Origin of the sequence: Streptomyces sp. NPDC001903 (assembly GCF_042891345.1) — a bacterium.
In the GTDB taxonomy this organism is placed as follows: Bacteria; Actinomycetota; Actinomycetes; order Streptomycetales; family Streptomycetaceae; genus Streptomyces.
Map to the genome: position 1 here is coordinate 1 of NZ_JBIASZ010000032.1, position 50,893 is coordinate 50,893.

52 protein-coding genes and 1 pseudogene are annotated in these 50,893 nt (G+C 73.2%); 18 read left to right on the forward strand and 35 right to left on the reverse strand.

Annotated elements, in window-relative coordinates:
- Window positions 1-177 precede the first annotated feature (177 nt).
- Window positions 178-1,833 carry a DEAD/DEAH box helicase gene (locus ACFYZS_RS39085; protein WP_389023944.1) on the reverse strand — a complete coding sequence of 552 codons (1,656 nt, stop codon included), beginning with the start codon at window positions 1,831-1,833 and terminating at the stop codon, window positions 178-180.
- 103 nt (window positions 1,834-1,936) lie between these two features.
- Window positions 1,937-2,140: a cold-shock protein gene (locus tag ACFYZS_RS39090; protein WP_052872633.1), complete on the reverse strand. Its 204-nt coding sequence runs from the start codon at window positions 2,138-2,140 to the stop codon at window positions 1,937-1,939.
- A 235-nt stretch (window positions 2,141-2,375) separates the two neighbouring features.
- On the opposite strand from ACFYZS_RS39090, the gene ACFYZS_RS39095 reads away from it, so the two are divergent.
- Window positions 2,376-3,014 carry an SIMPL domain-containing protein gene (locus ACFYZS_RS39095; protein ID WP_389023948.1) on the forward strand — a complete coding sequence of 213 codons (639 nt, stop codon included), beginning with the start codon at window positions 2,376-2,378 and terminating at the stop codon, window positions 3,012-3,014.
- A 47-nt stretch (window positions 3,015-3,061) separates the two neighbouring features.
- On the opposite strand, the gene ACFYZS_RS39100 is transcribed toward ACFYZS_RS39095, so the two are convergent.
- From ACFYZS_RS39100 to ACFYZS_RS39110, 3 genes are read right to left on the reverse strand one after another with little or no spacing between them, the layout of a single operon-like run.
- Window positions 3,062-4,219 carry an acetyl-CoA C-acetyltransferase gene (locus ACFYZS_RS39100; protein ID WP_389023951.1) on the reverse strand — a complete coding sequence of 386 codons (1,158 nt, stop codon included), beginning with the start codon at window positions 4,217-4,219 and terminating at the stop codon, window positions 3,062-3,064.
- A gap of 20 nt (window positions 4,220-4,239) precedes the next feature.
- On the reverse strand, window positions 4,240-4,866 hold the full coding sequence (locus ACFYZS_RS39105; protein ID WP_389023953.1) for a TetR/AcrR family transcriptional regulator: 627 nt from the start codon (window positions 4,864-4,866) through the stop codon (window positions 4,240-4,242).
- Between the two features lie 15 nt (window positions 4,867-4,881).
- A complete protein-coding gene (locus ACFYZS_RS39110; RefSeq protein ID WP_389023956.1) occupies window positions 4,882-5,679 on the reverse strand; it encodes an SDR family oxidoreductase in 798 nt (265 codons plus the stop codon).
- A 73-nt stretch (window positions 5,680-5,752) separates the two neighbouring features.
- Here ACFYZS_RS39110 and ACFYZS_RS39115 point away from each other — a divergent pair, with 73 nt between their 5' ends.
- On the forward strand, window positions 5,753-6,898 hold the full coding sequence (locus ACFYZS_RS39115) for an acyl-CoA dehydrogenase family protein (protein WP_389023959.1): 1,146 nt from the start codon (window positions 5,753-5,755) through the stop codon (window positions 6,896-6,898).
- Window positions 6,898-7,890, forward strand: coding sequence for an acyl-CoA dehydrogenase family protein (locus ACFYZS_RS39120; protein ID WP_389023962.1), 993 nt, complete (start codon window positions 6,898-6,900; stop codon window positions 7,888-7,890). The genes ACFYZS_RS39115 and ACFYZS_RS39120 overlap by 1 nt, the downstream gene beginning before the upstream one ends.
- A 52-nt stretch (window positions 7,891-7,942) precedes the next feature.
- Here the strand turns inward: ACFYZS_RS39120 and ACFYZS_RS39125 are convergent, their stop codons facing one another.
- The 5 genes from ACFYZS_RS39125 to ACFYZS_RS39145 form a co-directional block, all read right to left on the reverse strand.
- Window positions 7,943-8,680, reverse strand: a complete 738-nt coding sequence (locus ACFYZS_RS39125; RefSeq protein WP_389023964.1) for a class I SAM-dependent methyltransferase — start codon at window positions 8,678-8,680, stop codon at window positions 7,943-7,945.
- Between the two features lie 103 nt (window positions 8,681-8,783).
- Complete coding sequence (locus ACFYZS_RS39130) at window positions 8,784-9,170, reverse strand: hypothetical protein (protein ID WP_389023967.1); 387 nt, start codon at window positions 9,168-9,170, stop codon at window positions 8,784-8,786.
- Window positions 9,171-9,219: 49 nt separating this feature from the next.
- Entirely contained in the window at window positions 9,220-9,546 is a 327-nt protein-coding gene (locus ACFYZS_RS39135) for a hypothetical protein (RefSeq protein WP_389023970.1), read from the reverse strand.
- Window positions 9,547-9,553: 7 nt separating this feature from the next.
- On the reverse strand, window positions 9,554-10,567 hold the full coding sequence (locus ACFYZS_RS39140; protein ID WP_389023973.1) for an alpha/beta hydrolase: 1,014 nt from the start codon (window positions 10,565-10,567) through the stop codon (window positions 9,554-9,556).
- The gene (locus tag ACFYZS_RS39145; protein WP_389023976.1) at window positions 10,564-11,289 is read right to left on the reverse strand and encodes a glucose 1-dehydrogenase; all 726 of its coding nucleotides are present in this window, start codon (window positions 11,287-11,289) and stop codon (window positions 10,564-10,566) included. The genes ACFYZS_RS39140 and ACFYZS_RS39145 overlap by 4 nt, the downstream gene beginning before the upstream one ends.
- Window positions 11,290-11,425: 136 nt before the next feature.
- Between ACFYZS_RS39145 and ACFYZS_RS39150 the strand changes: the two genes are divergently transcribed.
- Together ACFYZS_RS39150 and ACFYZS_RS39155 are read left to right on the forward strand one after the other, a co-directional pair.
- Window positions 11,426-12,154: a VWA domain-containing protein gene (locus ACFYZS_RS39150; protein WP_389023979.1), complete on the forward strand. Its 729-nt coding sequence runs from the start codon at window positions 11,426-11,428 to the stop codon at window positions 12,152-12,154.
- A gap of 20 nt (window positions 12,155-12,174) precedes the next feature.
- Entirely contained in the window at window positions 12,175-12,705 is a 531-nt protein-coding gene (locus tag ACFYZS_RS39155; protein WP_389023982.1) for a pyridoxamine 5'-phosphate oxidase family protein, read from the forward strand.
- On the opposite strand, the gene ACFYZS_RS39160 is transcribed toward ACFYZS_RS39155, so the two are convergent.
- The gene (locus ACFYZS_RS39160; protein WP_389023985.1) at window positions 12,702-13,970 is read right to left on the reverse strand and encodes a DUF1906 domain-containing protein; all 1,269 of its coding nucleotides are present in this window, start codon (window positions 13,968-13,970) and stop codon (window positions 12,702-12,704) included. The two genes, ACFYZS_RS39155 and ACFYZS_RS39160, sit on opposite strands and share 4 nt — an antisense overlap.
- Before the next feature lie 234 nt (window positions 13,971-14,204).
- Here ACFYZS_RS39160 and ACFYZS_RS39165 point away from each other — a divergent pair, with 234 nt between their 5' ends.
- Window positions 14,205-14,621, forward strand: coding sequence for a hypothetical protein (locus tag ACFYZS_RS39165; RefSeq protein WP_389023988.1), 417 nt, complete (start codon window positions 14,205-14,207; stop codon window positions 14,619-14,621).
- Between the two features lie 64 nt (window positions 14,622-14,685).
- On the opposite strand, the gene ACFYZS_RS39170 is transcribed toward ACFYZS_RS39165, so the two are convergent.
- The 5 genes from ACFYZS_RS39170 to ACFYZS_RS39190 all read right to left on the reverse strand — a co-directional run bounded on the left by ACFYZS_RS39170 (window position 14,686) and on the right by ACFYZS_RS39190 (window position 23,260).
- Entirely contained in the window at window positions 14,686-14,886 is a 201-nt protein-coding gene (locus tag ACFYZS_RS39170) for a DUF397 domain-containing protein (RefSeq protein ID WP_389023990.1), read from the reverse strand.
- Window positions 14,871-15,566, reverse strand: coding sequence for a DUF5753 domain-containing protein (locus ACFYZS_RS39175; RefSeq protein ID WP_389023992.1), 696 nt, complete (start codon window positions 15,564-15,566; stop codon window positions 14,871-14,873). Before ACFYZS_RS39175 ends, ACFYZS_RS39170 begins: the two co-directional genes overlap by 16 nt.
- Before the next feature lie 588 nt (window positions 15,567-16,154).
- Entirely contained in the window at window positions 16,155-17,615 is a 1,461-nt protein-coding gene (locus tag ACFYZS_RS39180; RefSeq protein WP_389023995.1) for a glutamate synthase subunit beta, read from the reverse strand.
- Entirely contained in the window at window positions 17,608-22,242 is a 4,635-nt protein-coding gene (gene gltB, locus ACFYZS_RS39185) for a glutamate synthase large subunit (RefSeq protein WP_389023998.1), read from the reverse strand. The genes ACFYZS_RS39180 and gltB overlap by 8 nt, the downstream gene beginning before the upstream one ends.
- Before the next feature lie 286 nt (window positions 22,243-22,528).
- On the reverse strand, window positions 22,529-23,260 hold the full coding sequence (locus tag ACFYZS_RS39190) for a VIT1/CCC1 transporter family protein (protein WP_389024001.1): 732 nt from the start codon (window positions 23,258-23,260) through the stop codon (window positions 22,529-22,531).
- A 280-nt stretch (window positions 23,261-23,540) separates the two neighbouring features.
- On the opposite strand from ACFYZS_RS39190, the gene ACFYZS_RS39195 reads away from it, so the two are divergent.
- Genes ACFYZS_RS39195 through ACFYZS_RS39225 form a run of 7 tightly spaced genes read left to right on the forward strand, consistent with a single transcriptional unit; the run spans window position 23,541 to window position 31,270 of the window.
- Window positions 23,541-24,527, forward strand: coding sequence for an ADP-ribosylglycohydrolase family protein (locus ACFYZS_RS39195; protein ID WP_389024004.1), 987 nt, complete (start codon window positions 23,541-23,543; stop codon window positions 24,525-24,527).
- A gap of 56 nt (window positions 24,528-24,583) precedes the next feature.
- Entirely contained in the window at window positions 24,584-25,777 is a 1,194-nt protein-coding gene (locus ACFYZS_RS39200; protein WP_389024071.1) for an ADP-ribosylglycohydrolase family protein, read from the forward strand.
- 7 nt (window positions 25,778-25,784) lie between these two features.
- Window positions 25,785-26,930 carry an ADP-ribosylglycohydrolase family protein gene (locus tag ACFYZS_RS39205; RefSeq protein WP_389024006.1) on the forward strand — a complete coding sequence of 382 codons (1,146 nt, stop codon included), beginning with the start codon at window positions 25,785-25,787 and terminating at the stop codon, window positions 26,928-26,930.
- On the forward strand, window positions 26,927-28,345 hold the full coding sequence (locus tag ACFYZS_RS39210) for an ADP-ribosylglycohydrolase family protein (protein ID WP_389024009.1): 1,419 nt from the start codon (window positions 26,927-26,929) through the stop codon (window positions 28,343-28,345). Before ACFYZS_RS39205 ends, ACFYZS_RS39210 begins: the two co-directional genes overlap by 4 nt.
- Window positions 28,342-29,259: a ribokinase gene (gene rbsK, locus ACFYZS_RS39215; RefSeq protein ID WP_389024012.1), complete on the forward strand. Its 918-nt coding sequence runs from the start codon at window positions 28,342-28,344 to the stop codon at window positions 29,257-29,259. Before ACFYZS_RS39210 ends, rbsK begins: the two co-directional genes overlap by 4 nt.
- A complete protein-coding gene (locus ACFYZS_RS39220; RefSeq protein WP_389024015.1) occupies window positions 29,256-30,452 on the forward strand; it encodes a CaiB/BaiF CoA transferase family protein in 1,197 nt (398 codons plus the stop codon). The genes rbsK and ACFYZS_RS39220 overlap by 4 nt, the downstream gene beginning before the upstream one ends.
- A complete protein-coding gene (locus ACFYZS_RS39225) occupies window positions 30,449-31,270 on the forward strand; it encodes an HpcH/HpaI aldolase/citrate lyase family protein (RefSeq protein ID WP_389024018.1) in 822 nt (273 codons plus the stop codon). Before ACFYZS_RS39220 ends, ACFYZS_RS39225 begins: the two co-directional genes overlap by 4 nt.
- Window positions 31,271-31,342: 72 nt before the next feature.
- On the opposite strand, the gene lgt is transcribed toward ACFYZS_RS39225, so the two are convergent.
- The 11 genes and pseudogenes from lgt to hisI form a co-directional block, all read right to left on the reverse strand.
- Entirely contained in the window at window positions 31,343-32,416 is a 1,074-nt protein-coding gene (gene lgt / locus ACFYZS_RS39230) for a prolipoprotein diacylglyceryl transferase (protein WP_389024020.1), read from the reverse strand.
- A gap of 367 nt (window positions 32,417-32,783) precedes the next feature.
- Window positions 32,784-33,575: pseudogene (locus tag ACFYZS_RS39235) on the reverse strand (thioredoxin domain-containing protein); the annotation flags it as partial.
- Between the two features lie 124 nt (window positions 33,576-33,699).
- Window positions 33,700-34,512, reverse strand: a complete 813-nt coding sequence (gene trpA / locus ACFYZS_RS39240) for a tryptophan synthase subunit alpha (protein ID WP_389024022.1) — start codon at window positions 34,510-34,512, stop codon at window positions 33,700-33,702.
- Window positions 34,509-35,762, reverse strand: coding sequence for a tryptophan synthase subunit beta (gene trpB, locus ACFYZS_RS39245; RefSeq protein WP_389024025.1), 1,254 nt, complete (start codon window positions 35,760-35,762; stop codon window positions 34,509-34,511). The genes trpA and trpB overlap by 4 nt, the downstream gene beginning before the upstream one ends.
- 226 nt (window positions 35,763-35,988) lie before the next feature.
- Complete coding sequence (gene trpM / locus ACFYZS_RS39250) at window positions 35,989-36,213, reverse strand: tryptophan biosynthesis modulator TrpM (protein WP_389024028.1); 225 nt, start codon at window positions 36,211-36,213, stop codon at window positions 35,989-35,991.
- 8 nt (window positions 36,214-36,221) lie between these two features.
- Complete coding sequence (gene trpC, locus ACFYZS_RS39255; protein WP_132755989.1) at window positions 36,222-37,031, reverse strand: indole-3-glycerol phosphate synthase TrpC; 810 nt, start codon at window positions 37,029-37,031, stop codon at window positions 36,222-36,224.
- A gap of 172 nt (window positions 37,032-37,203) precedes the next feature.
- Window positions 37,204-37,683 carry a DUF2752 domain-containing protein gene (locus ACFYZS_RS39260; protein WP_389024031.1) on the reverse strand — a complete coding sequence of 160 codons (480 nt, stop codon included), beginning with the start codon at window positions 37,681-37,683 and terminating at the stop codon, window positions 37,204-37,206.
- A gap of 61 nt (window positions 37,684-37,744) precedes the next feature.
- Complete coding sequence (locus tag ACFYZS_RS39265; protein ID WP_389024034.1) at window positions 37,745-37,996, reverse strand: HGxxPAAW family protein; 252 nt, start codon at window positions 37,994-37,996, stop codon at window positions 37,745-37,747.
- 97 nt (window positions 37,997-38,093) lie between these two features.
- Window positions 38,094-38,741, reverse strand: a complete 648-nt coding sequence (locus ACFYZS_RS39270) for a TIGR02234 family membrane protein (protein WP_389024037.1) — start codon at window positions 38,739-38,741, stop codon at window positions 38,094-38,096.
- 22 nt (window positions 38,742-38,763) lie between these two features.
- The gene (locus ACFYZS_RS39275; RefSeq protein WP_389024040.1) at window positions 38,764-40,254 is read right to left on the reverse strand and encodes an anthranilate synthase component I; all 1,491 of its coding nucleotides are present in this window, start codon (window positions 40,252-40,254) and stop codon (window positions 38,764-38,766) included.
- A gap of 19 nt (window positions 40,255-40,273) precedes the next feature.
- Window positions 40,274-40,636 (reverse strand): phosphoribosyl-AMP cyclohydrolase, encoded by a 363-nt coding sequence (hisI, locus tag ACFYZS_RS39280; protein ID WP_053786912.1) that lies wholly within the window; start codon window positions 40,634-40,636, stop codon window positions 40,274-40,276.
- 84 nt (window positions 40,637-40,720) lie between these two features.
- Between hisI and ACFYZS_RS39285 the strand changes: the two genes are divergently transcribed.
- Window positions 40,721-41,353, forward strand: a complete 633-nt coding sequence (locus ACFYZS_RS39285; protein WP_389024042.1) for a TIGR03085 family metal-binding protein — start codon at window positions 40,721-40,723, stop codon at window positions 41,351-41,353.
- A gap of 175 nt (window positions 41,354-41,528) precedes the next feature.
- Complete coding sequence (locus tag ACFYZS_RS39290; protein ID WP_389024045.1) at window positions 41,529-41,978, forward strand: hypothetical protein; 450 nt, start codon at window positions 41,529-41,531, stop codon at window positions 41,976-41,978.
- An 80-nt stretch (window positions 41,979-42,058) separates the two neighbouring features.
- Here the strand turns inward: ACFYZS_RS39290 and hisF are convergent, their stop codons facing one another.
- Genes hisF through hisD form a run of 8 tightly spaced genes read right to left on the reverse strand, consistent with a single transcriptional unit; the run spans window position 42,059 to window position 47,763 of the window.
- Window positions 42,059-42,814 carry an imidazole glycerol phosphate synthase subunit HisF gene (hisF, locus tag ACFYZS_RS39295; RefSeq protein ID WP_389024047.1) on the reverse strand — a complete coding sequence of 252 codons (756 nt, stop codon included), beginning with the start codon at window positions 42,812-42,814 and terminating at the stop codon, window positions 42,059-42,061.
- Entirely contained in the window at window positions 42,811-43,200 is a 390-nt protein-coding gene (locus tag ACFYZS_RS39300; protein WP_389024050.1) for a RidA family protein, read from the reverse strand. Before ACFYZS_RS39300 ends, hisF begins: the two co-directional genes overlap by 4 nt.
- Window positions 43,197-43,928, reverse strand: a complete 732-nt coding sequence (gene priA / locus ACFYZS_RS39305) for a bifunctional 1-(5-phosphoribosyl)-5-((5-phosphoribosylamino)methylideneamino)imidazole-4-carboxamide isomerase/phosphoribosylanthranilate isomerase PriA (protein ID WP_030871531.1) — start codon at window positions 43,926-43,928, stop codon at window positions 43,197-43,199. Before priA ends, ACFYZS_RS39300 begins: the two co-directional genes overlap by 4 nt.
- Window positions 43,928-44,578, reverse strand: a complete 651-nt coding sequence (hisH, locus tag ACFYZS_RS39310) for an imidazole glycerol phosphate synthase subunit HisH (protein ID WP_030155932.1) — start codon at window positions 44,576-44,578, stop codon at window positions 43,928-43,930. Before hisH ends, priA begins: the two co-directional genes overlap by 1 nt.
- Window positions 44,575-44,742, reverse strand: coding sequence for a hypothetical protein (locus tag ACFYZS_RS39315; protein WP_389024053.1), 168 nt, complete (start codon window positions 44,740-44,742; stop codon window positions 44,575-44,577). Before ACFYZS_RS39315 ends, hisH begins: the two co-directional genes overlap by 4 nt.
- A 2-nt stretch (window positions 44,743-44,744) precedes the next feature.
- Window positions 44,745-45,338, reverse strand: a complete 594-nt coding sequence (hisB, locus tag ACFYZS_RS39320; RefSeq protein ID WP_030155936.1) for an imidazoleglycerol-phosphate dehydratase HisB — start codon at window positions 45,336-45,338, stop codon at window positions 44,745-44,747.
- The gene (locus ACFYZS_RS39325) at window positions 45,335-46,444 is read right to left on the reverse strand and encodes a histidinol-phosphate transaminase (RefSeq protein ID WP_389024057.1); all 1,110 of its coding nucleotides are present in this window, start codon (window positions 46,442-46,444) and stop codon (window positions 45,335-45,337) included. The genes hisB and ACFYZS_RS39325 overlap by 4 nt, the downstream gene beginning before the upstream one ends.
- Window positions 46,441-47,763 carry a histidinol dehydrogenase gene (hisD, locus tag ACFYZS_RS39330; protein WP_389024060.1) on the reverse strand — a complete coding sequence of 441 codons (1,323 nt, stop codon included), beginning with the start codon at window positions 47,761-47,763 and terminating at the stop codon, window positions 46,441-46,443. Before hisD ends, ACFYZS_RS39325 begins: the two co-directional genes overlap by 4 nt.
- 124 nt (window positions 47,764-47,887) lie before the next feature.
- Here hisD and ACFYZS_RS39335 point away from each other — a divergent pair, with 124 nt between their 5' ends.
- The 3 genes from ACFYZS_RS39335 to ybaK all read left to right on the forward strand — a co-directional run bounded on the left by ACFYZS_RS39335 (window position 47,888) and on the right by ybaK (window position 50,803).
- On the forward strand, window positions 47,888-49,489 hold the full coding sequence (locus ACFYZS_RS39335) for an oxidoreductase (RefSeq protein ID WP_389024063.1): 1,602 nt from the start codon (window positions 47,888-47,890) through the stop codon (window positions 49,487-49,489).
- A gap of 62 nt (window positions 49,490-49,551) precedes the next feature.
- A complete protein-coding gene (locus ACFYZS_RS39340; protein ID WP_389024066.1) occupies window positions 49,552-50,292 on the forward strand; it encodes an LON peptidase substrate-binding domain-containing protein in 741 nt (246 codons plus the stop codon).
- A 13-nt stretch (window positions 50,293-50,305) separates the two neighbouring features.
- A complete protein-coding gene (gene ybaK, locus ACFYZS_RS39345; RefSeq protein ID WP_389024068.1) occupies window positions 50,306-50,803 on the forward strand; it encodes a Cys-tRNA(Pro) deacylase in 498 nt (165 codons plus the stop codon).
- Window positions 50,804-50,893: the final 90 nt, after the last annotated feature.

Here is a 50,893-nt window from a genome sequence, read left to right on the forward strand (position 1 = left end):
GCGGAGGAGAGAGGCGACGCTCGCGTCGTCGACCGACGACAACGCGGCGAGCGCGCGTGCCGGACCCCGCCGGCCAGAAGGGACTTTGACGACACGCCCCAGGGGGTGTCCGGACAGCAGTACGCCGGGCGGCGCACCTCGCGCCGCCCGGCGTACGGGACCACTCGTCAGCGTGTGTCAGGAGCTCGTGCGCCCCGCCGCGGGACGCCCGCCACCGGAGCGACGGCGGGCGCCGCCCTGGCCGGCGCCGACGCCCTGACCGCGGGAACCGCCCTGGCCGCCCTGGCCGCGCGCACCGCTCTGGCCGCCGCCGCCCTGGCCCGCGGCGGAGCGGGCCCGACGCGGACGGCCCTCGCCGCCACCGGTCGCGGCCGCGCCGCCCTGCGCGGCGGAGGAGCCGCCGGAACGACGGCGCGGGTTCGCGGAACGGCCGCTGCCGCCGCCCTGGCCGCCCGAGCGCCGGCCGGCGGGAGCCGGCTGCTGCGGCACCTCCAGCACCACGGGGATGCCCGAGGGCTCCTTGGCGCCGGTGAGCCGGGACAGCTCCTCGTCGGAGGACTTGATCTGCGCGGTGCGCGGGGAGATCCCGGCGTCCGACATCAGACGGGACATGTCCCGCTTCTGGTCGGGCAGCACCAGGGTGACCACGCTGCCGGACTCGCCGGCGCGGGCGGTACGGCCGCCGCGGTGCAGGTAGTCCTTGTGGTCGGTCGGCGGGTCGATGTTGACGACCAGGTCGAGGTCGTCGATGTGGATGCCGCGGGCGGCCACGTTGGTGGCGATCAGCGCGGTGACCTCGCCGGTCTTGAACCAGTCCAGGGTCCGGTTGCGCTGCGGCTGCGAGCGGCCGCCGTGCAGGCCGGAGGCGCGGACGCCGTCCGCCTGGAGCTTCTTGACCAGGCGGTCGACACCGCGCTTGGTGTCCACGAACATGATCACCCGGCCGTCGCGAGCGGCTATGCGCGTGGCCACGGCCTTCTTGTCGGTCTCGTCCATGACGTACAGGACGTGGTGCTCCATCGTGCTGACCGCGCCGGCGGACGGGTCGACGGAGAAGGCGACCGGGTCGTGCAGGAACATCTTGACGAGCTTGTCGATGTTCTTGTCGAGGGTCGCCGAGAACAGCATGGTCTGGCCCTCGGGCTCGACCTGCTTGAGCAGCGCGGTGACCTGCGGCATGAAGCCCATGTCGGTCATCTGGTCGGCCTCGTCGAGGACCGTGATCGAGACCTGCGAGAGGTCGGCGTCACCGCGGTCGATGAGGTCCTTCAGACGGCCGGGGGTGGCGACGAGCACCTCGGCGCCGCGGCGCAGGGCCCCGGACTGCCGGTTGATCGACATGCCGCCGACGACGGTCGCGATGCGCAGGTTGACGGCCGTGGCGTAGGGGGCCAGGGCGTCGGTCACCTGCTGCGCGAGCTCGCGGGTCGGTACGAGGACCAGCGCGAGCGGCTGCTTCGGCTGCGCGCGGCGGCCGGCGGTGCGGGCCAGCAGCGCCAGGCCGAAGGCCAGCGTCTTGCCGGAGCCGGTACGGCCGCGGCCAAGCAGGTCACGGCCGGCGAGCGAGTTCGGCAGCGTCGCGGCCTGGATCGGGAACGGCTCGGTGACGCCCTGGGCTGCGAGGGTCTTCAGCAGCGCCTCGGGCATGCCCATGTCCGCGAACGCGGGGACCGGCGGCAGGGCCGGGGTCAGCGGTTCGGGCATGGTGAATTCTTGGGGCCGGGCGACGGGGGCGGACTTCTGCCGTCCCGCGCCAGCCTTCGGACGTCCCTGAGCCGCACCTCGGCCCCGGGTGGGGCGGCGGCTGGGTCGTGCGGAGCTGGAGCTGGTCATGCGAGAAAGCCCTCCTGAAACCGGCAAGGTAAAACAAAGGTGCGATACAGCAGACAAGCCGGGGCCCGCACCTCGCGGCGCGGACCCCGGCATGCTGAAGGAATTAGGCGGGAACGATGTTCTCCGCCTGGGGGCCCTTCTGACCCTGGGTGACGTCGAAGGACACGCGCTGGCCCTCCTGGAGCTCACGGAAGCCCTGGGTGGCGATGTTCGAGTAGTGGGCGAAGACGTCCGGGCCGCCGCCGTCCTGCTCGATGAAGCCGAAGCCCTTTTCCGAGTTGAACCACTTCACGGTGCCAAGTGCCATTTTGAATCTCCTGAATAGGCGGCAAAGGGCCCCATCCGGAGAGTCCGGCAAAACAATAAAAGCGCCTGAGGAACATTCCCGTCAGGCGCACATAAAGTTCATGGGTACCACAACTGCAACGCACCCAAAGCTAGCACACCTCGGCCGGGAGGTGCTGCAACCACCCCCGGTACACCTGCGCGCGCCCGCGCGAACGCCCCTGGCGCAGGGGGATGGATCTTGATTCACTGCGCGGATGACAGCCATCAGAGAGCCCTGGGGGCTCAGTGTGCTCGGCGCCGGCAGTGTGAGCGCGGAACCCCGTTTCGCCGAGATCGACCTGGCCGTGGACGTCCTCGCCCCGACGCCCAAGGAGGCCTTCGCCACCGCGGGCGCGGCGGTGGCGGGCCTGCGCGCCGCCCTGCGGGAGCACGGCATACCCGACTCCGCCGTCTCCGGCTCCCGACTGCGCCTGACCTCTGCGTACGACGGCTACGGCGCGGACCGGGTCTTCAAGGGCTACGGCTGCGTGGCGAAGTACACCGTGCGGACGTCCTCGCTCGACCGGCTGGAGCTGCTGATCGACGACGTGGTCACGGCGGGCGCGAACCACGTCGACGACGTGCGCTTCGAGGTGGAGGACAAGCCGGCGATGCGCGACGAGGCGCGGCGCCGGGCCGTCGGGGCCGCCCGCCGCAAGGCCGAGGTCTACGCCGAGGCCTGCGGGGTCCGACTGGGGGCGGTGGTCCACATCCAGGACGTGGACCCGGAGTCGATGAACATGCGCAGCCACGGCCGGCGCACGGGCGGGGACCCGGAGTCCGACGGCGCCCTGTCCCCGGGATCGGTCCGGGTGGACGCCGCCGTTCTCCTCGGCTTCGCGCTGCTGCCCTAGACACGCGGGCGAAGAGGAGCCGGCGGAAGGGGGCGGCGGAGGGCTCCCTACAGGCGCTCGATGATCGTGACGTTGGCCTGGCCGCCGCCCTCGCACATGGTCTGGAGGCCGAAACGGCCGCCCGTGCGCTCCAGTTCGTGGAGCAGGGTGGTCATCAGCTTCACCCCCGTGGCGCCCAGCGGATGGCCCAATGCGATGGCCCCGCCGTTGACGTTCACCCGTTCGGGGTCGGCGCCCGTCTCCTTCAGCCAGGCCAGGACCACGGGGGCGAAGGCCTCGTTGATCTCCACCAGGTCGATGTCCGCCAGCGACATGCCGGTCTTCTTCAGGGCGTACGCCGTGGCCGGGATCGGGGCCGAGAGCATCCGGATCGGGTCCTCGCCCCGTACGGACAGGTGGTGGATGCGGGCCCGCGGCCGCAGGCCGTGCTCCGCCACCGCCCGCTCGGAGGCGATCAGCATCGCCGCCGCGCCGTCGGAGACCTGCGAGGAGACGGCCGCGGTGATCGTGCCGCCCTCGACCACCGGCCTCAGCCCCGCCATCTTCTCCAGGGTGGTGTCCCGGCGCGGTCCCTCGTCGACGCGTACGTCCCCGTACGCCACCGTCTCGCGGGCGAAGCGGCCCTCGTCGACGGCCCTGATCGCCCGCCGGTGCGAGCGGAGCGCGAACTCCTCCATGTCGCGGCGCGAGATCCCCCACTTCCGCGCGATCAGCTGCGCGCCGTGGAACTGGTTCACCGGCGCGTCCCCGTACCGGGCCCGCCAGCCCTCGCTGCCCGCGTACGGGCCCTGCGTGAGGCCGAGCGGCTCCGCCGCCTGCCGCGAGGCGAAGGCGATCGGGATCATCGACATGTTCTGGGTGCCGCCCGCGACGACCAGGTCCTGGGTCCCCGAGAGCACGCCCTGCGCCGCGAAGTGGACGGCCTGCTGCGAGGAGCCGCACTGGCGGTCGACGGTGACCCCCGGCACCTCCTCCGGCAGCCCCGCCGCCAGCCAGGCCGTGCGCGCGATGTCCCCCGCCTGCGGGCCCACCGTGTCCAGGCAGCCGAAGACCACGTCCTCGACGGCGCCCGGGTCCACCCCGGAGCGCTCCACCAGCGCCTTCAGGACGTGCGCGCCCAGGTCGGCCGGGTGGACGCCCGACAGGCCCCCTCCGCGCCGGCCCACGGGGGTGCGTACGGCATCGACTATGTAGGCCTCGGGCATGGCGGGTGCTCCTTCGGGGGTCAGCTGCGTACGGCGATCCCGTCCAGCACCATCGACAGGTACTGGCGGGCGATCTCCTCGGGGCTGTGCTGTCCTCCCGGCCGGTACCAGGAGGCCGCGACCCACACCGTGTCGCGGACGAAGCGGTAGGTGAGGCGGATGTCGAGGTCGGCCCGGAAGACCTTGGCGGCGACCCCGCGCTCCAGCGTCCCCAGCCAGGCCTTCTCGAACTTCTGCTGCGAGTCGGAGAGGTAGTGGAAGCGGGGCTGCGCGGACAGGTGCCGGGATTCCTTCTGGTAGATCGCGACGGCGGCGCGGTGCCGGTCGATCTCCCGGAAGGACTCGGTGACGAGGGCCTCGATGGTCTCCCGGGGGCCGAGGCCCGCGGCGAGGACGGTGTCGTAGCCCTGCCACAGCTCGTTCAGGAAGGCCGAGAGGATCTCGTCGAGCATCGATTCCTTGGAATCGAAGTGGTAGTAGAGGCTGCCGGCGAGCATGCCGGCGGCGTCGGCGATCTTGCGGACGGTGGTGGCGTTGTAGCCCTGCGCGGCGAAGACCTCGGCGGCGGTGTCGAGGAGCTCGCGACGGCGCTCGGGCGAGGCGCTCACCTGGGGCTTCTTCTTGGCTGTCGGCTTGTTCGTTGGCACGGGCCCATTCTGGGCCTAGGCGCGCTGGCTGCTGACCGAGACGGTCTCGCCCGTCATGTACGACGAGTAGCCGCTGGCCAGGAACACGATGACGTTGGCGACCTCCCAGGGCTCGGCGTACCGGCCGAAGGCCTCGCGGGCCGTCAGCTCGGTCAGCAGTTCCGCGCTGGTGACCTTCACCAGGTGCGGGTGCATGGCCAGGCTCGGGGCGACCGCGTTGACCCGTACGCCGAACTCGGCCGCCTCCAGCGCGGCGCAGCGGGTCAGCGCCATCACCCCGGCCTTGGCGGCGGCGTAGTGGGCCTGGCCGCTCTGGGCGCGCCAGCCGACGACGGAGGCGTTGTTGACGACGACCCCGCCCCGGCCGGAGGCCTTGAAGGAGCGCAGGGCGGCGCGGGTACAGCGGAACGTGCCGTTCAGGGTGACGTCGAGGACCTTGCCCCACTGTTCGTCGGTCATGTCGACGAGGGCGGCGGTGCCGCCGAGGCCGGCGTTGTTGACGACGAGGTCCAGGCCGCCGTGGGTCTGTTCGGCGAGCGCGAACAGGGCCCCGACCTGGTCCTCGTCGGTGACGTCGCAGGGCAGGGAGGTGACGCGGCCGGCGCCGAACTCGGCGGTGAGGGCCTGTTCCGTCTCCTTCAGGCGGCGGGCGTGCGCGTCGCCGATGACGATGCGGGCGCCCTCCTCCAGGAAGCGGCGGGCGGTGGCCCCGCCGATCCCGGCTCCGGCGGCGGCGGTGATGACGGCCGTGCGGCCTTGGAGCAGCCCGTGTCCCGGCACGTAGTCGGGGGCGTTGGGGGTGTTCACGCTCATGGCCGTACGTTAACCTACCAAACACTTGTTAGGGAAGTGTCGAGCGGGCCCGTACGACGGAGGCGGACAGCTGATGGACCTGACCCATGCACCGGGGGTGGCGGCCTTCCGGGCCGAGGCCCGCGCCTGGCTCGCCGAGCACGTGCCGGACTCCCCCCTCCCCTCCCTGGAGACGGCGGAGGGCTTCGCGGCGCACCGCGCCTGGGAGGCCCGGCTGCACGCGGACCGCTGGTCGGCGGTGTCCTGGCCGGCCGAGTACGGGGGCCGGGGCGTGGACATCGAGCGGTGGCTGGTCTTCGAGGAGGAGTACTGGGCGGCGGGCGCCCCCGGCCGGGTCTCGCAGAACGGCATCAGCCTGCTCGCACCGACCCTCTTCGACCACGGCAGCGCCGAACAGCGGGCGCGGGTGCTGCCGCCGATGGCGAGCGGCGAGGTGATCTGGGCGCAGGCCTGGTCGGAGCCGGAGTCGGGCTCCGACCTGGCCTCGCTGAAGTCGCGGGCGGTGCGGACCGGGGGCGGATGGCTGCTGTCGGGGCAGAAGACCTGGTCCTCGCGGGCGGCCTTCGCGGACCGGGCCTTCGGCATCTTCCGCACGGATCCCGCGGCCGGGAAGCCGCACCAGGGGCTGACGTACCTGATGTTCGACCTGCGGGCGCCGGGGGTGACGGTACGGCCCATCGGCCGACTGGACGGGAAGCCCGCCTTCGCGGAGCTCTTCCTCGACGAGGTCTTCGTACCGGACGCGGACGTGATCGGCGAGCCGGGGCAGGGGTGGCGCATCGCCATGTCGACGACGGGCAACGAGCGCGGGCTGACGCTGCGCTCGCCGGGGCGGTTCCTGGCGGCGGCGGACCGGCTGCACGCGCTGTGGCGGGCCGAGGGGGATCCGGCGGACACCGCGGTGCGGGACCGGGTGGCGGACGCGGTGGTCGGGGCGCGCGCGTACGAGCTGTTCACCTGGGCCGCCGCCTCGCGGTTCGCGGAGGGCACGCGGATCGGCGCCGAGTCCAGCCTGAACAAGGTGTTCTGGTCGGAGTACGACATCGCGCTGCACGAGACCGCGCTGGACCTGCTGGGCCCGGACGCGGAGCTGGCGCAGGGCGCGTGGGCGGAGCCCTGGATCTTCTCGCTGGCCGGGCCGATCTACGCGGGCACGAACGAGATCCAGCGCGACATCATCGCCGAGCGCCTGCTCGGCCTCCCGAAGGGCCGCCGCTGATGCGCTTCCTGCCGACCGGCGAACAGTCGGACTTCGCCCGCACCCTGCACGGCCTGCTCGGCGCCTCGGAGGTCCCGGCCGCCGTACGGGCCTGGGGCGCCGGGGACCACGCACCGGGGCGGGCGCTGTGGTCGCGGCTCGCGCGGACGGGCCTGTTCGCGCTCGCGGCGGACGAGGCGTACGACGGCGTGGGCCCCCTGCCGGTGGAGCTGGCGCTGGGCTTCGTGGAGCTGGGGCGGGCGGGGGTGCCGGGGCCGGTGGTGGAGACGGCCGCGGCGGCCGTGCTGCTGTCGGAGCTCGCGCGGCTCGGGGAGGAGGGGCCGGCGAAGCGCTTCCTGCCGGGGCTGGTGGCCGGCGAGGCCCTGGCCACGCTGACCCTGCCGGACGGGGGCCCGTACGCCCTGGACGCGGACGCGGCGGCGTACTGCTTCACGGTCTCGGCGGCGGGCGAGCTGCGGCTGGCGGGCGGCCCGGGGGAAGCGCTGGAGTCCACGGACCCGGCACGCCGGCTGTCGCGGCCCGCGCCGGACGGGGAGCCGCTGGCCGCCGGGCCCCGGGTGTCGGCGGCGGCGCGGACGGCCCTGGGCTGGGCGCGGCTGCTGACGGCGGCGCAGTGCCTGGGACTGGGCGAGGCCCTGCTGGCGAGCACGGTGGGGTACGTGAAGCAGCGCACGCAGTTCGGGACGCCGATCGGCGGCTTCCAGGCGGTGAAGCACCGGCTGGCGGACACGCTCCTGGCCCTGGAGTTCGCCCGGCCGCTGGTGTGGGCGGCGGCGCTGGGCCTGGCGCCGTGGGAGGTCGCGGCGGCGAAGCTGGCGGCGGGCGAGGCGGCGTACGCGGCGGCCATGACGGCGCTGCGGCTCCACGGGGCCGTCGGCTACACCGAGGAGCTCGACCTCTCCCTGTGGCTGCGCAAGGCGCGGCCGCTGCGTGACGCGTGGGGCTCGCCCTCGGTGTGCCGGGCGGCGGTGCTCCGGGAGCGCGGACGGTAGCGGGGCGGCGGGGTCGCGTCCGGCGGCGGGGTTTCGTCCGGGCCCCGCCGCCTCAGAGGACGGCCACGGCGAGGCTGACGACGTAGCGCTCCTCCACCGTCCCGTCCGGGAACAGGGCGGTCAGCCGGGTCCGCTCCGCGTCGAGGAACCGCCGCGTGCCCGCCGGACCGAGCATCAGGAAGGCGGAGTGGCTGGCGTGGTTGGCGAGGTGGACCTCGAGCGGGATCCGGCGTGACCAGCGGATCTCGCGCGTGGTGAACTCCGGCTCGGGCGGCAGGGCGCGGCGGGTGGCGGGCTCGTCGGCCTCGAACAGGGTCCGGATCCGCTCGTCCTGCTCGGCGATCCAGGGGACCGCGGGGTCCATGTCGTTCCACCAGAGCGCGAGCGCCCCGCCGGGGCGGAGCACGCGGCGGGCCTCGGGGACCGAGCGGGCGGGGTCGGTCCAGTGCCAGGCCTGGGCGTAGGTGAGGAAGTCGAACCCGGCGGTGACGAGGGGCAGCCGGTCGCCGTCCCCGCGCACGAGCGGGATCCCGGGGTTCGCCCGGCGGAACTCGGCGGCCATCCCGTCGCCGGGTTCGACGGCGACGACGTCCGCCCCGCGGGCGCGCAGCAGCCCGGTGGCGATCCCGGTCCCGGCCCCCACGTCGGCCACCCTGGCTCCGCGCAGCCCGCGCCCGGCGAGCGCTTCGAGGGCGTCGAACAGCTCCCCGGGGTATCCGGGCCGGTTCGCCGAGTACAGCGCGGCGGCGGAGTCGAAGGACCGGGCGCGGGTGCGGGGCGAGGGCGTCATGGGGCCATTGTTTTCGATCACGGCACCCCGGGCCAGGCCGCGGGGACCGCTCCGGCGCCGGATCGGCGCCGGGCCTGCCCCCGCCCGGCGCCCGGCGCCCGGCTCAGCGGAACTCGCGGACGACCTCGATCCGGCCCACGATGTGCGCGTTGAACTCGTCCAGCTCCTCGGCCGGGACCCACAGCTCCAGGATCGTCTCCCCGCCCGCCTGCCGGACCGGGTAGCGGGCCAGGAACGCGGTGTCGACCTCGAAGCGCGTCACGAAGCCGACGCCGCTGTGCTTGACGTTCCAGTCGCGGGCGATGCGGATCGCGTAGTCCTCGTTGAGGACGGGGTAGAAGATCGGCTGCTCGGGCAGGCGCGGCGGCCAGGCCCGCCAGTCGAGGGCGCGGACGAGGTCGAGCTCGACCGGGCCCGTCGGGCGCCACAGCGTGGTGGTGGCCGTGGTCGTGGCAGCGCTCGCGTTCTTCTTCGGGGGCGTCGTGGACATGAGGCCCGACCCTAGACCCGGCAACACCCTCCCGACCAGCGGGTTTCGCTCAGGCGGGGCGGCGGCGGGGGCGCCGCAGGGAGTAGCGGACCAGGATCAGCAGCTGGACGGCGAGCAGGATCGCGGTGCCCGTTCCGGCCGTCGGGAGGGCGTCGGGCGAGGCCCAGGCCCGGCTGCCCAGTTCGGCGACGCCCACCGCGACCAGTGCGACGAGGAAGCGGGGTGTGAACTCGGCGTCGGTGCCGTGCAGGACGCCCGAGCCGACGACGAACACGGCCAGCAGCACCGGGATCCACGGGGCGCCCGGCTCGCGCAGCAGCAGCGCGGCGCCGAACTCCACTGCCAGGACGAGCAGGTTGCGGAGCAACATCGACATGAGCACATCATGCCCGTTCCGGCTTCCTTCCTCCCCCCGCTCCGGCTTCCCTCCTCCCCCCGCTCCGGCTTCCCTCCTCCCCCGCGGAGCCCGGGCCCGCGCCGCCGGAGTACGCCCTGCCCCGCCCCTGTCCCGTGGCCCGCAGCCAGGCCGCGGCGGCCGCCAGGGCCGTCCGGCCGGCCGGGAGCGGGAGGCCCAGGAAGCCGTGGAAGACCCCGGGATGGAGGTGGACCGCGCAGTCCACCCCCGCCGCGCCCAGCCGGCGCGCGTACGCGAGCCCCTCGTCCCGCAGCGGATCGCAGTCCGCCAGCACCAGCAGCGTGCGCGGCAGGCCCGACAGGTCGGGGGCGCGCAGCGGCGAGACGTGCGGGTGCGCGGGATCGCCGCCGTACTGCTCCCAGTACCAGGCCATGTGGGCGGCGGTGTGGAAGTGGCCCTCGCCGTACGTGCCGGTGGACCGCGTCGCCATGGCCGCGTCCAGCGGCGGGTACACCAGCAGCTGGCCCGCCACCGATTCCGGTGCCCGCAGCGCGGTCACGGCCGCCAGGTTGCCCCCGCTGGAGTCCCCCGCGACCACGACCCGGCCCGGATCGCAGCCCAGCGCGGCGGCCCGCGACCGCGCCCACAGCAGTACGGTCAGCGCGTCGTCCGGGGCCGCCGGCCAGGGGTGTTCGGGGGCCAGGCGGTAGTCCGCGGAGACCACCACCGCGCCCGACCCCGCGGCCAGCGACCGGCACGTCGCGTCGTGCGTGGCGAGCCCGCACATCACCCAGCCGCCGCCGTGGAAGAACACCACCAGCGGCCGGCCCGTGGAGCCGGGTGCGGGGTCGTAGACCCGGACCGGGACCCCGCCGGCCTCGCCGTCGCGGACCGAGGCCACCTCCGGTCCCGCCGACCGGCCGCCGACCGCCGCCGCCCGCAGGGCCGTCACGTCCCCGGGCCCCGGGAACGCCGCCGTCATCGCGTCGCACAGCGCCCGGGCCGCGGGGGACAGCGCGTCGCTCACCGCCGGCTCGCTCATCGCGCCGTCATCCCCCCGTCCACCGCGAACTCCGTCCCCGTCACGTACGAGGAGGCGTCCGAGCACAGGAACAGCACCAGCTCCCCGACCTCCTCCGGCCGCCCCATCCGCCCCAGCGGCACGTGCGACCAGTCCTGCCCGGCGACCTCCGCCACCATCGGGGTGTCGATCGCCCCCGGATGCACCGAGTTGACCCGGATCCGGTCCCCCGCCAGGTCCAGCGCCGCCGACCGGGTCAGCCCGCGCAGCCCGAACTTGGTGGACCCGTACGCCGCGTGGCCCGGGATGCCGACCAGCCCGGCCGTGGAGGAGATGTTCACGATCGAGCCGCCCCCGGCCGCGCGGAGCACCGGAGCCACCGCCTGAATGCCCAGGAACGGCCCCAGCAGGTTCACCCGCAGCAGCGCCTCGAACTCCTCCGGCCGCTGCCGCTCCACGTGGGCCGTGCGCCACAGCGCAGCGTTGTTGACCAGCGCCGATATCGTGCCGAAGGCCCGTACGGCCTCCCGCACCACCTCGGCCCAGCCGTCCGCTTCCGCCACGTCGTGCCGTACGTACAGCCCTTGGTCCCCCAGCGCGGACGCGATCGCCCGGCCCTCCTCCTCCCGTACGTCGGTGACGACCACGCGCGCTCCGGCCTCCGCGCACAGCCGGGCGCCGGCCGCGCCCTGCCCCCGTCCGGCGCCCGTGATGACGACGACCTTCCCGTCCAGCGAGACCACCCGCCCACCCCCTCGACATGCCTAAGAGAAATACCCCTATCAGTCATGTGCAGAGGAAGGAAGGGAAGGCTCGAGGGGCATCGCGGGCCGGGCGGAACACGGCCGCGGAGGCCGGTGGCTGACGTACCCTCGGGCCATGACGGGCAGCGCGATCGACCTCCGAACGATGGAAGCGACCGCTCCGGCGCTCGTGAGCCTCTACAAGAGCGCCGGGATCTCGCTGCGCAAGCACGGCCTGGAGGGCGTGCGCGCCGCGGTGTACCTGGTCCTGGACCACTCGGGGTCGATGCGCCCGTACTACCGGGACGGCACGGTCCAGGCCTTCGCCGACCGGGTCCTGAGCCTCTCGGCCCACCTCGACGACGACGGCCGCGTACCGGCGGTGTTCTTCTCGACCGAGGTCGACGCGGTCGAGGAGATAGCCCTCGCCGCGCACCGGGGGCGGATCGCCGAGATCGCCTCACGCCTGGGCCACATGGGCAAGACCTCGTACGAAGCGGCGATGGAGGCGGTGATCGACCACTACCTGGACACGGGGGCGGCGGATCCGGCGCTGGTCGTCTTCCAGACGGACGGCGGTCCGATCAACAAGCCCGCGGCGGAGAGGTACCTGTGCAAGGCGGCCCGGCTGCCGCTGTTCTGGCAGTTCGTCGGCTTCGGCCAGACGCACAGCTCGCAGTTCGACTTCCTGCGGCGGCTGGACGAACTGCCCGTGCCGGAGCGGCGGGTGGTGGACAACGCGGGCTACTTCCACGCCGGCCCGGACCCGCGGGAGGTCCCGGACCCGGTGCTGTTCGACCGCCTGGTCATGGAGTTCCCCTCCTGGCTGGAGGCGGCCCGCGCGGCGGGCGTCGTACGCACCTGAGCAGGCGCTTTGATGGACGTATGACGACCACGCACAACTGGGCAGCGTTCGAGAACCAGGAGCCGGAATTCGCGGCGATCGTCCGGGCCCGCTTCGCGCAGTACCCGCACCACGTCCTCGGTACGCTCCGCAGGGACGGCTCCCCGCGGCTGACCGGGCTGAATGTCGACATCCGAGGCGGCGAGCTGTGGCTCGGGATGATGCCGGGCTCGATGAAGGCCAAGGACCTGCAGCGCGACCCGCGCTTCGCCCTGCACACCAACCCCGGCGCGGGCGAGGAGATGCCGGACGGGGACGTACGGATCTCCGGGCGCGCGATCGAGCTGCTGGACCCGCCCGAGCTGCACCGCTACGCGGAGGAGACGGAGACCCCGCACCCCTTCCACCTCTTCCACGCGGACCTGACGGAGGTGGTCCACACCGGCATCGACGGCGACGACCTGGTGGTCCGCACCTGGACCCCGACCCGCGGCCTCCACACCCTCCGCCGGGGCAACGACGACGAACCGCCCCGCGAGGATCCCGGCGAGGGAACCCCGACCGCCCCCTAGAGGGGCGTGCCCGGGAGCGCGCCGAGGCGGGTCGGGTCCACGTCCACCCAGCTGCGGTCGATGGTGAGGGTGACGCGCGCGTACGTGGCGTCGTGGTCGCCGCGGTACTGGTGGGCGCGGCGGCGGCCGGCCCACCGGTGCGTGCCGACGGGCAGGCCCGTGTCGGCGTCGGCGACCGAGGCCCTGCCGTTCCAGACGGCGACCCACAGCACGTCGGGCATGGCTTCCGGGGCCTGGTCGTGGTGCTCGTTCAGGGCCTTGGCCCCGGAGCTCGCGGCCACGTAGGCGCCGGCCCGGTAGCCGAGCTCGTGCAGGCGGACCGTCCAGGCGGTGAGGTACGCGACGACCGGCGGGTCCCAGGTGGTGCGGTCCGTGTAGTTCTCCAGGTCGTTGTAGAGCACCGTGCCCTCGGCCAGGCCCAGGGAGCGGGCCGCGTCGACGGCGCCCTCGGCGGCCTCGATGCCCTCCTGGTTCGCCCGGGAGGGGTCGGTGGACAGGCCGGTGGCCGGGTTGTTCCAGGGCTGCGGGCCGACCCAGAGCGGCATCAGGTGCCAGCCCGCCTCGGCCTGCCGCCGGACCCAGCCGGCGGTGAGCCGGGGCTGGGCGCAGGCCCGGGCCCGGCCTCCGATGTAGATGCCGACGGCGCCGAAGGGGGACGCGGAGCGCCAGCCGTCCATGGCGCCCTGGGTCGGGGCGGTACAGGTGTCGAAGCCGGCGCCGGTGAGGGACTGCTGGACCCGTACGGGCTTCGGACCGGCGACGGCGGACACGGGATCGGCGGAGCCGCCGCGGCCGGCCCTGCCGCCGGCCCGCGCGAGCACGTCCCGTACCGCTTCGGACGTGTCCCCGTACGAGACGGTGGCCATGACTCCGGCCCCGCGCAGGGCGTAGCGCACCTCGTGGCTGTCCCCCGCCGCCTCGGGGATGCCCCCGGCCCCGTCGACCTTCAGAGTGGGGATGTCGGCCCGCTCGGGGGCGCCTTCGAGCGGCTCCAGATGCAGGGTGTCGGCCCGCTGCCGCACGGCCCGCCCGGTGCACTCGCCCTGCGTGCCGGCGTGCCCGAGGTACAGGGTCGGCAGGTCCAACCGCAGACAGGCGTCGGGGTCGCGCTCCAGGTCGACGACCCGCCACTCCCCGGGCACGGTGACCCGCATCCCGCGGTACTCGACGATCCGGCCGTCATCGGCGGCGGTGGAGGGATGGACGGGAACCAACAGGGCGGCGGCGCCGAGCAGGCCGCTCAGCAGGGTTCGGATGGGAGCCATGATCCAGATGGTTACCAGACTCCACCCCCCGTGAACTGCGCTCGCCTCGACCGCAGTTGGCCCGTCCGGCCCACCCCGCCCCCGCCGTGCCCGTCTCCGTGCGTCACCTGCACGAGTGAAGCGGACCCGGGCCCGTCAGTGCGGGTGAGTACGCGTACTCAGGCGGATGTCAGTGGCGCTGGATAGCGTCGCGACTGCCCGGCGAACGAACGACACGACAACCTGGGGGACGACATGAAGAAGCGCACGACCGCCCTGGCGGCCCTGGCTCCGGCACTCGCCCTGACCCTGGCGGCGAGCCCTGCCCAGGCCGCACCGAATGACGAGATCATCGGCTACCCGGGCCCCGACGGCCTGATCTGGATCGCCGACCAGGCCGGCTCCAGCGGCTTCGTCTCGGGCGGCCTCTCCCCGCACCTGGACACGTTCATCACGTTCGGCTGCGCGGGCGGCGGCACCATCGAGGTGGCCTTCCACCTCGACAACCACCCGGACCGCGACCCGGCCCCCTTCACGGTCGACTGCCCCGAGACCGACCCGGCCCGGGTCACCGTCCCCCTCGGCACGGGCCTCCAGGGCGGCTTCGGAGCCTGGGTGACCGCCTCGACCCCGTCCACCCACTGGGGCGCCACGGTCACCCAGCCCGAGTAGCCCGCACACGCCACGGCGCCCGCCGTGTCCCCGGCCGGGGACACGGCGGGCGCCGTGACACTGGTCAGGCCTGAGACTTCACGTCCAGGATGAACGAGGACCACACGACGGCCGGGAACACGAGGACGGGGCCGGTGCCGGCCAACTTGCTGTCGCGGACGGGGATGAAACCGGGGAGGTCGTCGGAGACCGCGACACAGTCGCCGCCCTCTCCATTGCTGTACGAGGACTTCCGCCAGGACAGGCTGTTCACGTCTGCGCGCATGTCGCGTACTCCTCCGCCACCGACTCGATCAGGGTCAGGGACACCTCCGGCGACAGCGCAGCGGCCCTGGCAAGATCGTATGACCTCCAGTACCGCTGAACCAGCGCCGGATAATCGAGCAACTGCCCCGCGTGGGGACCTTCCGTATAGGCCACGTCGGGCGCGTCTGCGAACTGCAAGATGCGCACGAGCGAATTCAGCGCCCCATGGGCACCGGCCGAGAACGGCACCACCTGCACAGTGACCCGATGGGCCCGCACGTACGATGTGATGTGCCGCAACTGAGCAGCCATCACAGCAGGACCTCCGACCACCGTCCGCAGCACCGACTCGTGCAGGACGGCCCACATCTCGGGGGACTCAGGATCGACGAGGAGCCGGGCGCGTTCGATGCGAGCCGCTACCAGCGCTTCGACACGCTCGGCGAGCGCGGTTGGGCTCGCGGCCCGGATCACGGCCCGGGCGTAGTCCTCCGTCTGGAGCAGCCCCGGAACAAGCGTGCATGCGTAGTCGAACGTGGCGGTTGCTGCACACTCCAATTCGGCCACGGCAGCGAAGTACTCGATGTGCTTGGACTTGAAGGCCTTGGCCAGGCGGAAGAAGTAGTCCCCGGTGTTGAGCTCCCTGTCGATCAACTTGGCGATCTCGGGGCGTAGTCGGCGCTGCCCGCTCTCCATCATCCCGACGTACGACCCCGTGGCGAAGATCCGCTCGCCCAGCCCTTCCTGAGTCAGCCCCGCCGCCTCGCGCTCCCCCGCAGTTCCTCACGGGCGAACTCGTCCGGCGTCTGCGCGCCACCCTCGCCGTTCGGCTTGGCCATGAGCCAACTCCCCGCTTCCGCAGTGCCCTCGCTCTGCGAAAGAGCGTAGTCCTCGCGGCGAGGCCGGTTCAACGGAACGCATCGAAATGGCTACACAACGCCACAGCGCCCGCCATCCCTGGTCGGGGACATGGCGGGCGCTGTGTCAGAGTTCCGCACACCGTTGTACGGACCGTATGAGGGGTCCTCCCCGAAGGGAGGGGCACTACCGGTGGCACGGGCCCCCGCGCCGCCGGTCGGAGGCCGGCGCAGCCGGGCGAAGCCCGGGAGGCCGCCAGCGGCCGAGCGGCGCGAGCACGGCGTCCGGAAGGAGCCATGGCGGGCGCTGTGTCAGAGTTCCGCACACCGTTGTACGGACCGTATGAGGGGTCCTCCCCGAAGGGAGGGGCACTACCGGTGGCACGGGCCCCCGCGCCGCCGGCCTGGAGCCGGAGGGCGGGGATGGTGGTTACACCATCAGGGAGCGGTCCGTCGGCTTGACGGGGTACGGGAGGGCGCTGGTGCCCGTCAGGTAGCGGTCCACGCCTCGGGCCGCCGAGCGGCCCTCCGCGATCGCCCAGACGATCAGCGACTGGCCGCGGCCGGCGTCGCCGGCCACGAAGACGCCGTCCACGTTGGTCGCGTACGACGCGTCGCGCGCCACGTTGCCGCGTTCGTCCAGCTCCAGGCCGAACTGGGACACCAGCCCGTTGGCCTGGTCGGTGCCGGTGAAGCCCATCGCCAGGGTGACCAGCTGGGCCGGGAGGACCCGCTCGGTGCCCGGCTTCTGCTCCAGCTTGCCGTCCTTGAACTCCACCTCGACCAGGTGCAGCGACTGGACGTTGCCGTCCTCGTCGCCCTCGAAGTGGGTGGTGGAGACGGAGTAGATCCGCTCGCCGCCCTCCTCGTGCGCCGAGGTGACCTTGTAGAGCATCGGGAAGGTCGGCCACGGCTGGGCCGCGGGCCGGTCCTCCGACGGGCGCGGCATGATCTCCAGCTGCGTCACCGACAGCGCTCCCTGGCGGTGGGCCGTGCCCACGCAGTCCGCGCCCGTGTCGCCGCCGCCGATGACGACCACGTGCTTGCCCTCGGCCGTGATGGGGGGCGCCACGAAGTCGCCCTCCTGGACCTTGTTCGCGAGGGGGAGGTACTCCATCGCGAAGTGGATCCCGCGCAGCTCGCGCCCGGGGACCGGCAGGTCGCGGGAGACGGTGGCGCCCGCCGCGATGACGACCGCGTCGAACCGCTTGCGCAGCTGTACGGCGTCCAGGTCGCGGCCGATCTCCACGCCCGTACGGAACTTGGTGCCCTCCGCGCGCATCTGCTCGATGCGCCGGTTGATGTGCACCTTCTCCATCTTGAACTCGGGGATGCCGTACCGCAGCAGGCCGCCGATGCGGTCCGCGCGCTCGTACACCACCACGGTGTGCCCGGCCCGGGTCAGCTGCTGGGCCGCGGCCAGACCGGCCGGGCCCGATCCGATGACGGCGGCCGTCTTGCCCGACAGCCGCTCCGGCGGCTGCGGGGTGACGTTGCCGTTGTCCCACGCCTTGTCGATGATCGAGACTTCGACGTTCTTGATCGTGACGGCCGGCTGGTTGATGCCGAGCACGCACGCCGACTCGCAGGGAGCCGGGCACAGCCGCCCGGTGAACTCCGGGAAGTTGTTCGTGGCGTGCAGCCGCTCCGACGCCGCCGACCAGTCCTCGCGGTACGCGAAGTCGTTCCACTCCGGGATCAGGTTCCCGAGCGGGCACCCGTTGTGGCAGAACGGGATGCCGCAGTCCATGCAGCGGCCGGCCTGCTTGCTGATGATCGGGAGCAGCGAGCCCGGGACGTAGACCTCGTTCCAGTCCTTCAGCCGGTCGGCGACCGGACGGGAACAGGCGGTCTCGCGCGGGGTGGTGAGGAAGCCCTTCGGGTCAGCCATGGGTCGCCGCCTCCATCATCTTCTCCGTGGTCTCGGACTCGGAGAGTCCGGCCAGCTCAGCGGCGTCCTTGGCGGCGAGCACTGCCTTGTACGTGGTCGGGATGATCTTGCTGAAGCGGGCCGCCGCGGCGTCCCAGTCAGCCAGGAGCTTCGCGGCCACGGTCGAGCCGGTCTCCTCCTCGTGGCGGCGCACCACATCGTGCAGCCACTGCTTGTCGGTGTCGGACAGGGCGGTCTCGACCGCCCCGGTGTTGCCGACGTTGACGTTGTGCGGGTCGAGGTCGATGACGTACGCGACACCGCCCGACATGCCGGCCGCGAAGTTGCGGCCCGTCTCGCCGAGGACGACGGCCGTGCCGCCGGTCATGTACTCGCAGCCGTGGTCGCCCACGCCCTCCGAGACGACCAGGGCGCCGGAGTTGCGGACGCAGAAGCGCTCGCCGGTGCGGCCGCGCAGGAACATCTCGCCGCCGGTGGCTCCGTAGCCGATGGTGTTGCCGGCGATCGTCGAGTACTCGGCGAGGTGGTCGGCGCCGCGGTCCGGGCGGACCACGACCCGGCCGCCCGACAGGCCCTTGCCGACGTAGTCGTTGGCGTCGCCCTCCAGGCGCAGCGTCACGCCGCGCGGCAGGAAGGCGCCGAAGGACTGGCCGGCGCTGCCCGTGAAGGTCAGGTCGATGGTGTTGTCGGGCAGGCCCGCACCGCCGAACTTCTTGGTGACCTCGTGGCCGAGCATGGTGCCGACGGTCCGGTTGATGTTCCGTATGGCGACCTGCGCGCGGACCGGCTGCGCGGCCTCGGCGGTCTCGGCGTTCAGCGCGTCGGCCGCGAGCTTGATCAGCTCGTTGTCGAGGGCCTTCTCCAGACCGTGGTCCTGCTCGATCAGGGCGTGGCGGACCGCGCCCTCGGGCAGCGCCGGCACGTGGAAGAGGGGCTCCAGGTCGAGGCCCTGCGCCTTCCAGTGCGTGACGGCCTTGCTGGTGTCGAGGAGCTCGGCGTGGCCGACGGCCTCCTCGATCGTACGGAAGCCCAGCTCGGCCAGGATCTCGCGGACCTCCTCGGCGATGAACTCGAAGAAGTTCACGACGAACTCGGGCTTGCCGGAGAAGCGGTCGCGCAGGACCGGGTTCTGCGTGGCGATGCCGACCGGGCAGGTGTCCAGGTGGCAGACGCGCATCATGACGCAGCCGGAGACGACGAGCGGCGCGGTCGCGAAGCCGAACTCCTCGGCGCCGAGCAGCGCGGCGATGACCACGTCGCGGCCGGTCTTGAGCTGGCCGTCGGTCTGGACGACGATGCGGTCGCGCAACCCGTTGAGCAGCAGGGTCTGCTGGGTCTCGGCGAGGCCGAGCTCCCAGGGGCCGCCCGCGTGCTTGAGCGAGGTGAGCGGGGAGGCGCCCGTACCGCCGTCGTGGCCGGAGATGAGGACGACGTCCGCGTGGGCCTTGGAGACACCCGCGGCGACGGTGCCGACACCGACCTCGGACACCAGCTTCACGTGGATGCGGGCGGCCGGGTTGGCGTTCTTGAGGTCGTGGATCAGCTGAGCCAGGTCCTCGATGGAGTAGATGTCGTGATGCGGCGGCGGGGAGATCAGGCCGACGCCCGGGGTGGAGTGCCGGGTCTTGGCGACCCACGGGTAGACCTTGTGGCCGGGCAGCTGGCCGCCCTCGCCGGGCTTGGCGCCCTGCGCCATCTTGATCTGGATGTCGTCCGCGTTGACCAGGTACTCGCTGGTCACGCCGAAGCGGCCGGAGGCGACCTGCTTGATCGACGAGCGCCGCGCCGGGTCGTACAGGCGGTCCGGGTCCTCGCCGCCCTCACCGGTGTTGGACTTGCCGCCCAGCTGGTTCATGGCGATGGCGAGGGTCTCGTGCGCCTCGCGGGAGATGGAGCCGTACGACATGGCGCCGGTGGAGAAGCGCTTGACGATGTCGGCGACCGACTCGACCTCGTCGATGGAGATCGAGGGCCGGTCCTCGGTCTTGAAGCCGAAGAGCCCGCGGAGCGTCATGAGGCGCTCGGACTGCTCGTTCACCCGGTCCGTGTACTTCTTGAAGATGTCGTACCGGCGGTTGCGGGTGGCGTGCTGGAGGCGGAAGACCGTCTCCGGGTCGAACAGGTGCGGCTCGCCCTCGCGGCGCCACTGGTACTCGCCGCCGATCTCCAGCGCGCGGTGCGTGGCCGCGATGCCGGAGGCCGGGTACGCCTTGGCGTGGCGCGCGGCCACCTCCTTGGCGATGACGTCCAGGCCCGCGCCGCCGATCTTGGTGGCGGTGCCCTGGAAGTACGCCCCGACGAACTCCTCGTTCAGGCCGACGGCCTCGAAGACCTGGGCGCCGCGGTAGGAGGCGACGGTGGAGATGCCCATCTTGGACATGACCTTCAGGACGCCCTTGCCGAGCGCGTAGATCAGGTTCTTGATGGCCTGCTCCGGCTCCAGGCCGGACAGGAACGTACCGGCGCGCAGCAGGTCCTCGACGGACTCCATGGCGAGGTACGGGTTCACGGCGGCGGCGCCGTAGCCGATGAGCAGCGCGACGTGGTGGACCTCGCGGACGTCGCCGGCCTCGACCAGCAGGCCCACCTGGGTGCGCTGCTTGGTGGCGATGAGGTGGTGGTGCACGGCGGAGGTGAGCAGCAGCGAGGGGATCGGCGCGTGCTCGGCGTCCGAGTGGCGGTCCGAGAGGACGATGAGGTGGGCGCCGTTGGCGATGGCCGCGTCGACCTCGCCGCGGATCTCCTCCAGGCGGGCGGCCAGGGCCTCGCCGCCGCCGGAGACCCGGTAGAGGCCCGAGAGGGTGGCGGCCTTCATGCCCGGCATGTCGCCGTCGGCGTTGACGTGGATGAGCTTGGCCAGCTCGTCGTTGTCGATCACCGGGAAGGGCAGGGTGACGCTGCGGCAGGACGCGGCGGTCGGGTCCAGCAGGTTGCCCTGCGGGCCCAGCGAGGACAGCAGCGAGGTGACGAGCTCCTCGCGGATGGCGTCCAGCGGCGGGTTGGTGACCTGCGCGAAGAGCTGCGTGAAGTAGTCGAAGAGCAGCCGGGGGCGCTCGGACAGGGCCGCGATCGGGGAGTCCGTGCCCATGGAGCCGAGCGGTTCGCCGCCGGTGCGGGCCATCGGCGCGAGGATGACGCGCAGCTCTTCCTCGGTGTAGCCGAAGGTCTGCTGGCGGCGGGTGACCGAGGCGTGGGTGTGGACGATGTGCTCGCGCTCGGGCAGGTCCGTCAGCTCGATCTCGCCGGACTCCAGCCAGTCCGCGTAGGGCGCGGCGGCGGCCAGACCGGCCTTGATCTCGTCGTCCTCGATGATCCGCTTCTGGGCGGTGTCGACGAGGAACATCTTGCCGGGCTGGAGGCGGCCCTTGCGGACGACCTTGGCCGGGTCGATGTCGAGGACGCCGACCTCGGAGGAGAGGACGACGAGGCCGTCGTCGGTGACCCAGTAGCGGCCGGGGCGCAGACCGTTGCGGTCGAGGACCGCGCCGACCTGGGTGCCGTCGGTGAAGGTGACGCAGGCCGGGCCGTCCCAGGGCTCCATCAGCGTGGAGTGGTACTGGTAGAACGCGCGGCGGGCCGGGTCCATGGAGGTGTGGTTCTCCCACGCCTCCGGGATCATCATCAGCACCGCGTGGGGCAGCGAGCGGCCGCCGAGGTGCAGGAGCTCCAGGACCTCGTCGAAGGAGGCCGAGTCGGAGGCGTCCGGGGTGCAGATCGGGAAGATCCGCTCCAGGGCTCCGTCGCCGAAGACGTCGGAGGCCAGCTGGGACTCGCGGGCCTTCATCCAGTTGCGGTTGCCCTTGACCGTGTTGATCTCGCCGTTGTGCGCGACGAAGCGGTACGGGTGGGCCAGCGGCCAGGACGGGAAGGTGTTGGTCGAGAACCGCGAGTGGACCAGGGCCAGCGTCGAGGCGAAGCGGCGGTCGGACAGGTCCGGGAAGAAGGGCTCCAGCTGGCCGGTGGTCAGCATGCCCTTGTAGACGATGGTGCGCGCGGAGAGCGACGGGAAGTACACGCCGGCCTCGCGCTCGGCGCGCTTGCGCAGCACGAACGCCTTGCGGTCGAGCGCGATGCCCGTGCTCTCGCCTCCCCCGGAGCCTTCGGCCTGGGAGGTGCCCCCGGCGACGAAGATCTGGGAGAAGGCCGGCATGGTGGCGCGGGCGCCGTTGCCGAGCAGGTCGGGGGTGACCGGGACCTCGCGCCAGCCGAGGACCGTCAGGTTCTCCTCGGCGGCGATGGCCTCGATCCGCTCCACGGCGACGGCCTGTGCGGTGCCGTCGGCGGGGAGGAAGGCGATGCCGACGGCGTACGCGCCGGCCTCGGGGAGCTCGAATCCGGCCACCTCGCGCAGGAACGCGTCGGGGACCTGGGAGAGGATTCCGGCGCCGTCGCCCGAGTCGGGCTCGGATCCGGTGGCGCCTCGGTGCTCGAGGTTCCGCAATACGGTCAGCGCCTGCTCGACCAGCGTGTGGCTGGCCTCGCCGCTGAGGTTGGCCACAAAGCCGACGCCGCAGGCGTCGCGCTCGTTGCGCGGGTCGTACATGCCCTGGGGGGCGGGGCGACCGTCCATGGGCGACCAGGCGTTGGTGCTGAGGCCGGTCGCGGAGTGCGTGGATGCGGAACGCATCGGCTCTCCCGTCGTCGTAGCGGCATATGTGTCATAGCCGAGGGACGACGTTGGCCCTCTGCGAAATTTCGTGCAGGTTACATGATGACTGCAATCCCGAGAAGCGGATATGTCGTTTCACCATGCGGACACCGCACGAAGCAGAAAGTGAAGACTTCGCCGCGGGGCGGGCATCGTTGCCCGGCGCGCGGCGCCCTGGTCTGATGCCCGGCGGATACGGGATCGAAACCGCCGAGTAACGGACTACTTATGCCACGGGCTGCATAGTGTCTCACTGCTTGCGCGGTCAGCCTACGGCTCCGCCGATCCAGGTTCCCAGGACGTACGTCACACCCGCGGCCGCGCCGCCCAGCAGCAGCTGCCGCAGGCCGCTGTACCACCAGCTCCGCGCGGTGACCCGGGAGACGACCGCGCCGCAGGCGAAGAGCCCGGCCAGCGCGAGCAGCACCGCCGGCCACAGGGAAGTGGCGCCGAGCAGGTACGGCAGCACGGGAAGCAGCGCGCCCAGTGCGAAGGAGCCGAAGGAGGAGACCGCGGCGACCATCGGCGACGGCAGGTCGTCGGGGTCGATCCCGAGCTCCTCGCGGGCGTGGATCTCCAGCGCCTGCTCGGGGTCCCGGGACAGCTGCATGGCGACCTCGCGGGCGAGCGAGGGCTCGACCCCGCGCGAGACGTACAGCTCGGCCAGCTCCTCCATCTCGTCGACGGGGTGCTTTCGCAACTGCGCCCGCTCTATGTCAAGTTCGGCGAGGACCAGCTCGCGCTGCGAGGCGACGGAGGTGTACTCGCCGGCCGCCATCGAGAAGGCTCCGGCCGCGAGGCCCGCCAGCCCGGTGATCACGATGGTCTGCGGGGCGACGGCGCCGCCGGCCACGCCGGTCATCAGCGCGAGGTTGGAGACGAGCCCGTCCATCGCGCCGAAAACGGCCGGTCGCAGCCATCCGCCGTTGACGTCGCGGTGGGTGTGGTTGTCGCGGTGCGCGGTGTGCAGCGGTGCTTCGATGTCGATGAGGGACATGACGGATTCCTCCCCTTTTGTACGAGCGGGTACGCGGAACCACGCCATGCGCGACACGCAGGCACCCACTCCCCCGGAACACCTCGAAACTACGCACGATTTCCTTCGTCCGCCAGCAAGGAAGGCCGTACTTACCTGGGGTTTCACGGGTCGGCGACCGGGTGACGGGGGCGTGGGCGGGGTGTTTCGCGGCAAGCGACAAACCACATGCCATGGCACAAATCCCCCAAGGGCTCATGATGAGCCCCATCCACAGTGGGAGAGGCGCGCCATGGAGCCGATGAAGCTGATTGCATGCAATCCGCAGGTCCTCCTCGAACGGGCCAGGGGCGCTCTTCTGGGCCTCGCCACGGGCGACGCGCTCGGCGCCCCCGCGGAGAACATGAAGCCGTCCGAGATCCGGGCGAAATGGGGCCGCATCGAGGGCTTCGTCTCGGAGGACCCGGCGGGCACCGACGACACCGAGTACGCGATCTTCTCGGGGCTGCTGCTGGCCCGCCACGGGTCGGCGCTGACCGTCTCCCACGTCGAGCGGGCCTGGCACCACTGGATCGCCGACCTCGACGAGGGGCCCTTCCGCGGGGCGGGCTTCAGCGAGCGCGGCACGCTGGAGAACCTCCGCCGGGGCCTCGCCGCCCCCATCTCCGCCCAGCACCGGCACGCCTGGTCGGACGGACTGGCGATGCGGGCTGCCCCCTTCGGCGTCTTCGCGGCCGGCCGCCCCGCGGAAGCGGCGCGGCTCGTCGCCATCGACGGCTCGGTCAGCCACGACGGGGAGGGCATCTACGGCGGCCAGGCGGTCGCGGCCGGTGTCGCGGCGGCCATGGCGGGCGGCTCGCCCGCCTCCGTCATCTCGGCGGCCCTGTCCGTGATCCCGTCCGACTCCTGGACGGCCCGCTCCCTGCGCCGGGCGGTGACGGCGGCCCCGCGCGGCGAACGGGCCGTGCGTTCCGCGGTGGTGATCGGCGGCTACCCCTGGACCGACCTGGCCCCGGAGGCGGTCGGCCTGGCCTTCGGCGCCTTCGCCGCCTGCGGCGGGGACTTCGTCTCCTCGGTCCTGACGGCGGTCAACATGGGCCGGGACGCGGACACCACGGCGGCGGTGGCGGGCGCCCTCTCCGGCGCCCTGTCGGGCGTCGCCGCGATCCCCGAGGACTGGGCCAAGGCCATCGGCCCGGTCCGCGGCAGCTGCCTGCCGTCGATGCGCGGCTACCACGTCCTGGACATCGCGGACCTCCTCACCCCGGAATCCGAGACCGCCCGGTGACGCCCCCCGCCGTCCCCCCGAACCCGCCGGCGGTCGAGGCCCCGCCGGGCGCGGAGGTGCGCACCGCCCCCGCGCAGGACGCGCCGGTCCGCGGCCCCCTCCTCCGTGCGGGGGCCGCGCAGCCCCCCGCCGAACCGCGGCGGATCGAGGGACTGCTGCTCGGGCTCGCCGCGGGAGACGCCGCCGGGTGGCCCGCCGCCCGGCACCGCGCCAGCCGCATGCCCGAGTGGACCCGCCGCCTCACCCGCGAGCTCGACACCTTCGCCGAGCAGAACCAGACCACCACCCTCCCCGTGCCCATCGCCCTCAACCAGCCCCCGGAACCCCTGCGCCTCGGTCCCTCCGACGACGCGGAATGGGCCGCCTTCGCCGCCGAATCCGTCCTCACCGCGGCCGGCGTACTGCTCAGCGACCTCAGCCGGTCCCGCCGCATGCGGGCCGCCATCGACCTCGCCTGGAACGCCCTGGCCAGCGAGATCGCCGCGGCCGCGGAGCGCGCCCCCGAGGTGGAGTCCGCCGTCCTGCCCCTGCGCGCCCGCATCTCCGTACGGGCCGGCCTCGGCAACCTCGCCGCCGGTCTGCGCCCGCCCGCCACCGGCCACGACAACCCGCACTACTTCGACGACGCCGCGTGCGTGCGCGCCTGCGTGCTCGCCGTCGTCCACCCCGGCGATCCGGCCGCCGCCGCGGACCTCGCCGAGTTCGACGCCCGCTACACCCAGGACGGCGACGGGGTCCACGGCGCCCGCGCCATGGCCGCCGCCATCGCGGCCGCCCTGGGCGGCGCCGACCCCGACACCGCCGTCGACGCCGCCCTCGGCCGGCTCCCCGAGGCCACCGAGATCGGCCGCAACGCCCGCCACGCCGTCAAGCTCGCCCGCGTCCACAGCGAGGGCGGGGCCTTCGCCATCGTCCCCACCCTCGAACACGAGATCGTGGACCACGTCTACAGCTACGGCATCGCCGCCGCCGAAACCGTCCCCATCGCCCTCGCCCTCACCTGCGCCGCCCGCGGCCGGGCCGCCGAGGCCGTACCGGCCGCCGCCTGCCTGTCCCGCGTCGCGGACTCCGCCCCCGCCCTCGCCGGCGCGCTCACCGGCGCCCTCGGCGGCGGCGACTCGATCCCCACCGCCTGGCGCGAGGCCTGCCGCACCCTCTCCGGCTGCACCCTCCCCCGCCTCGCCGGCACCGATCTCGTCGAACTCGCCGCGCTGCTCGCTCGTACGGAACTCACCTCACCCAAGGGATGATTCGGACATGACGCTCACTCTCGAAGACCGGGCGGCCGGCTGCCTCGTCGGGGCCGCCGTAGGCGACGCGCTCGGCGGCCCGGTGGAGGGCTGGTCCCCGGACCAGATCGTGGAACGGCACGGCGGCCGCGTGCACGGCATCGTCGGCCCCTGGCACGAGGACTGGCGTACGGCCCGCCCCATCGCGCCGTACCACAAGGGCGACGGCCACGTCACCGACGACACCCTCATGACGCACGCGCTGGTACGGGTCTACGAGGCCGTACGGGACCACCTGGACGCGTACGCGGTCGCCGAGCACCTGGTCCCGGACCTGATGACGAACCCGCGCTGGATCCCCGAACTGGAGTCGGAGGCGCTGCCCTTGCAGCGGATCTTCCTCGCGGAGAAGTGGATCGTCAGCCGCCTGCACTACGGGCACGTCGACCCGCGCGAGGCCGGCAGCGGCAACATCGTCAACTGCGGGGCGGCGATGTACATGGCCCCGGTCGGCATCGTCAACGCGGGCAATCCGGCGGGGGCGTACGCGGAGGCCCTGGACGTCGCCGGGGCGCACCAGTCCTCGTACGGGCGGGAGGCGGCGGGCGTCTTCGCCGCCGCGGTGGCGGCGGCCTGCGTGCCGGGGGCGACGGCGTCCTCGGTGGTGGACGCGGCCCTCGCGCTGGCCAAGGACGGCACGCGGGACGCGATCGCGGCGGTGTGCGAAGCGGCCTCGCGCCACCGGGACTTCGAATCGGCCCTGGCCCCGCTCCGCGCGGCGGTGGCCCCGTACGACTCGGTCGGCCCGGACTACCGCTCCCCCTCCCTCGGCGCGCGCCGGCCCTCCCGCCTCCACGCGATCGAGGAGCTGCCGATCGCGCTCGGCATGCTGGTCGTCGCCGACGGGGGTTACGAGGGCGCGGTGCTCGGCGCCGTCAACTACGGCCGGGACTGCGACTCCATCGCCACGATGGCGGGGGCGGTCGCCGGAGCCCTGGCGGGCGTCTCGGCGGTCCCGCCGGCCTGGGCCAAGGAGGTGGCCGAGGCCAGCCGCCTCGACCTGCACGCCCCGGCGAGGGCACTGGCGGTGGTGGCCCGCGAGGTCTTCGCGCAGGACCGGGCCCGCCGCCGGGCCCACGAAGCGGCCTTCCTCGCCCTCGCGGACCCCCGATGACCTCCTGCGACCGCGCGACCGCGCCGGCCGCGGCCGTACGGCTCACCTGGGTCCAGCCGGAGGACCTGGTCGGGCACGAGCTGCGCCAGGCCGCCGAGGACGGCCGGGACGCGCGGCCGCTGCTCCGCCTCTGGCGCGCGGCGGGCGGGCCCGCGGCACCCGACCGGGCCGGCGCCTCCCCCGTCCCCGCCCCGCCGGAGCTGCGCGCGCTGGCCCGCCGCCTGCTGGACGAGCTCGCGGCCCTCCCGTCCCCCCTGTCCCCGGACGAACCCGCCCTGTGGCCCGACATCCGGGCGACCTGGCCCGGGCCCGCCACCGGGCCGGACCGCCCGGCGCCGGACCGTGCGACGCGGCCCCGGCCGGCCGCGCTGGAGAGCCGGCTGGAAGCCGCCTGGACGGGCCGGGCCGTCGGCTGTCTGCTCGGCAAGCCCGTCGAGAAGCTGCCGCTGCACGCGATCCGGGCGCTGGGCCGGGCCGCCGGGAACTGGCCGCCGGACGACTGGTTCACCGCACGCGGCGTACCCGCGGATCTCCTGGCCGCCCATCCGTGGAACCGGCGTTCCGCCGCGACCTCCCTCGCTGAGAACATCGACGGCATGCCCGAGGACGACGACCTGAACCACCCCCTCCTCGGGCTGCGGCTGCTCCAGCGCCACGGCAGGCGCTTCACCACCGCCGACCTCGGCCGGCTCTGGCTCGACGAACTGCCCGCGGGCCGCACCTTCACCGCCGAGCGCCTCGCCTACCGCAACCTCCTCCAGGGGCTGGAACCCCCGGCCACCGCCACCCACCACAACCCCTTCCGCGAGTGGATCGGCGCCCTCATCCGGGCCGACGTCCACGGCTGGACCAATCCCGGCGACCCGGCCGCCGCCGCGGCCCAGGCGTACCGCGACGCCGCCCTGACCCACACCGGCAACGGCCTCTACGCCGCCCTCTTCGCCGCGGCCGCCATCGCCGAGGCCGCCGGCGGCCGGGCCGACGTCCACACCGCGCTCCGGGCCGGGCTGTCCGTCGTCCCGCCCCTCTCGCGCCTCGCCGGGGCCGTCCGCCGCGCCATCGACTCGGCCCGGCGGCACGCCGATTTCGACCGCGTCGTCGACGACCTGCACGAGCGGTACGGCCACTACCACTGGGTCCACGCCGTCCCCAACACCGCCCTGATCGCCGCCGCCCTCACCCACGCCGACGGGGACTTCACCGGCTCCGTCTGCCGTGCGGTGTCCGGCGGCTGGGACACCGACTCGAACGGCGCCACCGCCGGCTCCCTCGCCGCGCTCGTCGACCCCGGCGGCGTACCGCACCGCTGGTCCGCCCCGCTCAAGAACCGCCTCGCCACCACCGTCCCCGGCTTCGACGGCATCGGCTTCGACACCCTCGCCCAGCTCACCGCACAGGAGGCAGCCCGCCCATGACGGCCATCGCCGTGCTCGGCAGTACCAACATGGACCTCGTCGCCTACGTCCCCAAGGCACCCCGGCTCGGGGAGACCGTCACCGGCCGCGCGTTTCGCACCGTCCCCGGCGGCAAGGGCGCCAACCAGGCCGTCGCCGCCGCCCGCAGCGGCGGGGAGGTGGTGATGATCGGGGCGGTCGGCGCCGACGAGTTCGGCGTACGGCTGCGCTCCGCGCTCAGCGCGGCCGGGGTCGAGACGGCGGCCCTGCGCACCGTCGAGGGCGCCAGCGGCACCGCGCACATCACCGTGGACGACGAGGGCGGCAACAGCATCATCGTCATCCCCGGCGCCAACGGCGGCGTGACCGGCCTGGAGGCGGGCGACGCGGCGCGGATCGGCGCCGCCGACCTCCTGCTGCTCCAGCTGGAACTGCCCATGGAGGCCGTCCTCGCGGGCGCCTCGGCCGCCCGCGCGCAGGGGGTGCGCACGGTCCTCACCCCGGCCCCCGCCCGCATGCTGCCGCACGAACTGCTGGGGCTGGTGGACCTCCTGGTGCCCAACGAGCACGAGGCGGCGGCGCTGACCGGCTTCACCGACCCCCTGGGGGCCGCCGAGGCGCTGCTGCGCGAGGTACCGGAGGTGGTGGTCACCCTCGGCGCGGCCGGAGCCCTGTACGCGGCCCGCGGGCAGGAGCCGCTGACCGTGCCCGCGCCCCGGGTCCGGGCCGTGGACACCACCGCGGCCGGGGACACCTTCGTCGGCGCGCTGGCGGTGGCCCTCGGGGAGGGCCGCTCCATGCCGCAGGCGCTGCACTGGGCCTCGGCGGCCGCCGCGCTCTCCGTCCAGCGCCCGGGGGCCCAGGACTCGATGCCGGCCCGCGCCGAGACGGACGCCTTCGCCGCGGCCGAACCCGCCCCCGGAGCCGGCGCGTGAACCCCGGCGCCGGGCCCCTCGACGGAGTGCGCGTACTGGACCTCGCCACCCTCTTCGCCGGGCCCCTCGCCGCCACCCTGCTCGGCGACTTCGGCGCCGACGTGGTCAAAGTCGAGCACCCGGTGCGCCCCGACCCCTCGCGCGGCCACGGCCCCGCCAAGGACGGCATCGGCCTGTGGTGGAAGCTGCTCGGCCGGAACAAGCGGACGATGACCCTCGACCTGTCCACGCCCGGCGGGCGCGACACCCTGCTGCGGCTGGCCGCCACCGCCGACGTGGTCGTCGAGAACTTCCGCCCGGGCACCCTGGAGAAGTGGGGCCTGGGCTGGCCCGAGTTGTCCGCCGCCAACCCGCGGCTGGTCCTGGCCCGCGTCACGGCCTTCGGCCAGCGGGGTCCGTACGCCCGCCGCCCCGGTTTCGGCACCCTCGCGGAGGCGATGAGCGGCTTCGCCGCGATCACCGGTGAGCCGGACGGCCCGCCGACCCTGCCGCCCTTCGGCCTCGCCGACTCGATCGCCGCTCTGACCACCGCGTACGCCGTGATGACCGCGCTCGCCGGGCGCGAGCGGACCGGCCGCGGACAGGTGGTGGACCTGGCCATCATCGAGCCGATCCTCACCGTGCTGGGCCCGCACCCGCTCTGGTACGACCAGCTCGGCTACGTCCAGCCGCGCACCGGCAACCGCTCCACCAACAACGCACCGCGGGGCACCTACCGCAGCGCCGACGGCCGCTGGCTGGCGGTCTCCACCTCCGCCCAGTCCATCGCGGAGCGCGTCATGCGGCTCGTCGGCCGACCCGAGCTGATCACCGAGCCCTGGTTCGCGAACGGCTCCGGCCGGGCGGCCCACGCGCCCGTCCTCGACGAGGCGGTCGGCGGCTGGATCGGCCGCCACAAGGCCGACGACGTGGTCGCGGCCTTCGAGGAGGCCGAGGCCGCCGTGGCCCTGGTCTACGACGTACGGGACGTCATGGCCGATCCGCAGTTCGCGGCCCTGGACACCGTCACCGAGGTCGAGGATCCCGAACTCGGCCCGCTCCGGATGCAGAACGTCCTGTTCCGGCTGTCCGAGACCCCCGGCGGGATCCGCTGGGCGGGCCGCCCGCACGGCGCGGACACCGACGCCGTGCTCACCGAACTCGGCCTGTCCGAGACCGAGATCAGCGCACTCCGGCTGGAGGGGGCCCTGTGATCCTGACCTGGCTCTACGTACCCGGCGACCGCCCGGAGGTGGTCGACAAGGCCCTGAGCTCGGGGGCCGACGCCGTCATCGTCGACCTGGAGGACGCGGTGTCGGCCTCCCGCAAGGAGTACGCCCGCGCCGCCACCGCGGAGCGGCTGGCCGAGCGGCCCCCGGTCCCGGTGTTCGTCCGCGTCAACGCCCTGGACTCCCCCTGGGCCGGCGCGGACCTCACCGCCCTGACCGGGCTGCACGGCCTGGCGGGGCTGCGGCTGCCGAAGATCACGGCCCCGGAGCAGATCGCCGCGGTCGCCGACCGTACCGGCGGGGTGGCCCTCCACGCCATGCTGGAGTCGGCGCTGGGCGTGGAGCGCGCGTACGAGATCGCCCGCGCGCATCCCGCCCTGCGCGGGCTCTCCCTGGGCGAGGCCGATCTCGGGGCGGATCTGGGCATCAGCTCCGAGGCGGGGCTGGACTGGCCGCGCTCGCGGGTGGTGGTCGCCGCCCGGGCGGCGGGGCTGGCCCCGCCGGCCCAGTCGGTGTTCCCCGACATCCGGGACCTGGAGGCGCTGGCCGTCTCCTGTGCGCGCGGCCGGGCCCTGGGGTTCCTGGGCCGGGCGGCGATCCACCCGCGCCAGCTGCCGGTGATCGAGCGGGCCTGCCTGCCCGGGCCGGCGGAGGTCACCGCCGCCGAGGAGATCGTCGCGGCCGCCCGCCGCACCCCGGGGGCGGTGGCCCTGCCGGACGGCCGCTTCGTGGACCCGGCGGTGCTGGCGGGCGCGGAACGGGTCGTCGCCCTGGCCCGCCGGGAATCGCCCGTCCTGTCCTGAGGCCCCGGAGACGACGGGAGGGGCGCCGCGCGGTGTGCGCGGCGCCCCTCCCGTGTGGTCCGGAAGAGCCGGTCAGAGCTTCTTGGCAGTCTTCGGAGCCTCGGCGTCCGCCGTCACGGCATCCCCGGCCCCGGCGTCGGAAGCGGCCTCGGCCTCGGCCTTGGCGTCGGCCCCGGCGTCCGCCTTGGCCTGGGTCCCGGCATCTGCCGTGGCGTCGGTCTCGGCCTGCGCGTCGGCCTTCGGCTCGGATTCCCCGTCCCCGGAGTCCTTCGCCGCGTCCTTCGCCGCGCCGTCCGCCCCGTCCTTGGCCGCGGGGTCGGATGCCGCGGGCCCGCGGTCCGGCTCCACGACCTCCTCGCGGCCCGGCCGCAGCTTCGCCGACAGCACGAGGTAGACCACGGCCAGGATGAAGACCACGATCGAGGTCCACACGTTCAGCCGGACACCGAGGATGTGGTGCGCCTCGTCGACGCGCATGTACTCGATCCAGCCGCGGCCCACGCAGTACGCGGCGACGTACAGGGCGAACGCCCGGCCGTGGCCGAGCTTGAAGCGGCGGTCGGCCCAGATCACGAGCGCGGCGACGCCGAGGCACCACAGCGACTCGTACAGGAAGGTCGGGTGGTAGGTCCCGGCGATCCGGTTCGGGCCGTCGCTGATCTCGACGGCCCAGGGCAGGTCGGTGGCCCGCCCGTACAGCTCCTGGTTGAACCAGTTGCCCCAGCGGCCGCAGGCCTGGGCGAGCGCGATGCCCGGGGCCAGGGCGTCGGCCCAGGCCGGCAGCGGGATGCCGCGCAGGCGGCAGCCGATCCAGGCGCCCACGGCGCCCAGCGCGATCGCGCCCCAGATCCCGAGGCCGCCCTCCCAGATCTTGAAGGCGTCGACCCAGTTGCGGCCCTCGCCGAAGTACAGCTGGTAGTCGGTGATCACGTGGTAGAGGCGACCGCCGACCAGGCCGAACGGCACCGCCCACACGGCGATGTCCGCGACGGTGCCCGGCTTTCCGCCGCGCGCGATCCACCGCTTGTTGCCGAGCCAGACGGCGACGAAGACGCCGATGATGATGCAGAACGCGTAGCCGCGCAGCGGGATCGGTCCGAGATGGATCACGCCGGTCGACGGGCTGGGGATATAGGCAAGGTTCATGGCAGAGCCGACGCTACCCTGCCGGGCGGTACGGACCGCAACCCGCCCGGCAACCTGGCGCCAAATCGAGACGGGGCGGCAGGGGGCGTCGGCGGGTCAGGGGCGGCCCCCCTGACCCGAAAGGCACGGCCTAGTCCTCGCCTGCCCCCTTCGCCACCCCGGCCGAGCCGGCCGAGCCGGCCGAGCCGGCCCGCGAGCCCGTCCCGGTGGAGGAGGACTTCGCCACGGCGGAGGAAGAGGCCGACGCGGACGCGGAGCCCCCGCTCTTCGCCCCCTTCGCGGAGGCGCTCGGCGAGGCGGAGTGCGCGGCGGAGGACGAGGGCGATGCGGACGGAGACGGCGAGGACGAGGCGCTCCCGCCACCGCTGCCCTTCGCGGCGGCCTCCACCTGCTCCTTGAGCTTCTGCGGGGTCACCGGGTTGGCCTGGTCGGCGAAGATGTCCTTGCCGTTCAGCAGCACGCTCGGGGTGCCCCGGAACTTCCCGGCGCGGAAGGCCTCGTAGGACTTGTTCACCCAGCTGTTGTGCGTCCCGTCCTCCACGCACGCGCGGAATTCGGGGGTGACCAGCCCGTCCACCTTGCCCGCCAGCTCCAGCAGCTTCGCGTTGTTCCCGTAGGCGTCGTCCGTCTCCTGCGGCTGGTTCTCGAAGAGGATGTCGTGGTACGCGGGGAACTTCCCGGCGTCCTGCGCGCAGGCCGCCGCGTTGGCGCCCTTCAGCGAGCCGCTGCCGCCCATGTTCCCGTCGATCAGGGTGACCAGGTGGTAGTCGACCTTGAGCAGGCCCTTGGCCTCCAGCTCGTGGATCGTGTCCCGGTAGTTGGTCTCGAAGGACTTGCACGCCGGACAGCGGAAGTCCTCCCACACCGTCAGGGTGGACTTGGCCTCGGGCTTGCCGGCCTGGATGGCGAGCGCGTCCTTGCCGGTGGCCCCGGAGGGGGCGGTCACCGGGCCGCCGGCCGCCGCCTTGTCGCCCTTGCCGGTGTTGGCCGCGATCAGGCCGACGACGGCCGCCAGGCCGAGGACGCCGACCACGGCCGACGCCACGATGAGGGTCCGCCGCCGCTTCTCCCGCTTCTTCTCGCGCTCGCGCTCCACCTGGAGCCGCTCGCGGGCCGATCGTTTCGCTTCGCGGTTCGCACCGTCGTTCTTCTCGCTCACGTTCGGCCAAACGAAGCGGGGAGGCACTCGCGTGCCTCCCCGCTCCCACTTCCACCCGATCGGACTACAGAACCCGCTCAGGGGTTCGCGGCGCCGATCGAACGCACGGGTCCGCCGGCGGGCGTCAGCCCCTGCGGACGCCTTCCGCGAGCTCGCCCGCCAGGGCCCGTACGGCCGCCAGCCCGGCCGGCAGGTCCGGCGCGTCCAGCAGCAGCTTCACGAAGGCCGAGCCGACGATCACCCCGTCGGCGAACCCCGCGACCTCCTTGGCCTGGACGGCGTTGGAGACGCCGAGGCCCACGCAGACCGGCAGTTCGGTGGTGGCGCGCGTACGGCGGACCAGCTCCTGGGCCTCGTTGCCGACGGACTCGCGGGTGCCGGTGACACCCATCAGCGAGGCGGCGTAGACGAAACCGGAACCGGCGGCAGTGATGGTCGCCAGGCGCGCGTCCTTGCTGCTCGGAGCGACGACGAAGACGGTCGCCAGACCGTGCTTGTCGGCGTGCTCGCGCCACAGCGCGGACTCCTGGACCGGCAGGTCGGGCAGGATGCAGCCCGCGCCGCCCGCCGCGGCCAGCTCGGCGGCGAACCGCTCCACGCCGTAGCGGTCGATCGGGTTCCAGTACGTCATCACCAGCACCGGCGCCCCGGTCGCCGCGTGCGCCTCGCGCACGGTGCGCAGCACGTCGGCGATCTTGACGCCGCCGCGCAGGGCGATGTCGTCGGCGGTCTGGATGATCGCGCCGTCCAGGACCGGGTCGCTGTGCGGGAGGCCGACCTCGACCACGTCCGCGCCGCCCGCGATGACGGCCTTGACGGCCTCGATCCCGCCGTCGACGGTCGGGAAGCCGGCCGGCAGGTAGGCGACGAGGGCCGCGCGGTCCTCGGACTTGGCCTTGGCGAGGGTGGCCGACAGGAGTTCGATGTTGCCGCTCACTTGGTCTCCCCCTCGGAGGCGTCGGCGTCGTACAGGTCGAAGTAACGGGCGGCCGTGTCCATGTCCTTGTCGCCGCGGCCGGACAGGTTGACCACGATCAGCCCGTCCTTGCCGAGCTCCTTGCCCAGGTCGAGGGCGCCCGCGAGCGCGTGCGCCGACTCGATCGCCGGGATGATGCCCTCCGTGCGGGAGAGCAGGCGCAGGGCCTGCATCGCGGCGTCGTCGGTGACCGCGCGGTACTCGCCGCGGCCGCTGTCCTTGAGGTAGGAGTGCTCCGGACCGATGCCGGGGTAGTCCAGGCCGGCCGAGATCGAGTACGGCTCGGTGATCTGGCCCTCCTCGTCCTGGAGGACGTAGCTGCGGGAGCCGTGCAGGATCCCGGGCTCGCCCGCGGTCAGCGTGGCCGCGTGCTCGCCGGTCTCGACGCCGTGCCCGGCGGGCTCGAAGCCGACCAGGCGGACCCCGGCGTCCGGGATGAAGGCGTGGAAGAGGCCGATGGCGTTGGAGCCGCCGCCGACGCAGGCCGCGACGGCGTCGGGCAGCCGGCCGGCGCGCTCCAGGATCTGGCGGCGGGCCTCGACGCCGATGACCCGGTGGAAGTCGCGGACCATGGCCGGGAAGGGGTGGGGGCCGGCGACCGTGCCGAAGAGGTAGTGGGTGCGGTCCACATTGGCGACCCAGTCGCGGAACGCCTCGTTGATGGCGTCCTTGAGCGTCCGGGAGCCGGACTTCACGGCGATGACCTCGGCGCCCAGCATGCGCATGCGGGCCACGTTGAGGGCCTGGCGCTGGGTGTCGATCTCGCCCATGTAAATGGTGCACTCGAGGCCGAAGAGCGCGCAGGCGGTGGCGGTGGCCACGCCGTGCTGGCCGGCTCCGGTCTCGGCGATGACGCGGGTCTTGCCCATGCGCTTGGTGAGCAGCGCCTGGCCCAGCACGTTGTTGATCTTGTGCGAGCCGGTGTGGTTGAGGTCCTCGCGCTTGAGGAAGATCCGGGCGCCGCCCGCGTGCTCGGCGAACCGCGGCACTTCGGTGAGGGCGCTGGGCCGGCCGGTGTAGTTGACCATCAGGTCGTTGAGCTCGGCCGCGAAGGCCGGGTCCCCCTTGGCCTTCTCGTACTCGACGGCGACCTCGTCCACGGCGGCGACGAGCGCCTCCGGGATGAACTTGCCGCCGAAGTCGCCGAAGTAGCCCTCGGCGTTCGGGACGTGACCCTCCGGGTCCGGAATGAAGAACGAGCTGCTGGACATGTCCAGTACTCCTACGGGTGCGATGGGATGGGTGCACCGTATTGCGCCGCGGGCCCGCCGCACGCGCACCCCGCTGCGGGGGTGGGATGCGTACGGGCGCAGCGGCCCGCGCCCGGAGCCGGCGGCCCGGGGCTGCGGACCGTAAGCGAGCACCGCGCGGGGCGGTACGCCGCCGCCGTCTCGGCGAGACGGTGGCGTCAGGCGTACCGGACCGGGGCGGTCCTCGTTACAGCGCGCCTGCGGTGCGCCATCGCATGCCGTTGACCTGACCGGGCTCGGAGCCGATCACATAGCGGACCCGGCGCCCGTGCACCCGCCGGGCCGGTGCGCGGCAGCCGCGGGGGCGGCAGCCGCGCGCCAGGGGCGCGTACGCCGTCGGCACGCCGACCGGGCCGCGGCGGGCTGCCTGCGGCACGTGCGGCGTGCGGACGGAGGGGCGGTCGGGAGCCATGGGACGGGTCAGCTCCGCCCGTGGCGCAGGGCGGGGTGGGCGCCGGCGGCGACGAGGTCGGCCACGGCCGCCTTCGGGTCGCGTCCGGTGACCAGGGACTCCCCGACGAGGACGGCGTCGGCGCCCTCGTTGGCGTAGGCGATCAGGTCGTGCGGCCCGCGGATGCCGGACTCGGCGACCTTGACGATGTGGGCCGGGATCTCGCCGACGACGCGCTCGAAGGTGGAGCGGTCGACCTTGAGGTCCTTGAGGTTGCGGGCGTTGACGCCGATGATCTTGGCGCCGGCCGCAACCGCGCGCTCGACCTCGTCCTCGTCGTGGACCTCGACGAGCGGGGTGAGGCCGATGGACTCGGCCCGCTCGATCAGGGAGACGAGGGCCTCCTGCTCCAGGGCGGCGACGATCAGCAGCGCGAGGTCGGCGCCGTAGGCGCGGGCCTCCCAGAGCTGGTACGCCGTGACGATGAAGTCCTTGCGCAGGATCGGGATGTCCACGCGGGCGCGGACGGCCTCCAGGTCGGCCAGCGAGCCGCCGAAACGACGCTGCTCGGTGAGGACGGAGATGACCGCCGCACCGCCCGCCTCGTAGTCGGCCGCGAGCCCGGCCGGATCCGCGATCGCGGCCAGCGCGCCCTTGGAGGGGCTGGAGCGCTTGACCTCGCAGATCACCTTGACGCTGTCGCCGCGCAGGGCAGCGACGCCGTCCTTGGCCTGGGGCGCCTTGGCGGCACGCTCCTTGAGCTCGTCGAGGCTCACGCGGGCCTGCCGTTCGGCAAGGTCTTCGCGGACCCCTTCGATGATCTCGTCGAGCACACTCACGCGAGCGGCCCCCTTCCGGGTCGATGACGGTCGGCCGCCTTGCAGACACGTACAACTGCAAGGTCAGCAATCAAATGGTATCCGCAGGAGGCCTTGCCCTCCGCACGCGGTTGACGGCGTCCCATGGAATGGACATTCGGAATCCGGGATTCATAAGGGAATCTCCCGGTCCTCACGGGGCCAGTACGGCTCCGAACGGCAGGTTTCGGACCACCACGAAGACCGCGGCCAGCACGCCGATGGCCCACCAGTGCGGCCTCCGCAGGGCAAAGCGCGGGGTCGGACCGCCGCGGTAGGCGCGAACCAGCCACAGGATCATGAACCCGGCGAAGACGAAGTAGGCGACGACTGCCAGGGCATTTGCCCCCAAAGCGGTGATCAGATCGCCCTGGGCGAACGCGTGCGCACTGCGCAGACCGCCGCATCCGGGGCACAGGATTCCGGTCAGCCGGAATAGCGGGCAGACCGGATAGTGGCCGGGTTCATTGGGATCCACGGTGCCCACGTACGCAAACGCCAGACCCGCCGCGGCCAGCGTGAGCCCCGGCGAGGCCAGCCGCCGCGGGCGGCTCTGCGCGGGCGGCACAGGCGGCACGGGCGGCACGGCGTAGGGGCTGTGAGGGGCGTCCACGCGCTGATTCTCTCCGCTCATGACAAAAGGCGCAGCCCAACAGGGCCGCGCCTTTCGAAACCGTTCACCGGCACCGGTCCGGTCAGACCTTGGCGGCGGCCTTGTTGGCGGCGATGACCACGGCCAGGTCCTGGTGGGAGGCCTTCGGCGCGCCCATGCCCGCGGCCTTCATCGCGAGACCGACCACACCGCCGAGCGCGACGACCACGAGACCGGCCCAGAACCCGAGCGGGTTGGCGAGCACCATGAAGGCGCCGGAGATGCAGAAACCGATGAAGGCGATGATGACACCGGTCCAGGCGGCCGGGGTGTGTCCGTGGCTAGTGCCCGCCATGAGTTGCTCCTCGTTTGCTCTGTCGCAGGGTGTTCAGAAGACACGGCTTGTGCCGAATGCTCAGTGCTCATTGTCCCGCACCGGACGGAGTGCGTGGTCAGCGGGTCGGGTCCTCGCCGCGGTCCAGGGCCTTCCACAGGTCCTCGGGCCGGTCGGGGTCCACCGCCGCCGGTTTGCGGACCCGCGGGCTGCCGTCCCGCTCGTAGCGGCCGCCCATCGCCGGCCAGCCGCTGCCGAACCGCAGGGCCAGCAGTCCGGCGATCAGGATCAGGGCCGCGCCGGCGGCCGTGATGTACGGCCAGGGCGTATGGGTCAGCGCCCCCACCCGGGCCGCGGTGTCCGCCGTCGTACGGGCGGCCTGCGCGTCCAGCGCCTGCCGGTCGTCGGCGGCCAGTACGGCGGCCAGGGCCGCGCCCAGGCCGCTCAGCGCGAGCAGCCCGGAGACCAGCAGCCGGCTCCTGCCGCGTACGGCGAACACGGCCACCAGGGCCGCGAGGCCCACGATGGCCAGGGCCGCCGGCAGCCCGGTGACGGCCCGCCCGTCCGCGGTGAGCGGCAGCGAGCCGCCCCCGACGGCGGCGGTGCCCCGGGCCCAGACGCGGCCGGAGGCGAGCAGGACGACGGTGGCGCCGAGCGCGCCGAGCAGCAGGGCGACGGCCACGCTGCGGCGGCCGCCGCGGCCGTCCGGGGCCTGCGGATCGGCGGGGGCGTCGGCGTCGGTTCGGGGTGGGGGTACGGCACTCACGTACCCACTATCCCCTACCGGGTCACGAGCCGTTCAGCCGGTTCGCCGCTCCCACCGCGCGCAGGACGGCGGCGGCCTTGTTGCGGCACTCCAGGTCCTCCAGCTCGGGCACCGAATCCGCGACGACTCCCGCGCCCGCCTGGACGTACGCCGTGCCGTCGCGCAGCAGCGCGGTGCGGATGGCGATGGCCGTGTCGGAGTCCCCGGCGAAGTCCAGGTAGCCCACGCAGCCGCCGTACAGGCCGCGCCGGGAGGGCTCCAGCTCCTCGATGATCTGCATGGCGCGCGGCTTGGGCGCGCCCGAGAGGGTGCCCGCCGGGAAGCAGGCGGTCAGCACGTCGAAGGCGGTCTTCCCCTCGGCGACGCGGCCGGTGACCGTGGAGACGATGTGCATGACGTGCGAGTACCGCTCGATCGACATGAAGTCGACGACCTCGACCGATCCCGGCTCGCAGACGCGGCCGAGGTCGTTGCGGCCCAGGTCGACGAGCATCAGGTGCTCGGCCCGCTCCTTGGGGTCGGCCATCAGCTCCTCGGCGAGCGCCTGGTCCTCCTGCGGGGTGGCCCCGCGGTGGCGGGTGCCGGCGATCGGGTGGACCATGGCCCGCCCGTCCTCGACCTTGACCAGGGCCTCGGGGCTGGACCCGACGACGTCGAAGCCGTTCTCGAAGCGGAACAGGTACATGTACGGGGACGGGTTGGTGGCCCGCAGCACCCGGTAGACGTCCAGCGCGGAGGCGGCGCAGGGGGTCTCGAACCGCTGCGAGGGCACCACCTGGAAGGCCTCGCCGGCCCGGATCCGCTCCTTGATGTCCTCGACGGCGTCCTGGTACTTCTCCCTGCCCCACAGGGCCGAGAACTCCGGCAGCTCGGAGGCGGGCAGCGGGGTGGGCGTGTACGGGGCGGGCCGCGCGAGGTCGGCCTCCATCGCGTCGAGGCGGGCCGTCGCGTCCGCGTACGCCTCGTCCACGCCGGTGTCGAGGTCGTTGTGGTTGATCGCGTTGGCGATGAGCTGGACCGTGCCGTCCCAGTGGTCCATGACGGCCAGGTCGGAGGTGAGCAGCATGGTCAGCTCGGGCAGCCGCAGGTCGTCGGCGGTGTGCTCGCCGATGCGCTCCAGGCGGCGCACGATGTCGTAGCCGAGGTAGCCGACCATGCCGCCGGTGAAGGGCGGCATGCCGGCGGCGAGGTCGCGGGGCGTGTGCAGGGTCTGGACGGTGGCGCGCAGGGCGTCGAGCGGGTCGCCGTCGGTGGGGACGCCGACGGGCGGGGTCCCGATCCAGTGCGCGCGGCCGTCCCGGACGGTCAGCGTGGAGGCGCTGCGCACGCCGACGAAGGAGTAGCGGGACCAGGAGCGGCCGTTCTCGGCGGACTCCAGGAGGAAGGTGCCCGGGCGTTCGGCGGCCAGCTTGCGGTAGAGCCCGACGGGGGTGTCGCCGTCGGCCAGCAGCTTGCGGCTCACGGGGATGACGCGGCGGTCCGCCGCGAGCTTGCGGAACGTCTCAAGATCCATGGGGTGGGACCCTACCTACCTATTCGGCCAGCGGAAGGACATCGGCGTCGAAGCACGTGCGGGCGCCCGTGTGGCAGGCGGCGCCGACCTGGTCGACCTTGACGAGGAGGGTGTCGGCGTCGCAGTCGAGGGCGACGGACTTCACGTGCTGGAAGTGGCCGGACGTATCCCCCTTCACCCAGTACTCCTGGCGGCTGCGGGACCAGTAGGTGCAGCGGCCGGTGGTCAGGGTGCGGTGCAAGGCCTCGTCGTCCATCCAACCGAGCATGAGCACCTCACCGGTGTCGTACTGCTGGGCGATGGCCGGGACCAGGCCGTCCGCGGAGCGCTTGAGCCGGGCGGCGATGGCGGGATCGAGGGAGGACGTACTCATGGGGGCCATTGTGCCGCGCCCGGAGGGCGGTGAAGGATCACCGTCCGCCTGATGGGCGGGCAAAGCGCGGCCCGCGGTCGTAGGGTGGCCCCCATGTCTACCCATGCGAAGCGCGAACGCCTGCTGCTGGCGGACCTGTTGGAAGCGGCGGGGCCGGAGGCGCCGACGCTGTGCGACGGCTGGCGGGCCCGGGAACTGGCGGCGCACGTGGTGGTCCGCGAGCGCCGGCCGGACGCGGCGGGCGGCCTGCTGCTGAACGTCCTGAAGGACCGGCTGGACAGGGCGATGGCCGAGTACACGGCCAAGCCGTACGAGGAACTGATCCAGCTGATCCGGACCGGACCGCCGAAGATGTCCCTCTACTCGGTGAAGCAGATCGACGAGGCGGCCAACGCGGTGGAGTTCTACGTGCACTCCGAGGACGTACGGCGCGCCCAGCCGGACTGGTCGCCGCGCACGCTGGACCCGGTGTTCTCGGACTCCCTGTGGGCCCGCCTGGAGAAGCTGGCCCGGCTGACCGGCCGCCGCTCACCGGTGGGCCTGGTGCTGCGCCGCCCGAACGGCCAGACGGCGGTGGCGCACAAGGGCACCCCGGTGGTGACGGTCACCGGCGAGCCGGGCGAACTGACCCTCTTCTGCTTCGGCCGCCAGGACGCGGCCGCGGTGGAGCTGGACGGCCCGAAGGAGGCCGTCGCCAAGCTGACGGTGGCCAAGCTGGGCATTTGAGCACCGGGGGCCGGGAGGGTCGATGGGCGGGCGCTGCGGAGCGCCGGTTCCGCCGGGCCGGTGAAAACGGCATGGCGCTCCGAGGGGAAAGGTTTCCGCACCCCGCCCCCTCCCTACGCTCCGTCACGGATGCCGACCGATTCGGTGTCGTCACCGTGGAAGGAACGGAACCCCCATGCGTCTTCGCACCACTGCAGCCGCGCTCGCCGGAGCCCTCGCCCTGGTCCTCCCCGCCGGAGCCCAGGCGTTCGCCGACGAAGGCAAGACCCTCGACTACGTGTACGTGGACCAGCACGACGCCGAGAAGAACGCCCAGATCAAGGATGCCGGCGCGGACAAGTGCCACGCGCTGCCGTCCGCCTCGTCGATGGTCGTCGAAGCCGTGAACAGGACCGACTCGGAGGTCCTGCTGTTCGAGGACGCGGACTGTGCCGGCGAGCCGGTGGCCGTCCTCCAGCCCGGTGACAAGGCCGGCGACTTCCACGCCGCCGCGGTGGTCTTCCGCCAGGTGCGCGAGCAGGGGCAGACCGGCGGGCAGGAGGCGGACAAGCAGGAGAAGCAGGAGAAGCCGCAGACGCCGGAGCAGCAGGACGACGACTCCGACTCGTTCGACGACTTCCGCTAGATCGTCCGAGCACCCCTGCCGCACCGGCCGGGACCGGGGCCATCCCCCGCGTCGTCCCGGCCGGTGCGGCCCGGCGGCGGTCAGCGGACGGGGTGGCCCGCCTCGCGCAGGGTCTCCTTGACCTGGCCGATCCGCAGGTCGCCGAAGTGGAACACCGAGGCCGCGAGCACGGCGTCGGCGCCGGCCGCGATCGCCGGGGCGAAGTGCTCCAGCCGCCCGGCGCCGCCCGAGGCGATCACCGGGACGCTGACGTGCCTCCGTACGGCCGCGATCATCTCGGTGTCGTAGCCGTCCTTGGTGCCGTCCGCGTCCATCGAGTTCAGCAGGATCTCCCCGGCGCCCAGCTCGGCCGCCCGGTGCGCCCACTCGATGGCGTCCATGCCGGTGCCCTGGCGGCCACCGTGCGTGGTGACCTCGAAGGAGCCGGTCGCGGTGCGCCGGGCGTCCACGGACAGCACGAGCACCTGCCGCCCGAACCGCTCCGCGATCTCCCGGATCAGTTCGGGGCGCGCGATGGCGGCGGTGTTCACGCCGACCTTGTCGGCGCCGGCCCGCAGCAGCTTGTCCACGTCCTCCGCGGTGCGGACGCCGCCGCCCACGGTCAGCGGGATGAACACCTGCTCGGCGGTCCGCCGCACCACGTCGTACGTGGTCTCGCGGTTCCCGGACGACGCGGTGATGTCGAGGAAGGTCAGCTCGTCGGCGCCCTCGGCGTCGTACAGCTTGGCCATCTCCACCGGGTCGCCGGCGTCGCGCAGGTTCTGGAAGTTGACGCCCTTGACGACGCGGCCGTTGTCCACGTCCAGGCAGGGGATCACCCGTACGGCGAGGGTCATGCGGACGCCTCCTGCACCGGGCCGTACGCCTCGACCTCGACCTCGACGACCATCGACGGGTCGACGAAGCCGGAGACGATCAGCATCGTCGCGGCGGGCCGGACGTCGTCGAAGAGGGTCTTGTGGGCACGGCCCACCTCGTCCACGTCGCGGGCGTGGGTGAGGTACATGCGGGTGCGCACCACGTCCTGCGGTCCGAGTCCCGCCTGGGCGAGGGCCTTGAACGCGACGCCGAACGCGGCGACGGTCTGGTCGTACGGGCCGCCCGCGTCGCCGGCGGTGCAGCCGGAGACGAGCACGAGCCCGTTCGGGAGCTGCACGGCGCGGGAGTACGCGATGACGTCCTCGTAGGGGCCGCCGGAGGAGATACGACGTACGGAACTCATGCGGAGACCACCTTCAGGGCTTCTTCCAGGGTGAAGGCCTTCGCGTACAGGGCCTTGCCGACGATCGCGCCCTCGACGCCCGCCGGCACCAGGGCGGCCAGCGCCCGCAGGTCGTCCAGCGAGGAGATGCCGCCGGAGGCCACGACCGGCCGGTCGGTGGCGGCGCAGACGTTCTTCAGCAGCTCCAGGTTGGGGCCGGTCAGCGTGCCGTCCTTGCCGATGTCGGTGACGACGTACCGGGCGCAGCCCTCGGAGTCCAGGCGCGCGAGGGTCTCGTAGAGGTCCCCGCCCTCGCTGGTCCAGCCGCGGCCCTTGAGGGTCGTGCCGCGTACGTCGAGTCCGACCGCGATCTTGTCCCCGTGCTCGGCGATGGCCTTGGCGGCCCACTCGGGGGTCTCCAGGGCGGCGGTGCCGAGGTTGACGCGGGTGCAGCCGGTGGCGAGGGCCGCGGCGAGCGAGGCGTCGTCGCGGATGCCGCCGGACAGCTCGACCTTGATGTCCATGGCGCCGGTGATCTCGGCGACGAGCGCGCGGTTGTCGCCGGTGCCGAAGGCGGCGTCGAGATCGACGAGGTGGAGCCACTCGGCCCCGGAGGCCTGCCAGGCGAGGGCGGCCTGGAGCGGGGACCCGTAGGAGGTCTCGCTGCCGGACACGCCGTGCACGAGGCGGACGGCCTGGCCGTCACGGACGTCGACGGCAGGCAGCAGTTCGAGCTTGCTGGCGGTCATCAGAGGGTCTCGATCCAGTTGGTGAGGAGCTGGGCGCCGGCGTCGCCGGACTTCTCGGGGTGGAACTGGGTGGCCCACAGGGCCCCGTTCTCCACCGCCGCGACGAAGGGCTCGCCGTGGGTGGCCCAGGTGACCTTGGGGGCGCGGATCACCGGGTTGGTGACCTCCAGGCTCCAGTCGCGGACCGCGTACGAGTGCACGAAGTAGAAGCGGGCCTCGTCGTCCAGGCCCTTGAAGGCCTGGCTGTCGGCCGGGGCGTCCACGGTGTTCCAGCCCATGTGGGGCACGATCGGGGCGCGCAGCGGCTCGACGGTGCCGGGCCACTCGTCGAGGCCCTCCGTCTCCACCCCGTGCTCGATGCCGCGCTCGAAGAGGATCTGCATGCCGACGCAGATGCCCATGACGGGCCGGCCGCCGGAGAGCCGGCGGCCGATGATCCAGTCGCCGCGGGCGTCCTTGAGCCCCTGCATGCAGGCGGAGAAGGCGCCGACGCCGGGGACGAGCAGCCCGTCGGCGTCCATGGCCTTGTCGTAGTCGCGGGTGATCTCGACGTCCGCCCCGACCCGCGCCAGGGCGCGCTCGGCGGAACGTACGTTTCCGAAGCCGTAGTCGAAGACCACGACCGTCTTGGTCGGTCGGGCTGCGCTCATTCCCAAATCCCCTGGATCCGCAGGACTCCGGCGGCGAGGCACATCGCGGAGCCGATGGCGAGCAGGATGATGACCGACATGGGCATCTTCTGCTTCTGGAAGGAGTAGACGCCGCCGGCCAGGAAGAGGCCGAAGACGATCAGGATGGTGTTCAGGCCGTTCACGGCTAGAGGGCGCCCTTCGTGGAGGGCAGGATCCCGGCCGCGCGCGGGTCGAACTCCGCCGCGTAGCGCAGGGCGCGGGCCAGGGCCTTGAACTGGCACTCCACGATGTGGTGGGCGTTGCGGCCGTACGGGACGTGGATGTGCAGGGCGATCTGGGCCTGCGCGACGAAGGACTCGAAGATGTGCCGGGTCATCGTCGTGTCGTACTCGCCGATCATCGGCGCCATGTTCTCGGGCTCGGTGTGCACGAGGTACGGGCGGCCGGACAGGTCGACGGTCACCTGGGCGAGGGACTCGTCGAGCGGCACGGTGCAGTTGCCGAAGCGGTAGATGCCGACCTTGTCGCCGAGGGCCTGCTTGAAGGCGGCTCCGAGCGCGAGCGCGGTGTCCTCGATGGTGTGGTGGCTGTCGATGTGCAGGTCGCCGTCCGTCTTGACCGTGAGGTCGAAGAGGCCGTGGCGGCCGAGCTGGTCGAGCATGTGGTCGTAGAAGCCCACGCCCGTCGAGACGTCGACCTTGCCGGTGCCGTCGAGGTTTATCTCGACGAGGACCGAGGTCTCCTTCGTGGTCCGTTCGACCCGTCCGATGCGGCTCATGCGTGCTGCTCCTTCTTCAGTGCGCGAACCGCTTCCAGGAACGCGTCGTTCTCGGCCGGGGTGCCGGCGGTGACCCGCAGCCATCCCGGTACGCCGTTGTCCCTGACCAGGACACCCTGGTCGAGGATCTTCCGCCAGGCGGTGTGCGAGTCCTCGAACTTCCCGAACTGGATGAAGTTCGCGTCGGACTCGGTGACCTCGTAGCCGATCGCCCGCAGCTCGGTCACCAGGCGGTCCCGCTCGGCCTTGAGCTGTTCGACGTAGCCGAGCAGGGTGTCGGTGTGTTCGAGGGCGGCCAGCGCGGTCGCCTGGGTGACGGCCGACAGGTGGTACGGCAGGCGTACGAGCTGGACGGCGTCGACCACGGCCGGGTGGGCGGCCAGGTAGCCCAGGCGCAGCCCGGCGGCGCCGAAGGCCTTGGACATGGTCCGGGAGACCACCAGGTTGGGCCGGCCCTCGATCAGCGGCAGGAGCGAGTCGCGGTGGCTGAACTCCACGTACGCCTCGTCCACGATGACCAGGGAGGGCTTGGCCGCCTGCGCGGCCTCGTAGAGGGCGAGGACGGTCTCCGCCTCGACCGCGGTGCCCGTGGGGTTGTTGGGCGAGGTGATGAAGACGACGTCGGGGGCGTTCTCGGCGATGGCCTGCTCGGCCGCCTCCACATCTACGCGGAAGTCCTCCCGGCGGGGACCGGAGATCCAGCCCGTGCCGGTGCCGCGCGCGATCAGCGCGTGCATGGAGTACGAGGGCTCGAAGCCGATCGCGGTACGCCCCGGTCCGCCGAAGGTCTGCAGCAGCTGCTGGATGACCTCGTTGGAGCCGTTCGCGGCCCAGACGTTCTCGCGCGAGACCGGGTGTTTGGCGGTGCGGGTGAGGTACGCGGCCAGCTCCGTCCGCAGCTCGACCGCGTCCCGGTCGGGGTAGCGGTTGAGGGTGCGGGCGGCGTCGGCGACGCGTTCGGCGATCCGCGCCACGAGCTCGGCGGGGAGCTCGTACGGGTTCTCGTTGGTGTTCAGCTGGACGGGCACGTCGAGCTGCGGGGCGCCGTACGGGGTCTTGCCGCGCAGTTCGTCCCGGATGGGGAGGTCGTCGATTCCGAAGCTCACCGGGTCGGCACCTTCCATCCGAAACGGGCCTTGAGGGCCGCACCGTGCGCCGGCAGGTCCTCGGCCTCGGCCAGCGTCACCACGTGGTGCGTGACCTCGGCGAGGGCGTCGCGCGTGTAGTCGACGATGTGGATGCCGCGCAGGAAGGACTGCACGGACAGGCCGGAGGAGTGGCAGGCGCAGCCGCCGGTGGGCAGCACGTGGTTCGACCCGGCGCAGTAGTCGCCGAGCGAGACCGGGGCCCACGGGCCGACGAAGATCGCGCCGGCGTTCCGTACGCGGGCGGCCCAGGCCGCGGCGTCCGCGGTCTGGATCTCCAGGTGCTCGGCGCCGTACGCGTCGACCACCTTGAGGCCGTCCTCCAGGCTGTCGACCAGCACGATCGCGGACTGCTTGCCCGCGAGCGCCGGCTTGATCCGGTCCTCGACGTGCTTGGTGGCCGCGACCTGCGGCTCCAGCTCCCGCTCGACGGCGGCCGCGAGCTCCTCGGAGTCGGTGACGAGCACGGCGGCGGCCAGCGGGTCGTGCTCGGCCTGGCTGATCAGGTCGGCGGCGACGTGCACCGGGTCGGCCGTGGAGTCCGCGAGGACCGCGATCTCGGTCGGGCCGGCCTCGGTGTCGATGCCGATGCGTCCGGTGAAGTAGCGCTTGGCGGCGGCGACCCAGATGTTGCCGGGGCCCGTCACCATGTTGACCGGCAGGCAGTCCTCGGTCCCGTACGCGAACATCGCGACGGCCACGGCGCCGCCGGCGGCGTACACCTCGTCCACACCGAGCAGCGCGCACGCGGCGAGGATCGTCGGGTGCGGCAGGCCGCCGAACTCCTTCTGCGGCGGGGAGGCCAGCGCGATCGACTCGACGCCCGCCTCCTGCGCCGGTACGACGTTCATGACGACGGAGGACGGGTACACGGAGCGGCCGCCCGGGGCGTACAGGCCCACGCGCTCGACCGGAACCCACTTCTCGGTCACGGTTCCGCCGGGGACCACCTGGGTGGTGTGTTCGCCGCGGCGCTGCTCTCGGTGGACGATCCGGGCGCGCCGGATCGACTCCTCGAGCGCCGCGCGGACGGCCGGGTCGAGCTCGGCGAGGGCGGTCTTGAGGGCCTCGGCGGGGACCCTGACCTGCTCCAGCGTGACGCCGTCGAACTTCTGCGCGTACTCGATCAACGCCGCCGTGCCGCGATGATGGACGTCCTCGCAGATGGGCCGCACCTTCTCCAGGGCAGCTTCTACGTCGAACTCGGCACGGGGCAGCAGATCGCGCAGGGCGCCGCCCTCGGGGAGGGCGTCACCGCGCAGGTCGATACGAGAGATCACCTCCCAATTCTCTCAGACCGCCTCCCGCCACCGTTCGCCCGTATCACTGGCTGATACACGCCCCGGACGTCACTGCCGCCCATTAGCGTTCCCCTACACGTATGCGCAGCGGAGGGGGGCCGCCATGGCGGAGGCACGGGCGGGCGAGCAGCCCGCGGATCTCACCGATCCCGAACGCCGCATGTGGCAGGCGTACCGGACGGGCAGCGTCTGCGATCTCAGCGCCCGCGCCGCCAACGAGGACGATCCGCACGACAGCGGGCGGACCTGGGGCGCCGGGCGCAGCGTCCGCGCGCAGGTGGTCGCGCTGCTGCTGCTCCACGGCCCGCCGCCGGTGCCGGGCCGGGTGTCCGCGCTGAAGCTCCGCGGCGTCCGGATCACGGGCCGGCTCGACCTGTCCGGCGGGACCGTGCAGCCGTACGTCGAACTCCAGTCCTGTCGCTTCGACAGCGAGGTCCAGCTCTCCGAGACCCGGTTCATCACCCTCCGCATGATCAACTGCGCGATACCGCGGCTGGACGCCTCCCGGCTGCACACCGAGGGCGATCTGCACCTGCCGCGCTGCCGCGTGGCCCGCGGGATCCGGCTGACCGACGCCCAGATCGGCACCGACCTGCTGATCAGCCAGGCGGTGGTGCGGCGGGACAACAAGGGCCGGGCCATCGCCGCGGACGGGATGTCGGTCGCCCAGGACTTCCAGGGCGAGCTGCTGGAGACGGACGGGGAGGTGAGCCTGCGCGGCGCGAAGGTGGGCGTGTCGATGAACCTGCGCGGGGCCCGGCTGCGCAATCCGCACGGGCGGCGCGCGCTGAACGCCCCGCAGCTGACCGTCGAGCGGACCCTGTACCTGACCTCGATCGCCCTCGACTACGTCCCCGGCGACTCCGGCTCCTCCACTCCCCCGTACGGGCTCGGCCAGACGCCCACGCGCGGGCAGCGGGCCCAGCGCTTCGAGTGCCGGGGCGGGCTGCGCCTGGACGACGGCCGCTTCGGCGACGCGGTCGACTTCTACGGCGCCCGCTTCATCCTGGCCGAGGAGCAGGAGGTCTCGCTGCGCCGGATCCAGACCCCGGAGCTGCGGTTCGTCGGGGAGCGGCCGGAGCGGGGGCGGGTGGTGCTCTCGGGGGCGAAGGTCGTCAAGCTGGTCGACACCTCCACCAGCTGGCCCGGCCCGGGCGGGGTCTCGATGGAGGGGTTCGCGTACGAGAACCTCGCTCCGCGCGGCCACTTCCCGCTGGCGCGCCGGCTGGACTGGGTGGCGGCGGCCACCCCCGAGTACTCGCCGGAGCCGTACGAGCGGCTGGCCTCCGTACTGCGCGCCAGCGGAGAGGACGCGGACGCCCGCGAGGTGCTGCTGGCCAAGCAGCGCCGGCGCCGGGCCACCCTGCCGCCGGCGCTCAAGGCCTGGGGGTACCTCCAGGACTGGACGGTGGCCTACGGGTACCGCCCGGGCCGGGCGGCGCTGTGGATGGCGGTGCTGTGGGCAGCGGGCGCCCTGCTCTTCCACCGGCACCAGCCGCCCCCGATCAAGGCGGACGAGCACCCGCACTGGGACCCGGCCCTCTACGCGCTGGACCTGCTGCTCCCGGTGATCGATCTCGGCCAGGACAGCCAGTGGAAGGTGGAGGGCGGCTGGCAGTGGGGCTCGGCGGCGCTGGTCCTGCTGGGCTGGACCCTGGCGACGACGGTGGCGGCGGGAGCCTCGCGGCTGCTGCGGCGGGGGTGACCGGGCGGAGCGCGGACAACGGAGGTGACAGGCCCCGGCCCCCGGCCACTACCCTGTGCCTCGTGACCACCGTTCGCCTGCCCCTCTTCCCGCTCAACTCGGTGCTGTTCCCGGGACTCGTCCTCCCGCTGAACGTCTTCGAGGAGCGTTATCGCGCCATGATGCGCGAGCTGCTGAAGACGGGCGAGGACGAACCGCGCCGCTTCGCCGTCGTCGCGATCCGCGACGGCCGGGAGGTCGCGCCGACCGCGCCGGGCCTGCCGGACCAGACGGCGCTGCCCGAGCGGGGCCCGACGGCGGGCTTCGGCCCGGACCCCGTCCAGGCCTTCCACCGGGTGGGCTGCATCGCGGACGCGGCCACGATCCGGGAGCGGGAGGACGGCAGCTTCGAGGTCCTGGCCACCGGTACGGCGCGGGTGCGCCTGCTGTCGGTGGACGCCTCGGGCCCGTACCTGGTCGCCGAGCTGGAGGAGCTCCCGGAGGACTCGGGAGACGGGGCGGGCGCGCTGGCGGAGGGGGTCCTGCGGGCCTTCCGGAACTACCAGAAGCGGCTGGCCGGGGCCCGGGAGCGGTCCCTGACCTCGGGCGCGGACCTGCCGGACGAGCCGTCGGTGGTCTCGTACCTGGTGGCGGCGGCGGCCGTACTGGACATCCCGGCGAAGCAGCGGCTGCTGCAGGCGCCGGACACCGCGACGCGGCTCGCGGAGGAACTGAAGCTGCTGCGCGCGGAGACGGCGGTCATCCGCCACCTGCCGTCGCTGCCGGCGGTGGACCTGACGCGCGCGCCGACCAGCCCGAACTGATGGCGAAGGACTGATGGCGAAGAAGAAGGCCCCCGCTGCGGCGGGCACTCCGGCGATCGTGGCCCTGAACTCCGCAAGGGCGGAGTTCACGGTGCACGCGTACGAGCACGATCCGGCGCACCCCTCGTACGGCGAGGAGGCGGCGCAGGCCATGGGGGTCTCCCCGGACCGGGTCTTCAAGACGCTGGTCGCGGAGGTGGACGGCGTGCTGGTGGTGGCGGTGGTCCCGGTGTCGGGAAGCCTGGACCTGAAGGCGCTGGCGACCGCGGTCTCCGGGAAGCGGGCGGCGATGGCCGACCCGGCGCTGGCGGAGCGGACGACGGGCTACGTGCGGGGCGGCATCTCCCCGCTGGGCCAGCGCAAGCGGCTGCGGACGGTGGTGGACGAGTCGGCGACGGCGCACGCCACGATCTGCGTCTCGGCGGGCCGCCGGGGCCTGGAGGTCGAACTCCCGCCCGCCACCCTGACGACCCTGACGGCGGCCACCCTGGCCCCCATCGGCCGCGCCTAGGGGGTGTCGTCAAAGTAGCTTCGTCCGCCCGTGAGGGCGGGGCCGGCGGGGTCTGGTGCGTGCGATCGCAAGGCGGAGGAGAGAGGCGAC

What these genes read in the sequence shown, in the direction of transcription:
- ACFYZS_RS39085 (WP_389023944.1), bottom strand. Translation starts at nt 1,833, where the DNA reads ATGACCAGCTCCAGCTCCGCACGACCCAGCCGCCGCCCCACCCGGGGC.
- ACFYZS_RS39090 (WP_052872633.1), bottom strand. Translation starts at nt 2,140, where the DNA reads ATGGCACTTGGCACCGTGAAGTGGTTCAACTCGGAAAAGGGCTTCGGC.
- ACFYZS_RS39095 (WP_389023948.1), top strand. Translation starts at nt 2,376, where the DNA reads ATGACAGCCATCAGAGAGCCCTGGGGGCTCAGTGTGCTCGGCGCCGGC.
- ACFYZS_RS39100 (WP_389023951.1), bottom strand. Translation starts at nt 4,219, where the DNA reads ATGCCCGAGGCCTACATAGTCGATGCCGTACGCACCCCCGTGGGCCGG.
- ACFYZS_RS39110 (WP_389023956.1), bottom strand. Translation starts at nt 5,679, where the DNA reads ATGAGCGTGAACACCCCCAACGCCCCCGACTACGTGCCGGGACACGGG.
- ACFYZS_RS39115 (WP_389023959.1), top strand. Translation starts at nt 5,753, where the DNA reads ATGGACCTGACCCATGCACCGGGGGTGGCGGCCTTCCGGGCCGAGGCC.
- ACFYZS_RS39120 (WP_389023962.1), top strand. Translation starts at nt 6,898, where the DNA reads ATGCGCTTCCTGCCGACCGGCGAACAGTCGGACTTCGCCCGCACCCTG.
- ACFYZS_RS39125 (WP_389023964.1), bottom strand. Translation starts at nt 8,680, where the DNA reads ATGACGCCCTCGCCCCGCACCCGCGCCCGGTCCTTCGACTCCGCCGCC.
- ACFYZS_RS39130 (WP_389023967.1), bottom strand. Translation starts at nt 9,170, where the DNA reads ATGTCCACGACGCCCCCGAAGAAGAACGCGAGCGCTGCCACGACCACG.
- ACFYZS_RS39135 (WP_389023970.1), bottom strand. Translation starts at nt 9,546, where the DNA reads ATGTCGATGTTGCTCCGCAACCTGCTCGTCCTGGCAGTGGAGTTCGGC.
- ACFYZS_RS39140 (WP_389023973.1), bottom strand. Translation starts at nt 10,567, where the DNA reads ATGAGCGAGCCGGCGGTGAGCGACGCGCTGTCCCCCGCGGCCCGGGCG.
- ACFYZS_RS39150 (WP_389023979.1), top strand. Translation starts at nt 11,426, where the DNA reads ATGACGGGCAGCGCGATCGACCTCCGAACGATGGAAGCGACCGCTCCG.
- ACFYZS_RS39155 (WP_389023982.1), top strand. Translation starts at nt 12,175, where the DNA reads ATGACGACCACGCACAACTGGGCAGCGTTCGAGAACCAGGAGCCGGAA.
- ACFYZS_RS39160 (WP_389023985.1), bottom strand. Translation starts at nt 13,970, where the DNA reads ATGGCTCCCATCCGAACCCTGCTGAGCGGCCTGCTCGGCGCCGCCGCC.
- ACFYZS_RS39165 (WP_389023988.1), top strand. Translation starts at nt 14,205, where the DNA reads ATGAAGAAGCGCACGACCGCCCTGGCGGCCCTGGCTCCGGCACTCGCC.
- ACFYZS_RS39170 (WP_389023990.1), bottom strand. Translation starts at nt 14,886, where the DNA reads ATGCGCGCAGACGTGAACAGCCTGTCCTGGCGGAAGTCCTCGTACAGC.
- ACFYZS_RS39175 (WP_389023992.1), bottom strand. Translation starts at nt 15,566, where the DNA reads ATGATGGAGAGCGGGCAGCGCCGACTACGCCCCGAGATCGCCAAGTTG.
- ACFYZS_RS39180 (WP_389023995.1), bottom strand. Translation starts at nt 17,615, where the DNA reads ATGGCTGACCCGAAGGGCTTCCTCACCACCCCGCGCGAGACCGCCTGT.
- gltB (WP_389023998.1), bottom strand. Translation starts at nt 22,242, where the DNA reads ATGCGTTCCGCATCCACGCACTCCGCGACCGGCCTCAGCACCAACGCC.
- ACFYZS_RS39190 (WP_389024001.1), bottom strand. Translation starts at nt 23,260, where the DNA reads ATGTCCCTCATCGACATCGAAGCACCGCTGCACACCGCGCACCGCGAC.
- ACFYZS_RS39195 (WP_389024004.1), top strand. Translation starts at nt 23,541, where the DNA reads ATGAAGCTGATTGCATGCAATCCGCAGGTCCTCCTCGAACGGGCCAGG.
- ACFYZS_RS39205 (WP_389024006.1), top strand. Translation starts at nt 25,785, where the DNA reads ATGACGCTCACTCTCGAAGACCGGGCGGCCGGCTGCCTCGTCGGGGCC.
- ACFYZS_RS39210 (WP_389024009.1), top strand. Translation starts at nt 26,927, where the DNA reads ATGACCTCCTGCGACCGCGCGACCGCGCCGGCCGCGGCCGTACGGCTC.
- rbsK (WP_389024012.1), top strand. Translation starts at nt 28,342, where the DNA reads ATGACGGCCATCGCCGTGCTCGGCAGTACCAACATGGACCTCGTCGCC.
- lgt (WP_389024020.1), bottom strand. Translation starts at nt 32,416, where the DNA reads ATGAACCTTGCCTATATCCCCAGCCCGTCGACCGGCGTGATCCATCTC.
- trpB (WP_389024025.1), bottom strand. Translation starts at nt 35,762, where the DNA reads ATGTCCAGCAGCTCGTTCTTCATTCCGGACCCGGAGGGTCACGTCCCG.
- trpM (WP_389024028.1), bottom strand. Translation starts at nt 36,213, where the DNA reads ATGGCTCCCGACCGCCCCTCCGTCCGCACGCCGCACGTGCCGCAGGCA.
- ACFYZS_RS39260 (WP_389024031.1), bottom strand. Translation starts at nt 37,683, where the DNA reads ATGAGCGGAGAGAATCAGCGCGTGGACGCCCCTCACAGCCCCTACGCC.
- ACFYZS_RS39265 (WP_389024034.1), bottom strand. Translation starts at nt 37,996, where the DNA reads ATGGCGGGCACTAGCCACGGACACACCCCGGCCGCCTGGACCGGTGTC.
- ACFYZS_RS39275 (WP_389024040.1), bottom strand. Translation starts at nt 40,254, where the DNA reads ATGGATCTTGAGACGTTCCGCAAGCTCGCGGCGGACCGCCGCGTCATC.
- hisI (WP_053786912.1), bottom strand. Translation starts at nt 40,636, where the DNA reads ATGGCCCCCATGAGTACGTCCTCCCTCGATCCCGCCATCGCCGCCCGG.
- ACFYZS_RS39285 (WP_389024042.1), top strand. Translation starts at nt 40,721, where the DNA reads ATGTCTACCCATGCGAAGCGCGAACGCCTGCTGCTGGCGGACCTGTTG.
- ACFYZS_RS39290 (WP_389024045.1), top strand. Translation starts at nt 41,529, where the DNA reads ATGCGTCTTCGCACCACTGCAGCCGCGCTCGCCGGAGCCCTCGCCCTG.
- hisF (WP_389024047.1), bottom strand. Translation starts at nt 42,814, where the DNA reads ATGACCCTCGCCGTACGGGTGATCCCCTGCCTGGACGTGGACAACGGC.
- ACFYZS_RS39300 (WP_389024050.1), bottom strand. Translation starts at nt 43,200, where the DNA reads ATGAGTTCCGTACGTCGTATCTCCTCCGGCGGCCCCTACGAGGACGTC.
- priA (WP_030871531.1), bottom strand. Translation starts at nt 43,928, where the DNA reads ATGACCGCCAGCAAGCTCGAACTGCTGCCTGCCGTCGACGTCCGTGAC.
- hisH (WP_030155932.1), bottom strand. Translation starts at nt 44,578, where the DNA reads ATGAGCGCAGCCCGACCGACCAAGACGGTCGTGGTCTTCGACTACGGC.
- hisB (WP_030155936.1), bottom strand. Translation starts at nt 45,338, where the DNA reads ATGAGCCGCATCGGACGGGTCGAACGGACCACGAAGGAGACCTCGGTC.
- ACFYZS_RS39335 (WP_389024063.1), top strand. Translation starts at nt 47,888, where the DNA reads ATGGCGGAGGCACGGGCGGGCGAGCAGCCCGCGGATCTCACCGATCCC.
- ybaK (WP_389024068.1), top strand. Translation starts at nt 50,306, where the DNA reads ATGGCGAAGAAGAAGGCCCCCGCTGCGGCGGGCACTCCGGCGATCGTG.